We start from the raw sequence: 42,658 nt of genomic DNA, 5'->3' as shown, positions 1-42,658 counted from the left end.
GGTCAGCCAGCCTCTATGTGTCTGACAGATCGCATTCGCGAGCAAGCCCGCTCCCACATTGGACCCTCATTGCCTATTAGATCTTGCGTCGACTGCGGGTTTGCACGCCCGCCTCCACCGCCAACCCCGCCGTGCGCTCCAAGGTATCGGCAAACAGCTGGCGCTGCTCAGGCTCGATTTGTGACAGGAACAGCTCATCCACCGTGCTTTCGTAGATTTTCCACATCTTTTTACGCAACACCCGGCCAGCGTCGGTGATTGAGGCAAACGCTGCGCGGCCGTCACCGTCGGAGCGCGAACGCACTACCAGGCCGTCCTTTTCCAGGCGGTCTACCAGCCGTGTCAGGTTGTAGCGCTCGATCGCCAGCACATCGGCCAACTCATGCATACGCCGTGTGCCGTCGGGGCCGCTTTCCAGGCCCCATAACGCGTCGTACCAGGCGTAGGGCGGCAGGTCTGCTGCAGCCAGGCGGCGTTCGATTTCACGGATGACCGTCCTGTGGGCCCTGACAAAACGGAACCATACATCTGGCTCTTTCGACGACATGCAACACCATCCGGGGAATTTCAAGAAGGTTGCAATAGTAGCTCATCCCGCGCTAAATTCAGTCATGTAGTTGCAATTGCAATTACTTTGGCGCAACTCCCACAAGGAGCCCGCTGCTTGAAATCCGCCTACCCTGGAGCCTCACATGACCCCCAATAACGCAGTAAAACTGGACGACGATCCACAGGAAACCCGCGAGTGGCTGGAGTCCATCGAATCGGTGTTGTCCACCGAAGGCCGCCCGCGTGCGCACTACCTGATTGATCAGTTGCTGGATTTCGACGTTGCGCGCCATGGTGACTTCTACGGGCGGGTGACCACGCCTTACGTCAACACCATTGCGGTTGACCGCCAATTGCCCTACCCCGGCAACCTGGCCATCGAGCGTCGCACCAATGCGTTTATTCGCTGGAATGCCATGGCGATGGTGCTGCGTGCGGGTAAACACTCGGGTGTCGGTGGGCATATTGCGACCTACGCGTCAGCCGCCGTGCTGTACGACGTAGGCTTCGACCACTTCTTCCGTGGCCGAACCGATACCTTCGACGGCGACCTGGTGTACATCCAGGGCCACTCCTCCCCTGGCATTTACGGCCGCGCCTACCTCGAAGGCCGCATCAGCGAAGCGCAGTTGGACAACTTCCGCCGCGAGGCCGGTGGCGAGGGCTTGTCCTCCTACCCGCACCCACGGCTGATGCCGGACTTCTGGCAATTTCCCACGGTGTCCATGGGCCTGGGGCCAATTACCGCCGCCTACCAGGCGCGCTTTATGCGCTACCTGGAGTTGCGTGATCTCAAGCCACACCAAGGCCGCAAGGTGTGGGCATTCCTGGGCGACGGCGAAATGGACCAGCCGGAATCCCTGGCCGCCATCTCCCTGGCCGGCCGCGAGAAACTCGACAACCTGATCTTTGTGGTCAACTGCAACCTGCAGCGCCTGGACGGCCCCGTGCGTGGCAATGCCAAGGTGATCCAGGAATTCGAAAGCCTGTACCGCGCCGCCGGCTGGAATGTGATCAAGGTGATCTGGGGCGGCGGTTGGGATGCGCTGCTGGAAAAGGACCAGAGCGGCCTGTTGCGCCAACGCATGATGGAGTGCGTGGACGGCGACTACCAGAACTACAAATCCCAGAACGGCGCCTATGTGCGTGAACATTTCTTCGGCAAATATCCGCAATTACTGGCGCTGGTTGCGGACATGTCCGACGACGACATCTGGAAACTCTCACGCGGTGGCCACGACCCTGACAAGGTCTACAACGCCTACGCCGGCGCCGTACGCCACAAGGGCCAACCGACGGTGATCCTGGCCAAAACCGTCAAGGGCTTCGGCATGGGCGAAGCGGGCGAAGGCCAGAACATCAATCACCAGTTGAAGAAGATGGGCGCTGATGCCGTAAAAGCCTTTCGCGACCGCTTCGGCCTGGAAGTGGCCGATGAACAGCTCGACGAAATCCCCTACCTCAAGCCCGCTGCCGACAGCGAAGAAGCCCGCTACTTCGCTGCCCGTCGCCAAGCGCTGGGCGGCTATGTGCCCGCGCGGCACAGTGCGGTCGAGGCGTTGCAGATCCCCGAGCTGAGCGCGTTTGCCACCCAACTCAAAGACACCGGCGAGCGCGCCATCTCCACCACCATGGCGTTTGTGCGCATCCTCGGCACTCTGCTCAAAGACCCGCACCTGGGCAAGCTGATCGTACCCATCGTGCCGGACGAGTCGCGCACTTTCGGCATGGAAAGCCTGTTCCGCCAGATCGGCATTCACTCCGCCGTCGGCCAGCTCTACACCCCACAAGACGCCGGGCAATTGAGCTACTACAAAGAGAGCAAAGACGGACAGATCATGCAGGAAGGCCTGAATGAATCCGGGGCCATTTCCTCGTGGATCGCGGCGAGTACGTCCTACAGCAATCACGGCCTGATGACCGTGCCGTTCTACATTTTCTATTCGATGTTCGGCTTCCAGCGCGTCGGCGACCTGGCCTGGGCCGCCGGCGATGCCCGCGCTCGCGGTTTTCTGCTGGGCGCTACGGCCGGGCGCACCACGCTGATGGGCGAAGGCTTGCAGCATGACGACGGCCACAGCCACATCCTCGCGTCGGTGATCCCCTGCTGCATCGCCTATGACCCGACCTTTGCCTACGAGCTGGCGGTGATCATTCGCGAAGGCATGCGGCGCATGTATGTCGAACAGGAGGACATTTACTACTACATCACCCTGCTCAACGAAAACTACCCGCACCCAGCCATGCCCGAAGGCGTGGAGAATGGGATTCTCAAAGGTTTGTATCCATTAAGCACGCACCCGCAGGCGCAGGTGCAATTGATGGGCAGCGGCTCGATCCTGCGCGAAGTGATTGGCGCAGCGCACCTGCTCGACAAGGACTTTGGCGTGGCCAGTAATGTCTGGAGCGCCACCAGCCTGACCGAACTGCGCCGTGACGGGCACGCAGTGGAGCGCTGGAACCTGCTGCATCCACAGGATGAACCGCGCGCGAGCTACGTGGAAACCAGCCTGGCCGGACACAGCGGGCCGGTGGTGGTGGCGACGGACTATATGAAGTTGTTCGCCGACCAGATCCGCCCGTTTGTACACGGCCGCCGTTTTGTGGCGCTGGGCACCGATGGCTTTGGGCAATCGGACACCCGCGAAACCCTGCGCGAATTCTTTGAGGTGGACCGCCACTTCATCGTGCTGGCGGCGCTGAAGGCGCTGGCCGATGACGGCGTGATCGGGCGTGACAAAGTGGGCGAGGCCATCAGCCACTACGGGATCAACGTCGACAAAGCGAACCCCGCAGCGGTCTGAGTTACTGGGCTGGCGTTGGCAGCGGTGGAATCGCCTCTGTCGGCGCCGGCAGGTTCGGGTTGGTCGGCGATGGGGCTGGTTCAGCCACAGGCGCTGGGGTTGGGGTTGGGGTTGGGGTTGGGGTTGGGGTTGGTGCTGGTGTCGCTGCTGGGGTTGCTGCCGGCGCAGGCTCGGCCTGCGGTGCAATAGGTGCGGCCTCAGGCGGCGGTGCCAGCGGCTCCGACATCGTCGGCGCGAGCGGCGCGGCCTTGGTCGCGTCTACTTTATCAGCAGGCTCAGCCTTATCTGCAGGCGCAGCCGCTTTCGGCTCCGGCATGCCCAGCTCAGCCTTGGGCTTCTCTGGAATATGCTCGGCCGCCTTCACTTCCTGGGGCAGGAACACATCCACCAGCGAGAAGTAGCGATCGTAAAACTTCGGCGCCGTCACCGTCTCACTCGCCACCTTGACCATCGAGTCATCGGTGGAGCCAATCGGCATCGACACCGAGCCCAACACACCCACGCCGAGGCTGGCGGAGTTGTTGACCTTCTTCAGCGCGTAGCGGTCCTGTAAGGCGTTGGCGAACATGGTCGAGTGCTTGGCGCCTTTGCCATCGTCGGCACACACCACGTTGAAGCTGATTTGCAGGTGGGTTTCGCCGGTCTGCTGGAAACTCTTGTTACCCACCACCAGCTTGGGGTCGCTGCTGGTGATGATGTAACCCTGGCTCAACAGCGCACGCCGCGCCGCCTCACAGGCCGCCACATCGCTGACCGGGTAATCACGGGAGAACGTGCCGGAGTCGTCGAAATTCTCATGTTCATAAATAGCGGTCTTGGGTGACGAGCAGCCCGCAGCGCCCGCCAGCACCAGCGCCAACCCGAGGCTACGCAAGTGAAATGATGTCGACATCGAAAATCCTGAGGAAAACAGTCAGGGCGCTATTGTGCAACAGAACGCAGGGTTGGCGCGCACATTCCTGTCGGTAAAACGTCACAGCGTTATTACACCGCGGGCGCAGGAAAAAGCCCGGCGCACATATGGTCGATAAACACCCGCAGCTTGGCCGAGGCAAAGCGACTGGAGGGCCACAGCATCCAGAAACTGCCGCGATGTACCAAATGCTCATCCAGCACCCGTTGCAGACGCCCCTGGCGCACCGCCTCGTTGACCATGAAGTCCGGCAGGCAGGCGATGCCCAACCCTTCGTGCACCACATAGTTAAGGGATTCGATGGTGGTGCTGACCAGCGGCGCATGCAGCACCGGCTCTGCCACGCCCGGCACAGGGCGCAGTGGCCAGGGCTCCAGCTTGCCGGTGGCGCAGAATTTGTGGCGCAGGCAGGCATGGCTGCTCAAGTCCTGCGGCTGTTGCGGCGTGCCATGCTGGGCCAGGTAACCCGGCGTGGCCACCAGGACCAGTTGGTAGTGGCCCAGATGACGCGCCATCAAGCGCGAATCTTCCGGCTTGCCGGTGCGAATCACCGCATCAAAACCTTCCTCGATCACATCGACCATGCGGTCGGAAAAATCCACATCCAGCTCGATGTCCGGGTAGGCGCGCATAAAGTCGCTGAGCACCGGCATCAACAGGCCACGCACCTGCGGCAAGCTGATGCGCAGTGTGCCTCGGGGCGTGGCGCCGGCCTCAGTCAGCTCCTGCTCCGCTGCCTCCACCTCGGCCAGAATCCGCCGCGAGCGCTCGAGAAACAGCGCACCTTCGCCGGTCAGGGTGACGCTGCGTGTGCTGCGATGAAACAGCCGCACACCCAGACGTTCTTCCATACGCGCGATGCTTTTGCCCACGGCCGAAGACGACACCCCCAGCACGCGGCCCGCAGCCGTGAAGCTGCGGGTCTCCGCAACCTGCACGAACACCGAAAGGCTACTCAGACTGTCCATTGCCGACCTTTTTTTGATTACGGACTTGAATGTCCGATAAGTTCGGAACCTTAGCCTGTTTTTCCGCAACCCACAGCCCCCTACTCTGCCTCCCTGACCTTTTGCATGGAGACGCAACATGAGCGATTGCCCTTCGATTACCGGCCCGGCCGCCGCAACCGCGCAAGACACACTGCCTATGGGCGGTTTGCTGGCCTTGGCGTGCGCCGGGTTTATCACGATTCTCACCGAGGCCATGCCGGCCGGGCTGCTGCCACAGATGAGCGACGGGCTGCAGGTTTCGCAGGCGTTGGTCGGCCAACTGGTGACCCTTTACGCCCTGGGCTCGTTACTCGCGGCCATTCCCCTGACCTTATTGACCCGAGGCTGGCGGCGGCGCCCCTTGCTGCTGATTGCCATCGGCGGCTTTGCCTTGGTCAACAGCGTGACGGCACTGTCCACCCATTACGGGCTGACCCTGGTCGCGCGGTTTTTTGCCGGCGTCTTCGCCGGGTTGCTCTGGGCGTTGCTGGCCGGCTATGCCAGCCGAATGGTGGCGCCGCACCTGCAAGGCCGGGCGATTGCTGTGGCCATGCTCGGCGCACCGCTGGCCTTGTCGCTGGGCGTACCCGCCGGTACTTTCCTCGGCACCGTGGTGGGCTGGCGCCTGAGCTTTGCGATCATGATCGGGCTGACGCTGTTGCTGCTGGTGTGGGCACGCTGGCAACTGCCGGACTTCGCCGGGCAAGCGGCGCAAAAGCGTTTGGGTTTGCGCCAGGTCCTGAGCCTGCCCGGCATTCGCCCGGTGCTGTGGGTGACCCTTACCTACGTGCTGGCACATAACATTCTGTACACCTACATCGCGCCACTGCTGGTGCCTGCCGGGTTAGTCGCCGACATCGACCAGATATTGCTGGTGTTCGGCCTCATGGCCTTGCTGAGCATCTGGCTGACGGGCGTGCTGATTGATCAACACTTGCAGCGCCTGCTGATCATCAGTTGCGCGATGTTCGCGGTATCGGCCCTGGCACTGGGTGCGTGGATGACCTCCACCCGTGCGGTATATGCCAGCGTGGCGCTGTGGGGCCTGGCCTTTGGTGGCTTGCCGGCGCTGTTGCAAACGGCGCTGGCCAAGTCTGCCGGTGACTCGGCCGATGCCGCGCAATCAATGCTGGTGACGGTGTGGAACCTGGGGATTGCCGGCGGCGGGCTGGCGGGCGGCCTGTTGCTGCAAACATCGGGGGTCGCGTTGTTCCCGTGGGCGGTTGGCGGATTGATACTGTTGGCAGTGGCCGCGACGCGGCGCATCGCGAGGACAAGCGCTGGATATACGGTTAACCTTGAAACACCCTGAAACTTAATCGGAATTCGCCCGGGTGATCAAACCGTTCATTTCACTGCGCCGCCGCTTTACCTCACTGCGCTGGCGCACCCGGATCACCCTGTGGGCCGGCGCCACCATCGCCGGGCTGATGGTGGTGATGTTTGCGCGCCTGGCTGACGTGGCGCTCACTCAATTCGCCGCGCAATCCAGCGCCCACCCGTGGCTGCCCTTCGTCTATACACCGCTGGTGGGCATGCTGGTGGTGTGGCTGACCACGCGCTTTTTTGCCGGTGCCCAAGGCAGCGGGATTCCGCAGGTCATCGCCGCCACTCGCCTGGCCAACAAAGGGCAGGACGTCAGCAAGCTGGTGTCTTTGCGCATCGCATTGGCCAAAATCGGCTTGGGCACACTGGCGTTGACCGGCGGTTTTTCTGCCGGGCGCGAGGGACCGTCTGTGCAAGTGGCAGCATCGATCATGCACTTCTGCCACCGCTACCTGCCCAATGCACGCATCATCCGCAGCGAAGACTTGATCCTGGCCGGCGGCGCCGCCGGTATCGCCGCTGCGTTCAATACGCCGTTGGCCGGTATCGCCTTCGCAGTCGAAGAGTTGGGACGCAAGCTCGAAACCCGCACCAGCGGTGTATTGCTCAGCACAATTATCTTGTCGGGGATGGTCGCGATCGCCTTGCAGGGCAATTACAACTATTTCGGCCACCTGGATGTTGAAGGGATCAAGCTCGACATCATTGTTCCGGTATTGGCGGCCGGCATCGGCTGCGGCCTGCTCGGCGGGTTGTTCAGCCGCATGCTGCTGTGGCCACAGCGCTACCACCGGTTCGTGCTCTGGGAATGGCGCCGAGTCCACCCGGTGTGGTTCGCCGGGGCGTGTGGGCTGGTGGTCGCAGTGTTGGGCTGGCTCAGCGGCGGAATGTCCTTCGGCAGCGGCTACGGGATTACTACGCAGATCATTGCTGCCGATGTCGGCTTGCCGTGGCATGCGCCGGTCACGCGTTTTCTGGCCACGGTGGTCACCTATTTTTCCGGTATCCCCGGCGGCATCTTCGCCCCGTCGCTGGCCGTCGGCGCAGCCGTGGGCGCCAACGCCGCCGAGTTTTTCACGCTGGCAGCGCAACCGATCATTGCGCTGTGCATGGTGGGCTTTCTGGCGGCCGTGACCCAATCGCCGATCACCTCGGCGATCATCGTGATGGAGATGATCGACAGCCACGGGATGGTGATCAGCCTGATGGCGGTGGCGCTGATTGCCAAGGCCGTCAGCTCGCGAATGGGGCCGGAGTTGTACCAGCAATTGGCGCGCGGTTTTCTGCACCCGCCGACGAAAAGCCCATAAGCCTGACAACATTGTTTACAACTTATTCATCAACTTCCTATCATCGCCCTGGGTGCGTGACTGCATAGGGCACAGCGCAGGTTAAAGCAAAGCATTGGTCGGGCCGCCAATGGAGACTTGTCGTGCCCAAAAAACACCCTGCCATCCCTCGCCCCCAGGCATTCACCGAGGGCGCACTGTCGGCCCTTGAGCGGTTCTCACGCATTGAGGCGGTCAGCGGCATCGTGCTGCTGCTGGCGGCCATTGCTGCGTTGATCTGGGCCAACGGCCCGGCTGCCGAGTCCTACGAACACTTCTGGAACACCCCGATTACCCTCGGGCTGGGCGATTTCAGTGTGTCGCGCTCCCTGCATTTTCTGGTCAACGACGGCCTGATGACCATCTTCTTCCTGGTGGTAGGCGCGGAGATACGCCAGGAAATCAAGGACGGCGCACTCGCCAACCTGAAACTCGCAACCCTGCCGCTGGGCGCCGCACTGGGTGGCGTATTGATGCCAGCCATCCTCTACACCGCGCTCAATCATGGCACCGCTGCCGCCAGTGGCTGGGCCGTGCCCACCGCCACCGACATTGCCTTTGCCGTCGGCGTGCTGGCGCTGCTGGGCAAATCGATCCCCAGCGGTGTGCGCGTATTGCTGCTGGCGCTGGCCATCATCGATGACATCGTGGCGATCCTGATCATTGCCGTATTCTTCACTGCCAGCCTCGACTACATGGGCCTGGTAGTTGCCGCAGGTGGGTTGGCCTTAGTGCTGGTGTTCCAACGGATGGGCATCAGCAAGGCGGCGATCTATTTGCTGCCAGGCGCGATTGTCTGGTTCGGCCTGCTCAAGACCGGCGTACACCCGACCCTTGCCGGGGTGATCCTGGGCCTGATGACGCCGGTCAGTTCCAAGCCGACCACCGAGCGCCCACTGGACACCATCGGGCGCACCTTCAATGAGCTGATGGATCGCCTCTCACAACCTGCCGAAGATGCGCACCAGGTCGCCAAGCCGCTCAAGCAACTGCGCGAAGCCCAACGCGAACTGATGCCGCCGGTGCAGCGCGTGCAATCGGCGTTGCACCCGTGGGTCGCCTTCGGCGTGATGCCACTGTTCGCCCTGGCCAATGCCGGTGTCAGCCTACAGGGCTTGAACCTTGAGCAACCGCTGCCCCACGGTGTGTTCATGGGCGTGATCGTCGCCTTGGTGATCGGCAAGCCGTTAGGCGTGATGCTGGCGAGTATCACGCTGGTCAAGCTCAATATCTGCAAGCTGCCCGACGGTGTCACCTGGAGCGGCGTCGGCCTGGTCGGCCTGCTGGCGGGGATTGGTTTTACCATGTCGATCTTTATCTCGTCCCTGGCCTTCTCCGACCCGGAACTGTTGGCAGCGGCCAAACTGAGTGTGCTGACGGCCTCGACCGTGGCAGCCGTGATTGGCTTGAGCTGGGGCAAGCTGAAGTTCTGAGCCCGTCTGCGCGTCCCGCTTTCTGTACTTGCGTACGGGTGACGCAGAGCGTCACGGGATGCATTACCACGCAGAGCGTGGGAACGATCAATCCACAGGCCGTGCCGCAAAAAAAAGCCCCCGGTCCTTTCGGACCGGGGGCTTTTCTATTCAAACCAACATCAGAACTTCTTGATGTCAGCCTTGGTTTCCAACTGCTTGCGGTAGGCAGCAAAGTCCTGCTGGCCAACACGCGATGCGAGGAAGCGGCGGTATTGCGCCTTTTCTTCGTCGGTAGGGGCTGCGGCTTCGTTGACGCCATTCAAGCGCACGATCACCAGGCTACCGTCAGCCAGGGTCACGGTGGTGAAGGTCGGCTTGTCCTTGGCCGCAGGCTTGGGCATGCGGAACAGGGCTTGCAGCACGGCCGGCTCGATCGCCTCAGCGTTACGGGTCGCCGCTTCAGTCACCTTCCAGGCCTGGCCGTCGATCGGCTGGTTCAACGGGGTCTTGCCGTCACGCAGGCTGGCGATCAACTCGTCGGCATGGGTTTTGGCAGCCGCGATGGCGCGCTCTTTGGTCATCTGGGTGCGGATCGCAGCCGACACGCTTTCCAGCGGCAGTTGCGCAGGCTTCAGATGCTCTTTGGCACGCAGCACGATGATGGTTTCCGGGTCCAGCTCGATAGCGCTGCTGTTGGCACCTTCATCCAGCACTTCCGGGCTGAATGCAGCGGTGACCACAGCACGGTTGGCCGCAACACCTTCGCCACCTTCACGGCCAAACGGCGCGGAAGTGTGTACGGTCAGCTTCAGGTCGGACGCCGGCTGAGCCAGGTCGGAGGCTTCGAATGCCGCGTCTTCCAATTGCTTGGTCGCCTCGACATAACGCTGCTCGACCTGCTGAGTCTTGAGCTCACGGGTCAGCTTGTCTTTCAGGCTGGCAAACGATGGCACTTCAGGTGCTTCAACTCCCAACAGCTTGATCAAGTGCCAACCGAAGGTGGTACGCACCGGCGCCGACACCTGGTCCTTGTTCAAGGCATACAGGGCCGTTTCGAAATCCGGGTCGTAGACGCCAGGGCCGGCAAAGCCCAAGTCACCGCCATTGTTGGCCGAACCCGGGTCCTGGGAGAACTCCTTGGCCAGGGCTTCGAACTTCTCACCCTTGGCCAGGCGTGCCTGGATGTCTTCGATCTTGGCCTTGGCTTGCGCGTCGGTGGTCTTGTCGTTGACTTCAATCAGAATGTGCGCGGCACGACGCTGTTCAGCGAGGTTGGCGGTTTCTTTCTGATAGGCAGCCTGCAGCTCTTCGTCCTTCACGGTAACCTGATCGAAGAAGGACGACTTCTTCAGTTCCAGGTAATCAATGACCACTTGATCCGGGGTCATGAACTCTTTGGCGTGCTGGTCGTAGTAAGCCTTGACCTCGTCGTCGGTCAGCTTCACAGCCGCAGGGTCGGTCTTGATGTTGACGGTGGCAAAATCGCGGGTCTGTTTTTCCAGACGGGCGAAAGCCAGCACCTCGGCGTCGGTGACGAAACCGCTGCCGGCGATGCCTGCGCGAACCTGGCCGATCAGCATTTCCTGGGTCAGCATCTGACGGAATTGCATACGGGTGTAGCCCAACTGACGGATCACCTGATCAAAGCGTTCGGCACTGAATTTGCCGTCCACCTGGAATTCCGGCGTCTGCAGGATCACCTGGTCCAGCGCAGCTTCAGAGAAGCCGAACTTGGAATCCGCAGCGCCTTGCAGCAACAGCTTGCGATCGATCAGACCTTTCAAAGCCGCTTCGCGCAGCAGTTTTTCGTCCAGCAGCGAAGCATCGAAATCCTTGCCCAACTGTTGCATCAGCTGGCGACGTTGCATGTCGACGGCCTGGCCCAGTTCTGTCTGGGTGATTTCTTCACCGTTGACCTTGGCCACGTCCTGCTTGTTGTTACCCGAAGCCTGGAAAATGGCCTCGATACCGGTGAACGCCATCAATGCGACGATGATCCCGATAATAGTCTTGGCAATCCAGCCTTGTGAATTGTCCCTGATATTTTGCAGCATGCGTCCCCCAGAAACGGTTGATCTTCAAAAATTAGGCAACCGTGGAGCGTGGGTAGAGTCCGGATAGAAGAAAGGCGCATCCGAGGATGCGCCTTCTCGTAACTGGCGGAGCGGACGGGGGTTTGAACCAACACCCCAGGCCTTGGCGACCCGATGGATACGTGGGTCAGCTGCCGCTCCGCTGCCAGGCCAGACCTGCGTCTGACCCGGGTAGGCAAGGCTTGAACGAAGCTTAGTTAACCGCTTCTTTCAGGGCTTTACCGGCTTTGAAACCTGGTTTCTTGGCAGCAGCGATTTGCAGTGCTTTGCCAGTCTGTGGGTTACGGCCAGTACGAGCTGGGCGGTCAGTCACAGAGAAAGTACCGAAGCCTACCAGTACCACGGAGTCGCCGGCCTTCAGAGCGCCAGTGACGGATTCGATTACTGCGTCCAGCGCACGGCCAGCAGCAGCTTTCGGGATATCAGCGGATGCGGCGATAGCATCAATCAGTTCCGACTTGTTCACTCTAAGTCCCCTTATATATCTATTGAGTATGATTCTAAGTTTTTTGGTGAAAGCAAAAACCAGTGCAGTGCTGAATGGCCTACAGACACTTAAGAGCCGCTTTATAACAAGGGCTCTAAAAAGCTGTCAAGGAAGCCCCCAGGCTTAATCGCATTAATGCGTGCTAATTCTTTCCTTGGAATCGGACTCGCGTTTTTCATCCTTCGCGACAATCTCCGGAGCCACATCCGGCAAGGGCTCCGGCGCGTATTGCAGCGCAATTTGCAGGACCTCGTCAATCCATTTAACCGGTTTAATCTGAAGATCCTGCTTGATATTGTCAGGAATTTCCTTCAAGTCGCGAACATTCTCTTCCGGAATGATCACGGTCTTGATACCACCTCGGTGTGCAGCGAGCAATTTCTCTTTCAGACCACCGATGGCCAATACCTGACCACGCAGAGTAATTTCCCCGGTCATCGCCACATCGGCACGCACAGGAATACCAGTCAGTGCCGACACCAGTGCCGTGCACATGCCTACACCGGCGCTAGGGCCGTCTTTGGGCGTCGCCCCTTCCGGCATGTGGATGTGGGTGTCGTGCTTCTCGTGGAAGTCCAGGGGAATCCCCAGGCTCTTGGCGCGGCTGCGCACCACGGTCTGCGCGGCGGTGATCGACTCGACCATCACATCACCCAGCGAACCGGTCTTGATAAGTTGGCCTTTGCCCGGGATCACCGCAGCTTCGATGGTCAGCAATTCGCCACCCACCTGGGTCCACGCCAGGCCAGTCACCTGCCCTACCTGATCCTGCTGTTCAGCCAGGCCGTAACGGAATTTCTTCACGCCCAGGAAGTGTTCCAGGGAATCGGCATCCACCTTCACCGAGAAGCGTTTTTCCAGCGAGTGCTCCTTGACCGCTTTGCGGCAGATCTTCGCAATCTGACGCTCCAGGCCACGCACGCCGGCTTCGCGGGTGTAGTAACGCACGATGTCGCGGATCGCTTCGACTTCAAATTCGATCTCGCCTTTTTTCAGGCCATTGGCCGAAATCTGCTTGGGCGCGAGGTATTTGACGGCGATGTTGATCTTTTCGTCTTCGGTGTAACCCGGCAGACGAATCACCTCCATCCGGTCCAGCAGGGCTGGCGGGATGTTCATGGAGTTGGAGGTGCACAGAAACATTACATCGGACAAGTCGTAGTCGACTTCAAGGTAATGGTCGTTGAAATTGTGGTTCTGCTCGGGGTCGAGCACTTCGAGCAACGCCGAGGCCGGATCGCCACGCATATCGCTGCCCATTTTGTCGATTTCATCGAGCAGGAACAGCGGGTTGCGCACACCCACCTTTGTCATTTTTTGAATCAATCTTCCTGGCATCGAACCGATGTAAGTACGGCGATGGCCACGAATTTCCGCTTCGTCGCGCACACCGCCAAGGGCCATGCGCACAAACTTACGGTTGGTGGCACTGGCAATCGACTCGGCCAGGGAGGTTTTACCCACACCCGGAGGGCCGACCAGGCACAACACCGGGCCACGAATTTTCTTCACGCGCTTTTGCACGGCGAGGTATTCGAGGATACGTTCTTTGACTTCTTCGAGGCCGTAGTGGTCGGCGTCGAGGATTTCTTCGGCACGGGCCAGGTCCAGGCGCACTTTGGTCTGAGCCTTCCACGGCACCTGCACCAGCCAGTCGATGTAGGAACGCACCACGGTGGCTTCAGCTGACATCGGCGACATTTGCTTGAGCTTGTTCAGCTCAGCCGTGGCCTTGGTCAGGGCGTCTTTGGGCAGGCCAGCGGCGTCGATGCGCTTTTTCAGCTCTTCGACTTCGTTATGGCCTTCTTCGCTGTCGCCGAGCTCTTTCTGAATGGCCTTCATCTGCTCATTCAGGTAGTACTCGCGCTGGCTGCGCTCCATTTGCTTTTTCACGCGACCACGGATGCGCTTCTCAACCTGCAGCAGGTCGATTTCGCCATCCAGCAACGCCAGCACGTGTTCGACACGGGCCGGCAGGTCGATGATTTCAAGGATGTCCTGCTTCTGCTCGATCTTGAGCGCCATGTGCGCGGCCATGGTGTCGACCAGGCGGCTTGGCTCATCGATGCTGTTGAGGGACGACAGCACTTCAGCCGGGACTTTCTTGCCCAGTTGCACATATTGCTCGAACTGCGAGAGCAGGCTGCGCACAAACACTTCGGATTCGCGCTCTGGGGCTTCGACCTCGTCGATCAGCGCCACTTCGGCGCGCAGGTGGCCGTCCACCTCCATGAAACGCTCGACCGCACCACGCTGCTCGCCTTCCACCAGCACCTTGACGGTGCCATCGGGCAGCTTGAGCAGTTGCAATACGGTCGCAATGGTGCCGACGCGATACAGGGCATCTTCGCCTGGATCATCATCAGCAGGATTCTTCTGGGCCAACAGCAGGATCTGCTTGTCGCCCGTCATCGCGGCCTCGAGGGCTTCGATAGACTTCTCGCGCCCCACGAACAGCGGGATAACCATGTGCGGATAGACGACGACATCACGCAACGGCAGGAGAGGCAATTCAATGGTTGTCTTCATGATTTCGCCTCTATGACAGTTGAAAAATTAGCTTGAAACCAAGATGGGGGCTGTACGCAAAAAAAACAAGCTCAATGCCAGCAGTTAAACGCATGAATAAACGCGAATTTAACCGCAAAACCCAAACCGCCCCGAAAAACCGCCACATAAAAAGAAAGGGCCTCGAAAGGCCCTTGCTTGTACTGCGACAGCTCAACGCTTACGCGTCAGGTGCAGCCTTGGCAGCCGGCTCACTGTTTTCGTAGATATACAGTGGCTTGGACTTGCCTTCGATAACGCTTTCGTCGATCACCACCTTGCTCACCTCGGACTGCGAGGGGATTTCGTACATGGTGTCGAGCAACACGCCTTCGAGGATCGAACGCAGGCCACGTGCACCGGTCTTGCGCTCCAGTGCCCGCTTGGCCACTGATTTGAGCGCGTCGGTACGGAACTCGAGGTCTACACCTTCCATCTCGAACAGCTTGGCGTATTGTTTGGTCAGGGCGTTTTTCGGCTCGGTGAGGATCTGAATCAGAGCAGCCTCATCCAGCTCGTCCAACGTCGCCAGGACCGGCAGACGGCCAACAAACTCCGGGATCAGACCGAACTTGACCAAATCGTCAGGCTCGACTTCACGCAGGGACTCGCCCACCTTCTTGCCTTCTTCCTTGCTGCGCACTTCTGCACCAAAACCGATGCCGCCACGTGTGGAGCGTTGCTGAATAACCTTCTCCAAACCCGAGAACGCACCGCCACAGATGAACAGGATGTTACGCGTATCAACCTGAAGGAATTCCTGCTGCGGGTGCTTGCGGCCGCCTTGTGGCGGTACGGAAGCAACCGTGCCTTCGATCAGTTTCAACAGGGCTTGCTGCACGCCTTCACCGGAAACGTCCCGAGTGATCGACGGGTTGTCGGACTTGCGCGAAATCTTGTCGATTTCGTCGATGTAGACAATACCCATCTGGGCCTTCTCTACGTCGTAGTCGCACTTCTGCAGCAGCTTCTGAATGATGTTCTCGACATCTTCGCCCACGTAGCCAGCCTCGGTGAGGGTGGTAGCGTCGGCGATGGTGAACGGAACGTTCAGCAGGCGAGCGAGGGTTTCTGCAAGCAGGGTTTTACCCGAGCCTGTAGGACCGATCAGCAAGATGTTGCTCTTGCCGAGTTCGACTTCGTCGCCTTTCTTGTCACGCTGGTTCAAGCGCTTGTAGTGGTTATACACCGCTACTGCCAGAACCTTTTTTGCACGCTCTTGACCAATCACATACTGATCAAGGATGCCGCTGATTTCTTTAGGCGAAGGCAATTTATGCGCGCTGCTCTCGGCCTGGGCTTCCTGCACCTCCTCGCGGATGATGTCATTGCACAGGTCGACGCACTCGTCGCAGATAAACACCGAGGGGCCGGCAATCAATTTGCGTACTTCATGCTGGCTTTTGCCGCAGAAGGAGCAATAGAGCAGCTTGCCGTTGTCCTCGCCGTTGCGGGTGTCAGTCATTCGTTCGATCCAAATCCGATAGGCTTGCAACACAAGATGAAGGCTTATGCGGGCTTTTTCAAGCCCGCCGGTGGTCGGACATGCCGACCCGCCTTATTTTGAGGTGCTTATATTAAGCGGGGCGCTTTTCGATCACTGCGTCGATCAACCCGTATTCACGAGCAGCTTCAGCGCTCATGAAATTGTCGCGGTTGGTGTCACGCTCGATTTCTTCCAGGGTGTGCCCGCTGTGCTTGGCCATCAGCGTGTTCAGACGCTCACGAATAAACAGGATTTCCTTGGCGTGGATTTCGATGTCCGATGCCTGGCCCTGGAAACCGCCCAACGGCTGGTGAATCATCACGCGCGAGTTCGGCAGGCAGTAACGCTTGCCCTCGGCACCTGCGGTCAGCAGGAACGCGCCCATGCTGCACGCCTGGCCGATGCACGTGGTCGACACGTTTGGCTTGATGAACTGCATGGTGTCGTAGATCGACATGCCTGCAGTGACCGAGCCGCCCGGGGAGTTGATGTAAAGATGGATGTCCTTGTCCGGGTTTTCCGCTTCAAGGAACAGCAGCTGCGCGCAGATCAGGTTGGCCATGTAGTCCTCTACCGGGCCGACCAGAAAAATCACTCGCTCCTTGAGCAGGCGCGAGTAGATGTCATAGGCGCGTTCGCCACGAGCAGATTGCTCGACAACCATCGGGACCAAGCCGCCAGCGGCCTGGATATCAGAGTTCTGCTGAATATAGGAATTACGGAACATGCTCTGCAGTTACTCCCAAATAGTCATGTCTTGAAAACGCATAAGCCAGCGCGAGGCTGGCTTATGGTTATATTTCGAACGAGTTGGACAATCAGTCGGCTTGTGCTGCTTCCGCCGGTTTGACTGCTTCTTCGTAAGAGACCGCTTTGTCGGTCACCTTAGCCTTCTGCAGAACAGTATCCACAACTTGCTCTTCCAGCACAACCGAACGTACTTCGTTCAGTTGCTGGTCGTTCTTGTAGTACCAAGCCACGACCTGCTCAGGCTCCTGGTAGGCCGAAGCCATTTCCTGGATCATTTCGCGAACGCGATCTTCGTCAGGCTTGAGGTCGAATTGCTTGACCACTTCAGCCACGACCAGACCCAGTACAACGCGGCGCTTGGCTTGCTCTTCGAACAGTTCGGCCGGCAGTTGGTCAGGCTTGATGTTGCCACCGAACTGCTGAACCGCTTGAACGCGCAGGCGATCCACTTCGTTGGACAGCAGGGCCTTGGGCACTTCGATCGGGTTGGCGGCCAGCAGACCGTCCATAACCTGGTTCTTGACCTTGGACTTGATGGCCTGACGCAGCTCTCGCTCCATGTTCTTGCGAACTTCGGTGCGGAAACCGTCGATGCCGGTTTCCTTGATGCCGAACTGGTTGAAGAACTCTTCGTTCAGCTCTGGCAGCTTAGGCTCGGAAACGCTGTTGACGGTCACGGTGAACTCGGCAGCTTTGCCGGCCAGGTCCAGGTTCTGGTAGTCAGCAGGGAAAGTCAGGTTCAGAACACGCTCTTCACCGGCTTTAGCGCCAACCAGGCCGTCTTCGAAGCCCGGGATCATGCGGTTGGAACCCAGCACCAGTTGGGTGCCCTTGGCGGAGCCGCCAGCGAATGCTTCGCCGTCAACCTTGCCAACGAAATCGATGTTCAGCTGGTCTTCGTTCTGGGCGGCACGCTCGGCCACTTCAAAACGGGTGTTCTGCTTGCGCAGGATTTCCAGCATGTTGTCCAGGTCGGCATCTGCCACGTCAGCGCTCAGGCGCTCAACGGCGATGTCTTCAAAACCGGCAACGGTGAATTCCGGGAACACTTCGAATACGGCAACGTATTCCAGGTCTTTACCGGCTTCCAGGGATTTAGGCTCGATCGAAGGCGAACCCGCCGGGTTCAGCTTGTGCTCGACAACGGCTTCGTAGAAGGAAGCCTGGATCACGTCACCCACAGCTTCCTGACGCGCATCAGCACCAAAACGACGCTTGATTTCGCTCATTGGCACTTTGCCTGGACGGAAACCAGCGATCTTGGCCTTTTGGGCAGTCTGCTGCAGACGCTTGTTGACCGCAGTCTCAATACGCTCTGCCGGCACGGTGATGCTCAGGCGGCGCTCGATGGCAGTAGTATTTTCAACAGAAACTTGCATGGATATTCCTCGTTGCACAGACGTTAGCCGGCCGTTTCCGACCCCAGAATCAAGGGCATGCATTCTAGTGGGTCAAACTCAAGAAGTCACCCTACTGAAAACGGGTGGAAAAACAGCAGGCCATTTATAGGTTCAAGTGCACGCATGCACCCTATCCCGTTAGCAAATACAGCGCATCACGCCAGGGCTCTACGCCAGCCCTTCTATATATAGAAGGGCCGGGATGCACACCCCGGCGAGCGACCCTGCAAGCAAGGTCGAAGGGTGTGGCGGCAGCATCGAGAAACACAAATACGATGAAACGCCCTACCCTGGAGACTCAAAACACTCAAACAAAAACGGCACAGCCCTTTTTCAGGTACTGCGCCGTTATTCGCTATTAAATAGCTGTACTGACCCTTATATAGCAGCAGATCAGTTCTACACGCTCAAAACCGGCAACGATTCTAACGCCAAGGCATTGAGAATGCTTGTTTTTTCTTGACGTCAATCCACCCCACAAGCCTGATACCGGTCGATGGCAGCAAAAACCCGGCTACGCGCCCGGTGCAGCAGCACCCGCGCGTTACACAGACTGACGCCCAGCAACTCGGCAATCTCCTCAAGTTCAAGCCCTACCCGCTCACGCAGCACAAGCGCAGCGCTCTGAAGCGTCGACAACTCCTGCAACGCGCGCTCGATACAGGCGCGCAGCTCATCTTCACTGACCAGCGCCTCGGGCGTATCTTCATGCCAGCCCATAGGTGCCGACAACCATTGGCCGCTGGCGGCGCAAAAGCGCTCCTGCCCCAGCGAGTCATCGAAAAACACCTCGCGCCGACTGCGACCATAGCGGCCCTTGGCTTTATTGGCCGTAATCGTCAGCACCCAGGTCTTCAGGCTGGAGCGCCCCTGAAAACCACTCAGCCCACGCACAATCGCCAACCAGGCGTCCTGCACCACATCGTCGACATGCCGATGCCCGGCAATCGCCGAGGCCACCGCACGCATGGCGCCCTGATGGGTGTTGACCAGGTCGCAATACGCCGATTGCTCCCCCAACAGCAGGCGCCCGAGCAAATGCGCCTCGCCAACCGCCATTCCCTGACTTTGATCCTGCTGTTGTGCCAACATTTTTCAGACCCTCCACGTAGCAGCGTATGAGGATCCAGGCCGATCCACGGCCATCCTCGTCAGTAGATACGTGACTGGGCATTTTTTGGATGCAAAAAAAAGCGCCAGATCATTGATCTGGCGCTTTTTTAAAATATGGGGTGGACGAAGGGGATCGAACCCTCGACAACGGGAGTCACAATCCCGTGCTCTACCAACTGAGCTACGCCCACCATATTGCATCAACAAGGAACTCGAACATCTTCCTTGTCTGGCCTCACCCTGGCGAGTGGCTGGGTGACGCTTAATTGGTGCGGATGAAGAGACTCGAACTCTTACGCCTCGCGGCGCTGGAACCTAAATCCAGTGTGTCTACCAATTCCACCACATCCGCGCTTGAAGCTCTTAAAGCAAAGGCGCCAGACGATTAATCTGGCGCCTTTTAAATATGGGGTGGACGAAGGGGATCGAACCCTCGACAACGGGAGTCACAATCCCGTGCTCTACCAACTGAGCTACGCCCACCATCTAGCGCTACTTGTGCCAAAGCTGCCTAATGGCGCACCCGGCAGGACTCGAACCTGCGACCATCCGCTTAGAAGGCGGATGCTCTATCCAGCTGAGCTACGGGCGCCTTATTAATCTGTACTCGTTGAAGATTACAAACTAAGTGCTTCCAGCCTTGCAGAACAGCTCAATCCGCTCGACCTTCTTAACCAGTGCTAGGCTGTGCCCGACAAGTGCGACGAATAGTATAGACGGCCTTGATACCCGTCAAATCTTTTTTGAAAAAAACTGATTTTATTTAAGGGGTTAGGGCAATTTGCAGACCAAGCGCCTTTGCCCTCACGTCGTGGCGTGCGAGAATGCGCGCACTTTTCTTCCCCCTCTCGATGGTTAATCACGCGTAATGACTGCACAACTTATCGACGGCAAATCAATCGCCGCCAGCCTGCGCCAGCAGATCGCCAAACGAGTCACCGAGCGCCGCCTGCAAGGCCTGCGCACGCCTGGCCTCGCGGTGATCCTGGTCGGCAGCGATCCTGCCTCTCAGGTTTATGTCTCGCACAAGCGTAAAGACTGTGAAGAGGTCGGCTTTATTTCCAAGGCCTACGACTTGCCTTCCGAGACCACCCAGCAGGCGCTTACCGACCTGATTGATGGCCTCAACGACGACCCGGCCATCGACGGCATCCTGCTGCAACTGCCGCTGCCCGAGCACCTGGACGCCTCCAAACTGCTGGAGCGCATCCGCCCGGACAAAGACGTCGACGGCTTCCACCCCTATAACGTCGGCCGCCTGGCCCAGCGTATTCCGCTGCTGCGCCCCTGCACGCCCAAAGGCATCATGACCCTGCTGGAAAACACCGGTGTCGACCTGTACGGCCTCGATGCAGTAGTGGTCGGCGCCTCCAACATTGTTGGCCGCCCAATGGCCATGGAATTGCTGTTGGCCGGCTGCACCGTGACCGTCACCCACCGCTTCACCAAGGACCTGGCCGGCCACGTCGGCCGCGCCGACCTGGTGGTAGTCGCCGCCGGCAAGCCGGGCCTGGTCAAAGGTGAGTGGATCAAGGAAGGCGCAATCGTCATCGACGTGGGCATCAACCGTCAGGAAGACGGCAAACTGGTGGGTGACGTGGTGTACGAAACCGCCCTGCCCCGTGCCGGCTGGATTACCCCGGTACCGGGCGGTGTTGGCCCGATGACCCGTGCATGCCTGCTGGAAAACACCTTGTATGCCGCAGAAAGCCTGCACGGCTAATAACCAGCCGCACTGAAAAAGCCCTGCCTTATCGCAGGGCTTTTTATTGCCCGGCTAAAAACCCTTTTTTTCTTAGTTTTTAAGCACTTTCGTCTGGTTCTAGAAGAACATTCGACAGTTCTTCGTCCATACTCCTAAAATGTAACGGCATTTATCAAAAAACCGTTTCCGAACGGCATTTCCTTACTTTTTTAGCGAGTTCACCCGCGTGAAAATTCGTCTCTCTCTTGTCAGCCTATTTTTTGCATTTACAGGCACTTTCGCACACGCTGCCGAAACCACTCTGGCCCCGCGTGATACCTCCAAATTGCAGATCGCTTCCGGCAGCGTCATTTTGGTCGACCTGCAGACCAATAAAGTCATCTACGCCAGCAACCCCGATGTGGTGGTGCCGATTGCCTCCGTCAGCAAGCTGATGACCGGCCTGATCGTGCTCGAAGCCAAACAGAACATGGATGAGTACATCGACATCAACATCAAGGACACGCCGGAAATGAAAGGCGTGTTCTCCCGAGTGAAAATCGGCAGCGAAATGCCGCGCAAGGAAATGCTGCTGATCGCGTTGATGTCCTCGGAAAACCGCGCCGCCGCCAGCCTGGCCCACCACTACCCGGGCGGCTACCCGGCGTTTATTGCAGCGATGAACGCCAAGGCCAAGGCACTGGGCATGACCAGCACGCACTACGTGGAGCCCACCGGCTTGTCGATTCACAACGTGTCCACCGCCCGCGACCTGAGCAAGTTGCTGGCCGCTGCGCGTAAATACCCGATGCTGAGCCAGTTGAGCACCACCAAGGAAAAGACCGTGGCGTTCCGCAAGCCCAACTACACCTTGGGCTTCTCCAACACCGACCACCTGATCAACCGCGCCAACTGGGATATCAAGCTGACCAAGACCGGCTTCACCAACCAGGCCGGCCACTGCCTGGTGCTGGTGACAAGCATGGGCAACCGCCCGGTGTCGCTGGTGATCCTTGATGCGTTCGGCAAGTTCACCCACTTTGCTGATGCCACGCGTATTCGCAACTGGGTCGAAACCGGGCGCAGCGGTTCAGTGCCGGACGTGGCCTTGCGCTACAAGGCCGACAAGAACCTGAAGAATCGGCCGAACGCCGCTGAAGTGCGCCGCTGAATAATGTGGGAGCGGGCTTGCTCGCGAAAGCGGATCGCCAGTCACAAATAGGCCGACTGAACCACCGCATTCGCGAGCAAGCCCGCTCCCACATTTTGATCTTCAGTGTTTTTTACTTTCTCTCAGCCAACACCTTAAGCGCCTGCGCCGCAGCCTGCTCTTGCCCGGCCTGTGCAGTAGCATTGGCAGAATCACGCCAGCGCTGCACATCCACATTCGCCGGCAACTGACTCGGGCGCTGGGTCAAAATCGCCCAGTGCCCCGCGCTTTTCCACGCCGACTCAAAATCACTGAAACTCATCAACAGCCGTCGGTCCATGCCCGAGCGCAGCAGCACCGTGCTCTTTTGCTGGTTGAACCCCACTACGACCACATAGCGCGTGCCCGACCACATGCTGGGGTTGATCCGCGCCATCACCGGGTAACCCGCCGCCACTTGCGCCAGCACTGCCGTCAGCTGGCTGTCCAGCGGGTAGACCATCAGCCCGTATTCACGCGCCAGCACCTGCATGTTGCGCTCAAGGTTCGCCTCGCCGCCCGGCAAGTGCAGCGGTTTGTCGAGTAAACCGGGTGTCATGACAATGCCTTGTTGCGACAGCATGCTGGCTAAAGCTGAAGGACCGCTCTGATAGGCCTCGGTGCGATACGCCGGCACGCTCGTGAGTTCAACGCGCTCCGGCAACCCCGCCAGTTTCGACGGGTGCCCGGAACACGCCGCCAGCCCGAGGGCGCACGCCAGCAGCAAGCAGGTTTTAACGTTCGAGCGTAAGCGCAATTTTTTACTCTCTTGATCAACGGCCGGTAAGGGCCCAGATCATAGCCCAATCGCGTTTAGCGAGTGCGACAGGCTGCTGATATAGCCAACAAGTTGGACTGATTCGACCATTGGTCAATAGCACGCAACCGTCAGCTGGCTAGACTGTCCATTGAGAAGACTGTGTGTGCCCCAAGCGGGGCGAAAGGAGGCCCGAATGAGCCTTGCAACAACGATTTTCCTGCTGATTTGCGGTTGGCTGGCGGTGGCGGCCGCCATGTTGTGGGGCGTGATGCGCGTAACGCGCCGGCATCATCACCCCCATGTCACACCTGCTGCACCTGCCAAGCCGCACAAGGCCGTGGTGCATCACGCCTAGCCAGGCATGCAACTGAAGTCTTGAGTGGCTGCGACTTCCTTGCCGTGACCGTCCTTGAGCACGGCACGCACGGTGGTGCCCAGGCTCGACTCCACCAGCGTGTAGTGCTCACCCGCCTTGAAATTCTTGTACTCGACCCGGCCCTGGCAGTCTTGCTGGTTGTCGTCGCCCGGCTCCTCTTCAAACAGTGTCACATCCAGACGATGGTCCCCCGGCGTCACTTCAAAATAGCGGCCGTCATCCACACGGTGGCCGTCAACGCGCTCGGCCATCAGGTCATTTGGCGCTTCTTCCTTCAGACCGATCCACGCCTCGCTCGGGTCAGCTTTAGGGATGGGGCCAGCACAGGCCGACAACAACAAAACAACACCAAGCGCGGGGATCAACAACAGCGGTTTGAGTGACATGGCAAGGCTCCAAAGGGCTTCAGTAAACACATTGGCAGCGATTCAAATGTGTCGCCGCCGATGGGTTACAAGCTTGGAGAGCTGCTCTATGTAGAACAAATGAATACATATGAAACGATCTTCAGCCGTTAACTAAATGTTCCTTCACCTGGCTGAAAGGTGCGTGTTAGGTGGGTCGGGCAAGACTGCCGGGGTTTGCAATCCTGCTCCCTCGGAGGTTCACGCATGCTCGGGCTGGTAAAGACCGCACTGCAAAAGCCCTACACGTTTATCGTGTTGGCCATATTCATCTGCATCATCGGGCCGATGGCGGCCCTGCGAACCCCCACGGATGTTTTTCCCGATATCGGCATCCCCGTCGTCGCTGTGGTTTGGCAGTACAACGGCCTGTCCCCGGACGCCATGGCCGGTCGGGTGATCTACACCTACGAACGCTCCTTGAGCACCACCGTTAACGACATCGAACACATCGAATCGCAATCGCTGCCCGGCATGGGCATCGTCAAGATCTTCTTCCAACCGGGTGTGGACATCCGCACCGCCAACGCCCAAGTGACGGCCGTGTCACAAACCGTGCTCAAGCAGATGCCACCCGGCATCACGCCGCCGCTGATCCTCAACTACAGCGCTTCCACGGTGCCGATCCTGCAACTGGCGTTTTCCAGTCCCAGCCTCTCGGAAGCCAAGATCCGCGACCTGGTGCAGAACAATATCCGCCTGCCCTTGAGCGCCCTGCCCGGCCTGGCCATGCCCACACCAATGGGCGGCAAGCAACGCCAGATCACCCTCGACCTCGACCCCCAGGCGCTGGCTGCCAAAGGCTTGTCGGCCCAGGACGTGGGCAACGCGCTGGCGCTGCAAAACCAGATCATTCCAGTGGGTACCGCCAAACTCGGCCCCAACGAATACACGATCCTGCTCAATAACAGCCCCAAGGCGATTGATGAGCTCAACGACCTGCCGATCAAGACGGTCGACGGCGCAATCATCACCATCGGCCAAGTGGCCCACGTGCGTGACGGCTCGCCGCCGCAGACCAACATCGTGCGCGTCGACGGCCACCGTGCAGTGCTGATGCCAGCACTGAAAAACGGCAGCATTTCTACCCTGTCGATCATCGACGGCATCCGCCAGATGCTGCCGCGCATCAACGAAACCCTGCCGCCGTCGCTGAAGACCTCACTGCTGGGCGACGCCTCGGTGTTCGTTAAACAATCGGTGGGCAGCGTGGCCCAGGAAGGCATCATTGCCGCACTGCTGACCAGTGCGATGATCCTGCTGTTCCTCGGCAGCTGGCGCTCCACCTTGATCATCGCCGCCTCGATTCCTCTGGCGGTGTTGTCGGCCATTGCCTTGCTGGCGGCCACCGGGCAAACCCTCAACGTCATGACCCTCGGCGGGCTCGCATTGGCGGTGGGGATTCTGGTGGACGATGCCACAGTGACCATCGAAAACATCAATTGGCACCTGGAACAAGGCAAGGCGGTGAAGACCGCGATCCTCGACGGCGCCGCGCAGATCGTCGGCCCGGCGTTCGTATCGCTGTTGTGTATCTGCATCGTGTTTGTACCGATGTTCCTGCTGCAAGGCATCGCCGGTTACCTGTTCCGGCCGATGGCGCTGGCGGTGATTTTCGCCATGGCCAGCTCGTTCATTCTCTCGCGCACCCTGGTGCCGACCCTGGCAATGTTTTTGCTCAAGCCGCACGCGCCGGAGCAAGGGCCTGGGCATCACCCGGAAGATGAGTTCATCAACCATCACGAAGGTGAACAGCACAAAAAGCCGCGCAATCGGGTGCTGCAATCGGTGCTGAACTTTCAGCAGGGTTTTGAGCGGCATTTCTCGAATATCCGTGACACCTACCACGGCCTGCTGACCCTGGCGCTGGGCGCACGCAAGCGCTTTATCGTCGGTTTCCTGGCCTGCGTGCTGGCCTCGTTCCTGCTGTTGCCGAGCCTGGGCCAGGACTTCTTCCCGGCCACCGATGCCGGCGCCCTTGCCCTGCATGTGCGCCTGCCATTGGGCACGCGTATTGAAGAAAGCGCGGCGGCGTTCGACCGCATTGAAGCGCGGATTCGCGAAGTGATCCCGGCCGAGCAACTCGACACCATCGTCGACAACATCGGCATCCCGCTCAGCGGCATCGACATGGCCTACAGCAGCAGCGGCACCATCGGCCCGCAGGATGGCGACATCCAGGTCAGCTTGAAAAAGGACCATGCGCCGACCGCCGACTATGTGAAAAAACTGCGTGAAGCCTTGCCGCAAAGCTTCCCCGGCAGCCACTTTGCATTCCTGCCTGCCGACATCAGCAGCCAGATCCTCAACTTCGGTGCCCCGGCGCCGCTGGACGTGAAAATCTCCGGGCGCAGCGATGCAGAAAACCGCGCCTACGCCATCGAACTTGAGCGCCGCCTGCAACATATTCCGGGCATTGCCGACCTGCGCATCCAGCAGTCCACCGGCTACCCGTCGTTACAAGTGAACGTCGACCGTATGCGCGCCAATGGCCTGGGCATCACCGAGCGTGACGTGACCAACAGCATGGTCGCTTCGCTGGCCGGCAGCTCACAGGTGGCGCCGACGTTCTGGCTTAACCCGGCCAACGGCGTGTCGTACTCCATCGTCGCCGCGACCCCGCAATACCGTCTCGACAGCTTGCCGTCCCTGGAAGCCTTGCCGGTGACCGGCGCCGATGGGCAATCGCAAATCCTCGGCGGCGTGGCGAGCATCTCCCGCGTGCAAAGCCCAGCGGTGGTGACCCACTACAACATCGAGCCGACCCTGGACCTGTACGCCAACGTGCAAGGCCGCGACCTCGGCGGCGTGGCCCGTGACGTGCAAAAAGTGCTGGATGACACCGCCTCCATGCGCCCCAAAGGCGCGGTGATCAGCCTGCACGGGCAGATCGATGCGCTGCATGAAGCGTTCAGCGGGTTGAGCTTCGGCTTGCTCGGCGCCGTGGTGCTGATCTACCTGCTGATCGTGGTCAACTTCCAGTCGTGGGCTGACCCGTTTGTGATCATCACTGCACTGCCGGCCGCACTGGCGGGGATTGTGTGGATGCTGTTCCTCAGCGGCACCTCGCTGTCGGTGCCGGCACTCACCGGCGCCATCCTCTGTATGGGCGTGGCCACCGCCAACTCGATTCTGGTGGTGAGCTTCTGCCGTGAACGCCTGGCCGAACATGGCGACGCGCTAAAGGCCGCCATGGAAGCCGGTTACACGCGCTTCCGCCCGGTGTGCATGACCGCCCTGGCGATGATCATCGGCATGTTGCCGCTGGCGATTTCCGAGGAGCAGAACGCCCCGCTCGGCCGCGCCGTCATCGGTGGCTTGATCTTCGCCACCATCGCCACTTTGTTGTTTGTACCCGTGGTCTTCAGCCTGGTCCACGGTCGTCACCCTACTCGCGCAGCTGCTGGAGAAACCCCACATGTCGTCTGATCACAAACCCTCGCGCAAGCGTCTGATGCTCATGGGTGTCGGCGGCCTGACATTGGCCGCCCTGTTGGTCGCCAACGGCCTGCACGCTCGCACTACTCACGAAGAAGCGGTTACTGCCTGGACCGAAACCGCCGCCATCCCCCAGGTGATGGTGTTCCAGCCCAAGCTCAACGCGGCCGGCGACACCCTGCGCCTGCCCGCGCACCTCGACGCCTGGAGCAAGGCGCCGATTCATGCGCGGGTGAGTGGCTACTTGAAGGACTGGAAAGTCGACATCGGCAGCCAAGTGAAAGCCGGGCAAATCCTCGCCGAAATCGACAGCCCGGACCTCGACCAGCAGCTGGCGCAAACCCACGCCCGTCTGCTCCAGGAACAGGCTAATGCGCGCCTGGCCGCAACCACCGCCACACGCTGGCAGAACCTGCTCGCCAGTCACTCGGTGTCGCGTCAGGAGGCAGATGAAAAAACCTCCAACGCCGCTGCGGCCAAAGCCAACGCCGAAGCTGCCGCCGCCGACTATGCGCGGCTGTCGGCGCTGGAAAGCTACAAGACCATCCGCGCGCCGTTCGCCGGCACCATCACCGCGCGCAATACCGATATCGGCCAGTTGATCAAGGCCGATACCGACAGCGACCCGGAACTGTTCAACATCGCCGACACCCACCAGTTGCGCCTGTATGTGCCGGTGCCGCAGAACTACGCGTCGGTGATCCACCCAGGGCTTGAGGCTGAACTGACCGTGCCCGAGCACCCTGGCGAACACTTCAAGGCGCGCCTGATCGGCGACTCCACCGCCATCGACCGCCGTTCCGGCACCCTGCTTGCGCAGTTTGTCGCCGACAATCCCAATGGCGAACTGCTGCCCGGTGACTACGCCGAAGCCACGCTGCCGATTCCGGCCGACACCCACGGCGTGAGCATCCCGGCCAGCGCCTTGATCTTCCGCGCCCAAGGCACCCAAGTGGCGGTGCTGGACGCGCAGAACCACGTACACCTGCAAGACATCCATATCGGCCTGGACCTGGGCGAGCGCCTGGTGATCGACCAAGGCCTCAAACCCGCCGACCGCGTAGTCGACAACCCGCCAGACGCCCTGCGCGAAGGCGATCCGGTACAGCTTGCCCAAGCCGGAGGTGCGCATGCGCATAAGGTTTAACCCTCTCGCGGCGCTGGTGCTGCTGGCCCTGCAAGGTTGCTCGATGGCACCCACCTACAAGGTGCCCTCGGTTGACCTGCCGGCCGGCTACCGCGAACAGACCAGCGATGGCCCGTGGCACAGCGCGCAACCGTCCGACCAACTGGCACCCGAATGGTGGAAGCTCTACAACGACCCGCATCTCAATGACCTGCAACAGCAACTGCTCAAGGCCAACCCTGACCTGGCGGCGGCGCTGGCGCACTTTGATGCGTCCCAGGCGTATGCCAGCCAATTGCACGCTGGGTTGTTCCCGCAAATCACCGCCAGCGCGCAGCCATTGCGCCAGCGGCAATCGGATTCGCGGCCACTGCGCGGCGATACGCAGCCATCGGTGTACAACAGCAACACCGCAGCGTTTTCGCTGAGTTACGACCTCGACCTGTGGGGCAAAATCCGCAACCAAGTCGCGGCCGGTGACGCCCAGGCACAAGCCTCCGGGGATGACCTGGCAGTGGCGCGCCTGAGCCTGCAGCATCAGCTGGCGACCCTGTATGTGCAACTCAATGGGCTGGATGCACAGAGCCGGATTCTGAACAGCTCGCTGGATGATTTCAGCCAGGCGCTGCAACTGACGCACAGCCGATACGAAGGCCAGATCGCCTCGGAGCTGGACCTGACCCGTGCGCAAAACCAGCTGGCCGAAGCCAAGGCTCAATTGGATGAAGTGCGCGGGCAACGCAACCTTACCGAGCACGCCATTGGTGAGTTGGTGGGTGTGGCGGCCAGCAACTTCACATTGCCGCCGAGCCAGCAGTTGATTGCCCTGCCGGGCATTCCATCGCAACTGCCGAGCCACCTGCTGCAACGTCGTCCGGACATTGCGGCGGCGGAACGGCGGGTGTTTGCGGCCAATGCGAATATTGGCGTGGCCAAGGCGGCGTGGTACCCGGATTTCAGTCTGACCGGGTTGATCGGCGGGCAGACTCAAGGGGTTGGCAACCTGCTGTCTGCCGGCAACCGCTACTGGGCGTTGGGGCCGTTGGTGAATCTGCCGATCTTTGATGGTGGGCGGCTGAGCGCCAATGAGCGCCAGGCCAAGGCCGAGTTTGAAGAGGCATCGGCGCAGTACCGTAGCCATGTGCTGAAAGCGGTGCGTGAGGTGGAAGATAACCTGGCGCAACTGCGCGACTTGCAGCAGGAAGCCCAGGACGAGCAAGCGGCAGCGGACGCAGCGGAGCATACGCAGTCGTTGGCGATGAACAGCTATCAGGCCGGAGCCGTGAGCTATCTGGATGTGGTCACCGCACAGACGGCGGCGTTACAGGCACAGCGAACCTTGCAGGCCGTGCAGACGCGGCAGTTGCAGGCGAGTGTAGGGTTAGTCACGGCACTCGGCGGCGGCTGGCAACCCGGCGCCTGAAACTCCCCTGTAGATCGTTCCCACGCTCCGCGTGGGCATGCAGCCGGTGACGCTCTGCGTCACGACTTTAAGGGCGGACGCAGAGCGTCCAGAGCGGCATTCCCACGCAGAGCGTGGGAACGATCGGCAAAGCACAGCCGGGATTAAAGGTGGGAGCTGGCTTGCCTGCGATGGCGGTGAACCAGGCGCCTGATGGGTTGGCTGATACACCGCCATCGCAGGCAAGCCAGCTCCCACGCTTAGCGCGTCCAGAGCGCGGGAACGATCAATTTCATCCCTCTGGCCGGCTATTCAGAAAAATGTTCACCTGTGTGTAATCACTGCCGTTGGCATGTCGGTACAAGGTGCTGCTGTGATAATCAGACACTTCGCCCGCCACCGAAACGGCAACCGCCCGGCCTTGAACATCAACCTTTGCGGCGGCATCGCGCGTCACCAGAAACGGATTGGCATTTTCCAATTCAGACAATACTTCTGCGTCAGCGCCCAGGGTTCGATAAACATAGTATCGGTAGTTGAACGGAACCGTTGCCCCACCCCGGTCATCCTTGACCGCATAGATGGATGCTTCGCCGTTCAGCGGAACCTGGAGTACGACTTCTGTCAATTGCGGACGCCCTGGCGAAAATAACCCGTCAGCAGCGATATACAGCAAGCACAGCGCCAGCAGCGTCGTGGTAACCATCGAATAGCGTGACGTCCTAGTAGAACCTGAACCTGGCATACCTGATTCCTTCCTTGATCCAATGCTGGTCGACTGGGTCATCACCGAAGGGCGCATCGCCCCACCAACGACCAAACTCGGGTCTATCTGTACCGGCTCTGGTTTGAGCAAGCCCCGCTGCACGCAGAAGCACTTCTTCACTGAATCCGGCAGCAATGCCTACAGCACCATAATGGAAGTTTCCAAACGCTTCATACTCTTTGGAGATTTGCTTGTAGTCCCAAGGCCCGCGATTACGAACCTGAGTATAAAACCAAGAGTACATGAACGCTGAACCTGCTTTGAGCACATCCTTCTTATGTGCGGCGATGAACATATTTTCGTTAACTGATACGCCAGGCGGCGGCTTAGGGTTTGCCATTGCATGCTTCCTTTGCATTAGGTTTTTTCGAGGCGAAACCTAGCACTGGAAACGAAGAGTTTTGAGCGCTGCAAGACGTAAAAGAAACTTCATACGATAGATTAGGACACACCCTGCACCAGCCCCTCAAAGCGGGCTTTTTCCTATAGGTTTTTAGGGTTGTTGCTCGGAACTGCCCTGACTAATCTTCACGGGTCGCTGCCAACTCAGCGACCGGTCGTGAGAAGCCGAATTCCTCCTAGAATCTATGCGCCCACATTCCGTGGCCGCTCGTTTACTAAAAGGGCTTCGCGATGAACAAAGACCACGCCACCGCAGACTCAAACCTGCTCTTCACCCTCCACCCCAACCTCGACACCGAAACCCTGCTGGTCAATGCCTCTCAGGATCTGGAATCCATCACTGCCATCGCAGCGAACCTGGCTTTTGAAGTTGAAGGTCCGCAGCGCAGCGTGGTGCTGGGGATTTGTCGGATGGTGGAGTGTGTGCAGTTGCTGGTTGATCGAGTAGTTGAGGGAAGCGGCGAGGCACGTGTGCAGTAACGGCGTCGCCTGTCAGGGCCTCTTCGCAGGCAAGCCAGCTCCCACATTTGGAATGTATTCACAGACCAAAAGGTGGGAGCTGGCTTGCCTGCGATGAGCATAGGTATCTACCCAACTTTTTAAAGCTGCCACATGCCTCTGTGGCGAGCAGGCTTGCCCTGCGTTGGGCTGCGCAGCAGCCCCAATGTAGACACCGAGATGCTCCTGAAAGAACTCTGCGTCTGTTTTTTGGGGCTGCTGCGCAGCCCAACGCAGGGCAAGCCTGCTCGCCACAACAGCCCGCTTGCCACAGACTTTGTATTCAACAGAAGTTGCTTAGATACCTGTACTGCGATAGCACCCTATCAGGCAGCAAGCTTCCCGCTGGCAATCGCCGCCGACGCCGCCACCATCGCCCGCAACAACACCGCACACCCTGCCGCCAGATCATCCGGCGCGGCATTCTCGATTTCGTTATGGCTGATGCCACCTTCACACGGCACGAAGATCATCCCCGCCGGGCCCAACTCAGCGACAAAGATCGCGTCGTGCCCTGCCCCGCTGACGATATCCATGTTCGACAAACCCAACCCATTCGCCGCATCACGCACCGCGTCCACGCAGCCTTTGTCGAAGTACAAGGGCGGGAAGTCGGCAGTGGGTTCCAGCTCAAATGTCAGCCCATGCTTGGCACAGGTCTCGTCGATCACCGTGCGTACCTGGGCAATCATCGAATCCAGCCGCGTCGGTTCCAGGTGGCGCAAGTCCAACGTCATGCGCACTTCACCGGGGATCACATTGCGTGAGCCTGGATAAGCTTGCAGGCAACCGACCGTCCCGCACGCATGCGGCTGATGCCCCAACGCCGCCGCATTCACCGCCGCCACCACGGCGGCCGCGCCCACCAGAGCATCCTTGCGCAGGTGCATCGGCGTCGGCCCCGCATGCGCTTCAACACCGCGCAGTTTCAGGTCAAACCACTTCTGCCCCAATGCTCCCAGCACTACGCCGATGGTTTTCTTCTCATCCTCAAGAATCGGCCCTTGCTCGATATGCGCTTCGAAATACGCACCCACCTTGTGACCACTGACCGGCCGCGTTCCCGCATAGCCAATCGCATTCAACGCATCGCCCACGCTGACGCCATCCACATCGACCTTGGCCAAGGTATCGGCCAGGGTGAATTTCTCGGCAAACACACCCGAGCCCATCATGCACGGCGGGAAGCGTGAGCCTTCTTCGTTGGTCCACACCACCACTTCCAGCGGCGCTTCGGTTTCGATCTTGAGGTCGTTGAGGGTGCGCAGCACTTCCACACCCGCCAGCACGCCGAAGCAGCCGTCGAACTTGCCGCCCGTAGGCTGGGTGTCGATATGGCTGCCGGTCATCACCGGTGGAAGGTTGGGATTGCGGCCAGGGCGCCGGGCGAAAATATTGCCGATGCCATCGATGGTCACGGTGCAACCCGCGTCTTCACACCACTGCACAAACAGGTCGCGGGCCTTGCGGTCGAGGTCGGTGAGGGCCAGGCGGCAAACACCGCCCTTGGGCGTGGCACCGAGTTTGGCCAGGTCCATCAGCGACTGCCACAGGCGGTCGCGGTTGATGTGCTGATGGGTCGATTGCAGAACGTCCAGGGCAGCGTTCATGGGGATCTCCTCAGGCTGTATTTTTTATGAATTGACGCGGTTCCAGCAGTGAAATGAGGTCAAAAATGTGGGAGCGGGCTTGCTCGCGAATGCGTCGTGTCAGGCGACATGTGCGGCGACTGATACACCGCATTCGCGAGCAAGCCCGCTCCCACATTTGACTGGATTCCAACCTTTACAGCGGTGTTTTTACCGCCAACGGCAGAGCTCGGCGCTTGGCATTCAGGCCGTAATACAACAACCCACCCAACGCCGAGCCGGTGAACCAGCCGTAGCTGTAAAACCAGCTGAACGCATCACTGCCCAACGACAGCAAGGTCAGCACCACCGGCACACCAAAGGCCACAAAGCCACTCCAGTTCCACGCCGGGTACACGTCATCGCGGTACAAACCGGCCAGATCCAACTGCTGTTTGCGCGTGATGAAATAGTCCACCACCATGATCCCGGCGATCGGGCCGAGCAGGCTTGAGTAGCCCAGCAACCAGTTGGAGTACACGGTTTCCAGGCTCACATCCGAAACGATCAGCCCGAGTTTTTTCAGCAGTTCGTGGGCCATCAATGCCAGCCCGACCAGGCCGGTGAGGATCACCGCTGTGGTGCGGTTGATCAGCTTGGGCGCGATGTTCTGGAAGTCGTTGGTGGGCGAGACGATGTTCGCGGCGGTGTTGGTGGACAAGGTGGCGATGATGATCAGCGCCATGGCGATGGCCACCCACACCGGGCTCTGAATGTGCCCGATCAGGGTGACGGGATCGGAGACGCTGACGCCCACCAGCTTCACCGACGCCGCGGTCATGATCACGCCGAGGGCAGCGAACAGGAACATGGTCAGCGGCAGGCCGAAAATCTGCCCGAGAATCTGGTCCTTCTGGCTTTTGGCGTAGCGGCTGAAGTCGGGAATGTTCAGCGACAAGGTGGCCCAGAAGCCGACCATGGCCGTTAGCCCGGCCATGAAGTAACCGGTGAGGCTTGCGCCTTCGGGGCGCTTGGGAGGAATCGCCATCAGTTCACTCAGCGACACATTCGGCATCGCCCATACCAGCAAGCCTATTCCCACCGCCACCAGCAGCGGTGCCGACAAGGTTTCCAGGCGCTTGATCGACTCGGCGCCGCGCAGCACCACCCACAGGTTCAAGGTCCAGAAAATCATGAAGCCGATCACTTCACCGGTGCCGCCGAGGGACTTCCAGCCTTCGAAAATCGAGCCCAGGAACAGGTGAATCGCCAGCCCGCCGAACATCGTCTGGATACCAAACCAGCCACAGGCCACCAGCGCCCGAATCAGGCACGGCACGTTGGAACCCAGGATGCCAAAGGACGAACGCAACAGCACCGGAAACGGAATGCCGTACTTGGTGCCCGGGAAGGCGTTAAGGGTCAGCGGGATCAACACCACGATATTGGCCAGCAAAATCGCGATCAGCGCCTCGCCCACCGACAGCCCGAAATAGGCGGTGAGCACCCCGCCCAGGGTGTAGGTCGGCACGCAGATCGACATACCGACCCACAGCGCGGTGATGTGCCACTTGTTCCAGGTGCGTTCATGCACCTTGGTGGGTGCCATGTCGTGGTTGTAGCGCGGGCTGTCGAGGACGTCGGGGCCGGCCTCGAGTTCATACAGGCCGTTACGCTCAATAACTTGCGATCTGTTCTGTTGCATGGCCGCTCCACGGTTTTTTTAAAATTATTGTTGCTCATCCAACGCTGGGCGCCGGATGGCCGGAGTACCTCGTAAACAACATGACATCACGGGTTCGGCCAGCCGTCACTGCACTCAAAATCCGTGCCGATAACCGCCTCTGAACCCGCACCGCTTATATAACTGGCTGATGTTTATCAGCTTTCCGATTGTGCCCCGGGTACTTGTCGCCTTACTCAGGCTAAATAACGCGAAAGTTGCCCGAACTGTCAGGACTCAATCTGGTGCAACACAATTATTTTTATTTACCCACGCCGTCAAGCGGCATGTCTCAAGCGCCTGATTTGCAATAAGAAATGTTGCTCAATTCAAGAACCTGTCAAGTGCGTCAAAATGGTGAAGGGGCGCTACATTTTGGTGATTTTTAGTTTTTATCCTTATAAATCAATAACTTAATAACGATATATGCTTATAAAAAATCTTCTTGCCCATTCGAAAAACTCGGGCTAGTTTCTATTCCTGTCACCGATGACAGGATTAAACCCTGCATCGGCAAGCAGCATTACAACACTTAGAACTGGCACAAGCCGGTCAAGCCTGTGAGGAACTCGACATGTCGCTGTTGATCCGTGGCGCCACCGTTATTACCCATGATGAAAGTTACCGCGCCGATGTGTTGTGCGCAGGCGGTCTAATTCGCGCTATTGGCACGAATCTGGAGATTCCCGCCGGCACTGCAACACTCGATGGCAGCGGCCAATACTTGATGCCCGGCGGCATCGACCCGCATACGCATATGCAACTGCCCTTCATGGGTACCGTGGCCAGTGAAGACTTTTTCAGTGGCACGGCAGCAGGTCTGGCAGGTGGCACCACCTCGATCATCGACTTTGTGATTCCCAACCCGCAGCAATCGCTGATGGAGGCTTTTCACCAGTGGCGCGGCTGGGCGGAAAAATCCGCCTCCGACTACGGTTTTCATGTGGCGATCACCTGGTGGAGCGAGCAGGTGCGCGAGGAGATGGCCGAGTTGGTCAGCCACCATGGCATCAACAGCTTCAAGCACTTCATGGCTTACAAAAACGCGATCATGGCGGCGGACGACACCCTGGTCGCCAGCTTCGAGCGCTGCCTGGAACTGGGCGCGGTGCCGACGGTGCACGCAGAAAACGGCGAGCTGGTGTATCACCTGCAACGCAAGCTGATGGCCCAAGGCATTACCGGGCCGGAAGCGCATCCGCTGTCGCGTCCGTCCCAGGTGGAAGGTGAAGCAGCCAGCCGCGCCATCCGTATCGCCGAGACCATCGGCACGCCGTTGTACCTGGTGCATGTGTCAACTCAGGAAGCACTGGATGAAATCACCTACGCCCGTGGCAAAGGCCAGCCGGTCTACGGCGAAGTGCTCGCCGGGCACTTGCTGCTGGATGACAGCGTGTACCAGCACCCCGACTGGCAAACCGCCGCTGGCTACGTGATGAGCCCGCCGTTCCGCCCGCGTGGGCATCAGGAGGCACTCTGGCATGGCTTGCAGTCGGGCAACCTGCACACCACTGCCACCGACCACTGCTGCTTCTGCGCCGAGCAAAAAGCTGCCGGCCGTGATGACTTCAGCAAGATCCCCAACGGCACCGCCGGTATCGAAGACCGCATGGCGCTGCTGTGGCACGAGGGCGTGAACACCGGGCGGCTGTCGATGCAGGAGTTCGTTGCGCTGACGTCCACCAACACCGCGAAGATATTCAACCTGTACCCGCGCAAAGGCGCGATCCGCGTGGGTTCCGATGCAGACCTGGTGCTGTGGGACCCCCAGGGCACGCGCACAATTTCAGCCAAGACCCACCATCAGCAAGTCGACTTCAACATCTTCGAAGGCAAGACCGTGCGCGGCGTGCCGAGCCACACCATCAGCCAGGGCAAGCTGGTATGGGCCGATGGTGATTTGCGCGCCGAGCGTGGGGCCGGGCGGTATGTGGAACGGCCGGCGTACCCGGCGGTGTTTGAGCAGTTGAGCAAGCGGGCTGCACATTCCAAACCAGTAGCTGTTAACCGCTAAAGCCGCCTTCGCGAGCAAGCCCGCTCCCACACTCGATCCCATTTCAACTGAATAAACGCAGTCGAATGTGGGAGCGGGCTTGCTCGCGAAGAGGCCAACACAGGCGACACAAAACCCAATGCCCATCAGAGGCAGCACCTCAACAACCGTGAGGCCAAAACCGTGATCCAGACCCTGACCCACCTCCCCCATCCCCATGAAGATGGGCCGACACTCGCCAGCCACTTCACCGACCTGGCGCCGCCCCTCAACGCCCGCCAGGCCCAACTGGAAGCCTCGCGCTGCCTGTATTGCTACGACGCGCCTTGCGTGAATGCGTGCCCCAGCGAAATCGACATCCCGTCGTTCATCCGCAATATCCACACCGAGAACGTGCAGGGCGCCGCGCAGAAAATCCTCTCGGCCAACATCCTCGGCGGCAGCTGCGCCCGCGTGTGCCCCACCGAGATTCTGTGCCAGCAAGCCTGCGTGCGTAATAACGCCGAAGAATGCGCGCCGGTGCTGATCGGCTTGTTGCAACGCTACGCCATCGACAACGCGCACTTTCGCGAACACCCGTTCCAGCGCGCGGCACCGACCGGCAAACGCATCGCCGTGGTCGGCGCCGGGCCTGCGGGCCTGGCCTGCACGCACCGTGCGGCCTTGCATGGCCATGACGTGGTGATTTTCGAAGCACAAGAAAAAGCCGGCGGCCTGAATGAATACGGGATCGCCAAGTACAAGCTGGTGGATGATTTTGCCCAGAAGGAGCTGGATTTCCTGTTGCAGATCGGTGGCATCGAGATCCGCCACGGCCAGCGCCTGGGTGGCAACCTGACCTTGAGCGAACTGCATCAGCAATTCGATTCGGTATTTTTGGGCCTGGGCCTTGCCGCCAGCAAACAGCTGGGCTTGCCCCATGAAGATGCGCCCGGCCTGCTCGCCGCCACCGACTATATCCGCGAACTGCGCCAGGCCGATGACCTCAGCCAACTGCCCTTGGCCGACCGCTGCATCGTGCTCGGCGCCGGTAACACCGCCATCGACATGGCCGTGCAAATGGCCCGCCTCGGCGCCCGCGACGTGAACCTGGTGTATCGCCGCGGCTTGGCCGACATGGGCGCCACTCACCATGAACAGGAGATTGCCAAGGCCAATCAGGTGCGGCTGCTGACCTGGGCTCAACCGGATGAAGTGTTGCTGGATGCTCAAGGCCGAGTGCGCGGCATGCGCTTTTTACGCACGCGCATGGACAAAGGTCGCCTGCAGCCCACGGGCGAGGCCTTTGAACTGGCCTGCGACGCGATCTTCAAAGCCATCGGCCAAGGTTTTGACAGCGAGGCACTGCACGACCCCTTGGCCCAGCAACTGCACCGCGTGGGCGAGCGCATCTTCGTCGACGAACAGCTGCAAACCAGCATCCCGGGTATCTATGCCGGGGGCGATTGCGTCAGCCTCGGCCAGGACCTCACCGTGCAGGCGGTGCAACACGGCAAGCTGGCCGCCGAAGCCATGCACGCCCAACTCATGCTGAACGTGGAGGCTGCGTAATGGCCGATCTCTCGATTGTATTCGCCGGTATCAAAGCCCCTAACCCATTCTGGCTGGCCTCCGCGCCGCCCACCGACAAGGCCTACAACGTGGTCCGCGCCTTTGAAGCCGGCTGGGGCGGCGTGGTGTGGAAAACCCTCGGTGAAGACCCGGCGGCGGTCAACGTCTCGTCACGTTATTCAGCGCACTACGGTGCCAACCGTGAAGTACTGGGCATCAACAATATCGAGTTGATCACCGACCGCTCCCTGGAGATCAATCTTCAGGAAATCACCCAGGTGAAAAAGGATTGGCCCGACCGCGCCTTGATCGTCTCGCTGATGGTGCCGTGCGTTGAAGAATCCTGGAAAAACATCCTGCCATTGGTGGAGGCCACCGGTTGCGATGGCATCGAGCTGAACTTCGGCTGCCCCCACGGCATGCCCGAGCGCGGCATGGGCGCAGCGGTCGGCCAGGTGCCGGAATACGTGGAACAGGTGACGCGCTGGTGCAAGACCTACTGCTCGTTGCCGGTGATCGTCAAGCTCACGCCGAACATCACCGATATACGCGTGGCGGCACGCGCGGCGTATCGCGGCGGCGCAGACGCGGTGTCGTTGATCAACACCATCAACTCCATCACCAGTGTGGACCTGGAGCGCATGGTCGCCCTGCCGGTGGTCGGCACGCAAAGTACCCATGGCGGCTATTGCGGCTCGGCGGTCAAGCCGATTGCGTTGAACATGGTCGCCGAAATCGCCCGCGACCCGCAGACCCAAGGGCTGCCGATCTGCGGCATCGGTGGCATTGGCAACTGGCGCGATGCGGCGGAATTTGTCGCACTGGGCTGTGGCGCGGTGCAGGTGTGTACGGCGGCGATGCTGCATGGGTTTCGGATTGTGGAAGAGATGAAGGACGGGCTGTCGCGGTGGATGGACAGCCAGGGCTACACCAGCCTGCAGGAGTTTTCCGGGCGGGCAGTGGGCAATACGACGGATTGGAAGTACCTGGATATCAACTATCAGGTGATTGCCAAGATCGATCAGCAGGCGTGTATCGGCTGTGGGCGTTGCCATATTGCCTGCGAGGACACCTCGCACCAGGCGATTGCCAGCTTGAAACAGGCGGACGGCACGCACAAATACGAGGTGATCGATGATGAGTGCGTCGGCTGCAATCTGTGCCAGATCACCTGCCCGGTGGCCGATTGCATCGAGATGGTGCCGATGGAAACGGGCAAGCCGTTTTTGAACTGGACGCAGGATCCGCGTAACCCTTACCGCGAGGCTGTGTAGCCCTTTAGACCGCCTTCGCGAGCAAGCCCGCTCCCACATTCGACTGCATTTCTTCAGGCAAAATGCGATCAACTGTGGGAGCGGGCTTGCTCGCGAAGAGGCCGTCAGCCCCACCACGCACCTCAAGGCTCCAAGCCAATCCCACGCAAAATCACACTGGTGACCGTCTGGATCGCCCTCTCGAACTGCATATCCGACAACGGCTGGTGATCATTCAAGATTTTCACCTGATGATCAAAGTCCGCATAGTGCTGGGTCGAGGCCCAAATCATATACAGCAGGCTTGAAGGCTCCACTGGCAGGATGCGTTTGTCTTCTACCCACTGACGAATTTTCGCCTCCTTCATCTTGGCCCAGTCGTACAGGCTTTCGTCCAGCGCCTCACCGAGGGTTGGCGCGCCGTGGATGATTTCATTCGCCCAGACTTTCGAACCATACGGCCGCGTGCGCGAGCGCTGCATCTTGGCGCGGATATAACTGCTGAGCACCACCCGTGGGTCATCGAAGGTTTCAAAGCTCAGGGCGTCCTGTTTCCACAGGTCCAGCAGGTCGAACAGTACCGCGCTGTACAGCTCGCTTTTGGTGCTGAAGTAGTAATGCAGGTTGGAGCGCGGCAGTTGCACTTCTTCGGCAATATCGGCCATGGCGGTGCTGCCATAGCCCTTCTCGGCGAAGACTTTCTCCGCCGCCAGCAGGATTTTCTCGACGTTGCTGCGCCGGATGCCGATCTTGTGATTGCCCATGGATGGTGGAGCCCCAGTCACTTCTAAATACAATTCATTTTCAAGCATCACATCATGAACCGCTTCATTAGGCTACACGCCGTTGATCGCGAGATTAGCGCCAGCGCCGCAAAGCCCGCAGTATTGAAGGCGTCAGCCTGCGTGATCGGGCTATGATCGGCGCATCTGAACCGGACACCCCGACCTATGGCCGTTGACCTGCACGCCCTCTACCCGAAATTGATCCACCTGATGCTGGACACGGTTTTCGTGGTCGACAGTGACAACCTGATCGTGTTTGTCAGTGATGCCTGCCAAGCCCTGCTCGGTTACCGCGCCGACGAGCTGACCGGCACCCTCATTACCGACTACATGCACGCCGAAGATCTGGCTCGCACCCGCGCCTCGATTGTGCGCGTCATGAACGGCAGGCCCCACGTGGATTTTCGCAACCGTTATCTGCGCAAGGATGGCAGCGTGGTGCATATCCTGTGGGCAGCGTTCTGGTCCGAAGAAGTCGGCGCGCGCATCGGCGTGGCGCGCGACGTCACGGCGCTCACCCAGGCCGAGGAGGAACTGCGCTTCCTCGCCCACCATGACCCGCTGACGGCGCTCACCAACCGTTCGTTGTTCAACGATGGCCTGGCGTCGGCCCTGCACACCGCACGGCGTGATAACACCCGGCTGGCGTTGCTGTTTCTGGACGTCAATGACTTCAAGGCCATCAACGATGTGCATGGCCACGCGGTGGGCGATCGCGTGCTCTGCGTGATTGCACGGCGGCTGGAACGCTGCGTGCGTGACAGCGACCTGGTGGCGCGCATGGGCGGTGATGAATTCACGGTGTTGCTGACCGATGTGCAGTCACACGAAACGGTTAGCGGCAAGGTGGCGCAGATACTCGCGGCCATGGCCGAGCCGCTGGGCGCTGAGTTTGGCTCGGTCAGGATGCCGTCCTGCAGCGTGGGCGTCGCGTTTTACCCGGCCGACGGTGCAGACGCCGATACCCTGCTCAGCCACGCAGACAGCGATATGTACCGGATAAAAAGGCAGCGGTTTGCCGCCGAGTGATGAAACTTCCTACGCGAACCTTCCCCACCAAAAACGGATTGGTTAGGATCGCGGTCCACTTGAAGGATCATTGCAATGACTATTCGACCTCGCGTGGCCGCCGACGACCCGGTGCTGGGAGCACTGTGGGAGCGCTCGGTGCGAGCCACCCATGACTTCCTCCCCTCACTTGAAGGTACTGAACAATGTTGATCAAGAAAGCCCTCACCACCGTTACCCTGCTCGCTTCCCTGCTGGGCGCTTCTGCGGCATTTGCCCACGCCCACCTCAAAAGTTCGACACCGGCGGCAGACAGCACGGTTGCCGCGCCCGCCGACCTGCGCCTTACCTTCAGCGAAGGCGTCGAGGCCACGTTCACCAAAGTGTCACTGAGCAAAGACGGCACCGAAGTCGCGATCAAAGGCCTGGAAACCCCGGACGCCGACAAGAAAACCCTGGTGGTCACACCCGCCGCGCCGCTGGCCGCGGGTAACTACAAAGTGGTGTGGAACGCCGTCTCGGTCGACACCCACAAGAGCAACGGTGAATACAGCTTCAAGGTCGGCCAATAACCCATGGCAACCCTGCTGGTGCTGTGCCGCTTCGTGCATTTCATCGTCGTGCTGTTGATGTTCGGGGCCTGTGCCTTCAGGCCCTGGTTGCTGGGCAACGAAGTGCAGCCGGCACTCGATCGGCAACTGCTGCGTATCACCCGCGCCCTGGCCTGGCTGGGGTTGTTCTCCGGCGTGGCCTGGCTGCTGTTGATCACCGCCAGCATGGCGGGCAGTTGGGACGCGGCGCTGCAACCGGCCACGGTGCAGTTGGTGCTGGGCAAAACCTTTTTCGGCCAGGTGTGGGTCTGGCATCTGTTGCTGAACCTGCTGCTGGTGGTGGTGTTGATCAAACCCTGGCCGACCTTGCGCCTGCCGTTGAGCGCATTGCTGTTGGCGACGCTGGCGCCGGTCGGCCATGGCGCCATGCTCAATGGGCTGAGCGGGCAATTGCTGATCCTCAATCAAGTGGTGCACCTCACGTGCGTCGGCGCCTGGCTGGGTGGGTTGTTGCTGCTGGTGCTGATTCTGCGGTTGTCGCCAAAGCCTGCGCTGGAGCCGATCCTCAAGCGTTTCAGCGGTGTGGGTTATGGCCTGGTTACTGGATTGCTGGTGACGGGTTTGATCAATGTTCGCGTGCTGACCGGGCAGCTGTGGCCCACGCCGCTGTTCAACGGGTTTGCGCTGATTTTGTTGATCAAGGTGCTGATGGTGCTGGGTATGTTGGCGCTGGCGCTGTTGAACCGGTTGCGTATCGAGCACTGCGAGGAGCGACTGGGCAGTTTGAAGGCCAGTGTGATGCTCGAATGGTTGCTGGGTATTTCAGCTGTAGCCGCGGTGTCCCTGCTGGGCACCTTGCCGCCGATGGTGATGGCTGGCTAAACCCACGCAGAGCTCAAGTCGAACTCGGTGAAAATGTGGGAGCGGGCTTGCTCGCGAATGCAGTGTGTCAGTTACAGATGAATTGACTGACACACTGCA

Annotated in this window: 35 protein-coding genes, 4 tRNA genes and 1 pseudogene; 19 read left to right on the top strand and 21 right to left on the bottom strand. The window is 59.8% G+C overall.

Annotation, left to right across the window (positions count from 1 at the left end):
• Window positions 1–76 precede the first annotated feature (76 nt).
• Window positions 77–547 carry a MarR family winged helix-turn-helix transcriptional regulator gene (locus ACTD9P_RS17425; RefSeq protein WP_438868666.1) on the bottom strand — a complete coding sequence of 157 codons (471 nt, stop codon included), beginning with the start codon at window positions 545–547 and terminating at the stop codon, window positions 77–79.
• Between the two features lie 145 nt (window positions 548–692).
• Here ACTD9P_RS17425 and aceE point away from each other — a divergent pair, with 145 nt between their 5' ends.
• Window positions 693–3,353 (top strand): pyruvate dehydrogenase (acetyl-transferring), homodimeric type, encoded by a 2,661-nt coding sequence (gene aceE, locus ACTD9P_RS17420; protein ID WP_438868665.1) that lies wholly within the window; start codon window positions 693–695, stop codon window positions 3,351–3,353.
• Between the two features lies 1 nt (window position 3,354).
• Here aceE and ACTD9P_RS17415 read toward each other — a convergent pair whose 3' ends face one another.
• Window positions 3,355–4,245: a DUF2242 domain-containing protein gene (locus tag ACTD9P_RS17415; RefSeq protein ID WP_438868664.1), complete on the bottom strand. Its 891-nt coding sequence runs from the start codon at window positions 4,243–4,245 to the stop codon at window positions 3,355–3,357.
• Between the two features lie 92 nt (window positions 4,246–4,337).
• Window positions 4,338–5,234 carry a LysR family transcriptional regulator gene (locus ACTD9P_RS17410; protein WP_438868663.1) on the bottom strand — a complete coding sequence of 299 codons (897 nt, stop codon included), beginning with the start codon at window positions 5,232–5,234 and terminating at the stop codon, window positions 4,338–4,340.
• Between the two features lie 118 nt (window positions 5,235–5,352).
• Here ACTD9P_RS17410 and ACTD9P_RS17405 point away from each other — a divergent pair, with 118 nt between their 5' ends.
• The 3 genes from ACTD9P_RS17405 (at window position 5,353) to nhaA (ending at window position 9,342) form a co-directional block, all read left to right on the top strand.
• Window positions 5,353–6,567 carry an MFS transporter gene (locus tag ACTD9P_RS17405; protein WP_438868662.1) on the top strand — a complete coding sequence of 405 codons (1,215 nt, stop codon included), beginning with the start codon at window positions 5,353–5,355 and terminating at the stop codon, window positions 6,565–6,567.
• Between the two features lie 22 nt (window positions 6,568–6,589).
• Window positions 6,590–7,891, top strand: coding sequence for a chloride channel protein (locus tag ACTD9P_RS17400; protein ID WP_438868661.1), 1,302 nt, complete (start codon window positions 6,590–6,592; stop codon window positions 7,889–7,891).
• A 122-nt stretch (window positions 7,892–8,013) separates the two neighbouring features.
• Window positions 8,014–9,342: a Na+/H+ antiporter NhaA gene (gene nhaA, locus ACTD9P_RS17395; protein WP_438868660.1), complete on the top strand. Its 1,329-nt coding sequence runs from the start codon at window positions 8,014–8,016 to the stop codon at window positions 9,340–9,342.
• A gap of 161 nt (window positions 9,343–9,503) precedes the next feature.
• Here nhaA and ACTD9P_RS17390 read toward each other — a convergent pair whose 3' ends face one another.
• From ACTD9P_RS17390 to tig, 6 genes are all read right to left on the bottom strand, one after another.
• A complete protein-coding gene (locus ACTD9P_RS17390; protein ID WP_138814823.1) occupies window positions 9,504–11,378 on the bottom strand; it encodes a SurA N-terminal domain-containing protein in 1,875 nt (624 codons plus the stop codon).
• Between the two features lie 232 nt (window positions 11,379–11,610).
• Window positions 11,611–11,883: an HU family DNA-binding protein gene (locus ACTD9P_RS17385; protein WP_003174819.1), complete on the bottom strand. Its 273-nt coding sequence runs from the start codon at window positions 11,881–11,883 to the stop codon at window positions 11,611–11,613.
• Between the two features lie 153 nt (window positions 11,884–12,036).
• The gene (gene lon / locus ACTD9P_RS17380; protein ID WP_438868659.1) at window positions 12,037–14,433 is read right to left on the bottom strand and encodes an endopeptidase La; all 2,397 of its coding nucleotides are present in this window, start codon (window positions 14,431–14,433) and stop codon (window positions 12,037–12,039) included.
• A gap of 199 nt (window positions 14,434–14,632) precedes the next feature.
• Window positions 14,633–15,916 (bottom strand): ATP-dependent Clp protease ATP-binding subunit ClpX, encoded by a 1,284-nt coding sequence (gene clpX, locus ACTD9P_RS17375; RefSeq protein ID WP_017136464.1) that lies wholly within the window; start codon window positions 15,914–15,916, stop codon window positions 14,633–14,635.
• 112 nt (window positions 15,917–16,028) lie between these two features.
• The gene (clpP, locus tag ACTD9P_RS17370; protein WP_003174822.1) at window positions 16,029–16,664 is read right to left on the bottom strand and encodes an ATP-dependent Clp endopeptidase proteolytic subunit ClpP; all 636 of its coding nucleotides are present in this window, start codon (window positions 16,662–16,664) and stop codon (window positions 16,029–16,031) included.
• 91 nt (window positions 16,665–16,755) lie between these two features.
• Window positions 16,756–18,066: a trigger factor gene (gene tig / locus ACTD9P_RS17365; protein ID WP_138814821.1), complete on the bottom strand. Its 1,311-nt coding sequence runs from the start codon at window positions 18,064–18,066 to the stop codon at window positions 16,756–16,758.
• Between the two features lie 223 nt (window positions 18,067–18,289).
• Between tig and ACTD9P_RS17360 the strand changes: the two genes are divergently transcribed.
• Window positions 18,290–18,550, top strand: coding sequence for a hypothetical protein (locus tag ACTD9P_RS17360; RefSeq protein WP_438868658.1), 261 nt, complete (start codon window positions 18,290–18,292; stop codon window positions 18,548–18,550).
• A gap of 2 nt (window positions 18,551–18,552) precedes the next feature.
• Here ACTD9P_RS17360 and ACTD9P_RS17355 read toward each other — a convergent pair whose 3' ends face one another.
• From ACTD9P_RS17355 to ACTD9P_RS17335, 5 genes are all read right to left on the bottom strand, one after another.
• Entirely contained in the window at window positions 18,553–19,146 is a 594-nt protein-coding gene (locus ACTD9P_RS17355; RefSeq protein WP_438868667.1) for an RNA polymerase sigma factor, read from the bottom strand.
• Window positions 19,147–19,315: 169 nt separating this feature from the next.
• A tRNA-His gene (locus ACTD9P_RS17350) sits at window positions 19,316–19,391 on the bottom strand.
• Between the two features lie 76 nt (window positions 19,392–19,467).
• Window positions 19,468–19,552 (bottom strand) — tRNA-Leu (locus ACTD9P_RS17345).
• A 55-nt stretch (window positions 19,553–19,607) separates the two neighbouring features.
• Window positions 19,608–19,683: transfer RNA gene (locus ACTD9P_RS17340), tRNA-His, on the bottom strand.
• A gap of 32 nt (window positions 19,684–19,715) precedes the next feature.
• Window positions 19,716–19,792 (bottom strand) — tRNA-Arg (locus tag ACTD9P_RS17335).
• A 276-nt stretch (window positions 19,793–20,068) separates the two neighbouring features.
• Between ACTD9P_RS17335 and folD the strand changes: the two genes are divergently transcribed.
• On the top strand, window positions 20,069–20,923 hold the full coding sequence (gene folD / locus ACTD9P_RS17330; RefSeq protein ID WP_438868657.1) for a bifunctional methylenetetrahydrofolate dehydrogenase/methenyltetrahydrofolate cyclohydrolase FolD: 855 nt from the start codon (window positions 20,069–20,071) through the stop codon (window positions 20,921–20,923).
• Between the two features lie 208 nt (window positions 20,924–21,131).
• Window positions 21,132–22,055, top strand: coding sequence for a D-alanyl-D-alanine endopeptidase (pbpG, locus tag ACTD9P_RS17325; RefSeq protein ID WP_438868656.1), 924 nt, complete (start codon window positions 21,132–21,134; stop codon window positions 22,053–22,055).
• Window positions 22,056–22,167: 112 nt separating this feature from the next.
• Here pbpG and ACTD9P_RS17320 read toward each other — a convergent pair whose 3' ends face one another.
• Window positions 22,168–22,830: a peptidase C39 family protein gene (locus tag ACTD9P_RS17320; protein WP_438868655.1), complete on the bottom strand. Its 663-nt coding sequence runs from the start codon at window positions 22,828–22,830 to the stop codon at window positions 22,168–22,170.
• Window positions 22,831–23,026: 196 nt separating this feature from the next.
• On the opposite strand from ACTD9P_RS17320, the gene ACTD9P_RS17315 reads away from it, so the two are divergent.
• The gene (locus ACTD9P_RS17315) at window positions 23,027–23,188 is read left to right on the top strand and encodes a hypothetical protein (RefSeq protein WP_438868654.1); all 162 of its coding nucleotides are present in this window, start codon (window positions 23,027–23,029) and stop codon (window positions 23,186–23,188) included.
• On the opposite strand, the gene ACTD9P_RS17310 is transcribed toward ACTD9P_RS17315, so the two are convergent.
• Complete coding sequence (locus ACTD9P_RS17310) at window positions 23,185–23,595, bottom strand: PA0061/PA0062 family lipoprotein (protein WP_285679359.1); 411 nt, start codon at window positions 23,593–23,595, stop codon at window positions 23,185–23,187. The two genes, ACTD9P_RS17315 and ACTD9P_RS17310, sit on opposite strands and share 4 nt — an antisense overlap.
• A 225-nt stretch (window positions 23,596–23,820) precedes the next feature.
• Between ACTD9P_RS17310 and ACTD9P_RS17305 the strand changes: the two genes are divergently transcribed.
• Genes ACTD9P_RS17305 through ACTD9P_RS17295 form a run of 3 tightly spaced genes read left to right on the top strand, consistent with a single transcriptional unit; the run spans window position 23,821 to window position 29,600 of the window.
• A complete protein-coding gene (locus ACTD9P_RS17305; RefSeq protein ID WP_438868653.1) occupies window positions 23,821–27,042 on the top strand; it encodes an efflux RND transporter permease subunit in 3,222 nt (1,073 codons plus the stop codon).
• The gene (locus ACTD9P_RS17300) at window positions 27,032–28,198 is read left to right on the top strand and encodes an efflux RND transporter periplasmic adaptor subunit (RefSeq protein WP_138814814.1); all 1,167 of its coding nucleotides are present in this window, start codon (window positions 27,032–27,034) and stop codon (window positions 28,196–28,198) included. The genes ACTD9P_RS17305 and ACTD9P_RS17300 overlap by 11 nt, the downstream gene beginning before the upstream one ends.
• A complete protein-coding gene (locus tag ACTD9P_RS17295; protein WP_438868652.1) occupies window positions 28,182–29,600 on the top strand; it encodes an efflux transporter outer membrane subunit in 1,419 nt (472 codons plus the stop codon). Before ACTD9P_RS17300 ends, ACTD9P_RS17295 begins: the two co-directional genes overlap by 17 nt.
• A gap of 271 nt (window positions 29,601–29,871) precedes the next feature.
• On the opposite strand, the gene ACTD9P_RS17290 is transcribed toward ACTD9P_RS17295, so the two are convergent.
• Both ACTD9P_RS17290 and ACTD9P_RS17285 read right to left on the bottom strand, forming a co-directional pair.
• Window positions 29,872–30,324 carry a hypothetical protein gene (locus ACTD9P_RS17290; RefSeq protein WP_438868651.1) on the bottom strand — a complete coding sequence of 151 codons (453 nt, stop codon included), beginning with the start codon at window positions 30,322–30,324 and terminating at the stop codon, window positions 29,872–29,874.
• Window positions 30,302–30,685, bottom strand: coding sequence for a polymorphic toxin type 44 domain-containing protein (locus tag ACTD9P_RS17285; protein WP_065931116.1), 384 nt, complete (start codon window positions 30,683–30,685; stop codon window positions 30,302–30,304). Before ACTD9P_RS17285 ends, ACTD9P_RS17290 begins: the two co-directional genes overlap by 23 nt.
• Window positions 30,686–30,978: 293 nt before the next feature.
• Between ACTD9P_RS17285 and ACTD9P_RS17280 the strand changes: the two genes are divergently transcribed.
• Complete coding sequence (locus ACTD9P_RS17280) at window positions 30,979–31,227, top strand: DUF6124 family protein (RefSeq protein ID WP_438868650.1); 249 nt, start codon at window positions 30,979–30,981, stop codon at window positions 31,225–31,227.
• Window positions 31,228–31,571: 344 nt separating this feature from the next.
• Here ACTD9P_RS17280 and ACTD9P_RS17275 read toward each other — a convergent pair whose 3' ends face one another.
• The gene (locus ACTD9P_RS17275) at window positions 31,572–32,855 is read right to left on the bottom strand and encodes a Zn-dependent hydrolase (RefSeq protein WP_438868649.1); all 1,284 of its coding nucleotides are present in this window, start codon (window positions 32,853–32,855) and stop codon (window positions 31,572–31,574) included.
• A 175-nt stretch (window positions 32,856–33,030) separates the two neighbouring features.
• On the bottom strand, window positions 33,031–34,518 hold the full coding sequence (locus ACTD9P_RS17270; protein WP_438868648.1) for an NCS1 family nucleobase:cation symporter-1: 1,488 nt from the start codon (window positions 34,516–34,518) through the stop codon (window positions 33,031–33,033).
• 592 nt (window positions 34,519–35,110) lie between these two features.
• Between ACTD9P_RS17270 and hydA the strand changes: the two genes are divergently transcribed.
• The 3 genes from hydA (at window position 35,111) to preA (ending at window position 39,354) form a co-directional block, all read left to right on the top strand.
• The gene (hydA, locus tag ACTD9P_RS17265; RefSeq protein WP_438868647.1) at window positions 35,111–36,550 is read left to right on the top strand and encodes a dihydropyrimidinase; all 1,440 of its coding nucleotides are present in this window, start codon (window positions 35,111–35,113) and stop codon (window positions 36,548–36,550) included.
• Between the two features lie 162 nt (window positions 36,551–36,712).
• Complete coding sequence (locus ACTD9P_RS17260; RefSeq protein WP_438868646.1) at window positions 36,713–38,080, top strand: NAD(P)-dependent oxidoreductase; 1,368 nt, start codon at window positions 36,713–36,715, stop codon at window positions 38,078–38,080.
• The gene (preA, locus tag ACTD9P_RS17255) at window positions 38,080–39,354 is read left to right on the top strand and encodes an NAD-dependent dihydropyrimidine dehydrogenase subunit PreA (RefSeq protein ID WP_138814807.1); all 1,275 of its coding nucleotides are present in this window, start codon (window positions 38,080–38,082) and stop codon (window positions 39,352–39,354) included. The genes ACTD9P_RS17260 and preA overlap by 1 nt, the downstream gene beginning before the upstream one ends.
• Window positions 39,355–39,476: 122 nt before the next feature.
• Here preA and ACTD9P_RS17250 read toward each other — a convergent pair whose 3' ends face one another.
• Window positions 39,477–40,097, bottom strand: coding sequence for a TetR/AcrR family transcriptional regulator (locus tag ACTD9P_RS17250; RefSeq protein ID WP_438868645.1), 621 nt, complete (start codon window positions 40,095–40,097; stop codon window positions 39,477–39,479).
• A 186-nt stretch (window positions 40,098–40,283) separates the two neighbouring features.
• Between ACTD9P_RS17250 and ACTD9P_RS17245 the strand changes: the two genes are divergently transcribed.
• The 4 genes and pseudogenes from ACTD9P_RS17245 to copD all read left to right on the top strand — a co-directional run bounded on the left by ACTD9P_RS17245 (window position 40,284) and on the right by copD (window position 42,559).
• Window positions 40,284–41,147 carry a diguanylate cyclase domain-containing protein gene (locus ACTD9P_RS17245; RefSeq protein ID WP_438868644.1) on the top strand — a complete coding sequence of 288 codons (864 nt, stop codon included), beginning with the start codon at window positions 40,284–40,286 and terminating at the stop codon, window positions 41,145–41,147.
• A 75-nt stretch (window positions 41,148–41,222) separates the two neighbouring features.
• A pseudogene (locus ACTD9P_RS17240) lies at window positions 41,223–41,312 on the top strand (GNAT family N-acetyltransferase); the annotation flags it as partial.
• Between the two features lie 20 nt (window positions 41,313–41,332).
• The gene (copC, locus tag ACTD9P_RS17235; protein ID WP_056861375.1) at window positions 41,333–41,698 is read left to right on the top strand and encodes a copper homeostasis periplasmic binding protein CopC; all 366 of its coding nucleotides are present in this window, start codon (window positions 41,333–41,335) and stop codon (window positions 41,696–41,698) included.
• A gap of 3 nt (window positions 41,699–41,701) precedes the next feature.
• Window positions 41,702–42,559, top strand: coding sequence for a copper homeostasis membrane protein CopD (gene copD / locus ACTD9P_RS17230; RefSeq protein ID WP_438868643.1), 858 nt, complete (start codon window positions 41,702–41,704; stop codon window positions 42,557–42,559).
• Window positions 42,560–42,658: the final 99 nt, after the last annotated feature.

Origin of the sequence: Pseudomonas onubensis (assembly GCF_965653655.1) — a bacterium.
GTDB lineage: Bacteria > Pseudomonadota > Gammaproteobacteria > Pseudomonadales > Pseudomonadaceae > Aquipseudomonas.
The sequence above is the reverse complement of the archived record's forward strand: the minus strand, read 5'-3'. Positions and strand labels throughout refer to the sequence as shown.

Excerpts from the sequence above, each read along its gene's own strand:
- ACTD9P_RS17425 (WP_438868666.1), bottom strand. The coding sequence starts at position 547 with ATGTCGTCGAAAGAGCCAGATGTATGGTTCCGTTTTGTCAGGGCCCAC.
- aceE (WP_438868665.1), top strand. The coding sequence starts at position 693 with ATGACCCCCAATAACGCAGTAAAACTGGACGACGATCCACAGGAAACC.
- ACTD9P_RS17415 (WP_438868664.1), bottom strand. The coding sequence starts at position 4,245 with ATGTCGACATCATTTCACTTGCGTAGCCTCGGGTTGGCGCTGGTGCTG.
- ACTD9P_RS17410 (WP_438868663.1), bottom strand. The coding sequence starts at position 5,234 with ATGGACAGTCTGAGTAGCCTTTCGGTGTTCGTGCAGGTTGCGGAGACC.
- ACTD9P_RS17405 (WP_438868662.1), top strand. The coding sequence starts at position 5,353 with ATGAGCGATTGCCCTTCGATTACCGGCCCGGCCGCCGCAACCGCGCAA.
- ACTD9P_RS17390 (WP_138814823.1), bottom strand. The coding sequence starts at position 11,378 with ATGCTGCAAAATATCAGGGACAATTCACAAGGCTGGATTGCCAAGACT.
- lon (WP_438868659.1), bottom strand. The coding sequence starts at position 14,433 with ATGAAGACAACCATTGAATTGCCTCTCCTGCCGTTGCGTGATGTCGTC.
- clpX (WP_017136464.1), bottom strand. The coding sequence starts at position 15,916 with ATGACTGACACCCGCAACGGCGAGGACAACGGCAAGCTGCTCTATTGC.
- clpP (WP_003174822.1), bottom strand. The coding sequence starts at position 16,664 with ATGTTCCGTAATTCCTATATTCAGCAGAACTCTGATATCCAGGCCGCT.
- tig (WP_138814821.1), bottom strand. The coding sequence starts at position 18,066 with ATGCAAGTTTCTGTTGAAAATACTACTGCCATCGAGCGCCGCCTGAGC.
- ACTD9P_RS17360 (WP_438868658.1), top strand. The coding sequence starts at position 18,290 with ATGCACACCCCGGCGAGCGACCCTGCAAGCAAGGTCGAAGGGTGTGGC.
- ACTD9P_RS17355 (WP_438868667.1), bottom strand. The coding sequence starts at position 19,146 with ATGGCGGTTGGCGAGGCGCATTTGCTCGGGCGCCTGCTGTTGGGGGAG.
- folD (WP_438868657.1), top strand. The coding sequence starts at position 20,069 with ATGACTGCACAACTTATCGACGGCAAATCAATCGCCGCCAGCCTGCGC.
- ACTD9P_RS17315 (WP_438868654.1), top strand. The coding sequence starts at position 23,027 with ATGAGCCTTGCAACAACGATTTTCCTGCTGATTTGCGGTTGGCTGGCG.
- ACTD9P_RS17310 (WP_285679359.1), bottom strand. The coding sequence starts at position 23,595 with ATGTCACTCAAACCGCTGTTGTTGATCCCCGCGCTTGGTGTTGTTTTG.
- ACTD9P_RS17305 (WP_438868653.1), top strand. The coding sequence starts at position 23,821 with ATGCTCGGGCTGGTAAAGACCGCACTGCAAAAGCCCTACACGTTTATC.
- ACTD9P_RS17300 (WP_138814814.1), top strand. The coding sequence starts at position 27,032 with ATGTCGTCTGATCACAAACCCTCGCGCAAGCGTCTGATGCTCATGGGT.
- ACTD9P_RS17295 (WP_438868652.1), top strand. The coding sequence starts at position 28,182 with ATGCGCATAAGGTTTAACCCTCTCGCGGCGCTGGTGCTGCTGGCCCTG.
- ACTD9P_RS17290 (WP_438868651.1), bottom strand. The coding sequence starts at position 30,324 with ATGCCAGGTTCAGGTTCTACTAGGACGTCACGCTATTCGATGGTTACC.
- ACTD9P_RS17285 (WP_065931116.1), bottom strand. The coding sequence starts at position 30,685 with ATGGCAAACCCTAAGCCGCCGCCTGGCGTATCAGTTAACGAAAATATG.
- ACTD9P_RS17280 (WP_438868650.1), top strand. The coding sequence starts at position 30,979 with ATGAACAAAGACCACGCCACCGCAGACTCAAACCTGCTCTTCACCCTC.
- ACTD9P_RS17275 (WP_438868649.1), bottom strand. The coding sequence starts at position 32,855 with ATGAACGCTGCCCTGGACGTTCTGCAATCGACCCATCAGCACATCAAC.
- ACTD9P_RS17270 (WP_438868648.1), bottom strand. The coding sequence starts at position 34,518 with ATGCAACAGAACAGATCGCAAGTTATTGAGCGTAACGGCCTGTATGAA.
- hydA (WP_438868647.1), top strand. The coding sequence starts at position 35,111 with ATGTCGCTGTTGATCCGTGGCGCCACCGTTATTACCCATGATGAAAGT.
- preA (WP_138814807.1), top strand. The coding sequence starts at position 38,080 with ATGGCCGATCTCTCGATTGTATTCGCCGGTATCAAAGCCCCTAACCCA.
- ACTD9P_RS17250 (WP_438868645.1), bottom strand. The coding sequence starts at position 40,097 with ATGGGCAATCACAAGATCGGCATCCGGCGCAGCAACGTCGAGAAAATC.
- ACTD9P_RS17245 (WP_438868644.1), top strand. The coding sequence starts at position 40,284 with ATGGCCGTTGACCTGCACGCCCTCTACCCGAAATTGATCCACCTGATG.
- copC (WP_056861375.1), top strand. The coding sequence starts at position 41,333 with ATGTTGATCAAGAAAGCCCTCACCACCGTTACCCTGCTCGCTTCCCTG.
- copD (WP_438868643.1), top strand. The coding sequence starts at position 41,702 with ATGGCAACCCTGCTGGTGCTGTGCCGCTTCGTGCATTTCATCGTCGTG.